The sequence below is a fragment of the Streptomyces sp. NPDC056160 genome (genome assembly GCF_042268205.1).
Lineage (GTDB): Bacteria > Actinomycetota > Actinomycetes > Streptomycetales > Streptomycetaceae > Streptomyces.
The window spans coordinates 1-47,979 of record NZ_JBHJUW010000059.1 but is presented as its reverse complement, the minus strand read 5'-3'; the positions used below and the strand labels follow the sequence as shown (position 1 = coordinate 47,979).

Below are 47,979 nucleotides of genomic sequence, written 5' to 3'. Positions count from 1 at the left end.
GTGCCGGGCCCGCAGCCGGGGCGCTCTTCGGCGTTCAGCTCACGTTGTTGTACGCGTTGCCCGTGTGGGCGTCCGAGACCGTGCGGGCCTCGAAGGGGCGCGAGGGATCGCCGGTGCCGGAGTACAGGTAGACGGTCTTGGTGCCCGGCTGGTAGGCGAAGAGGTCGGCCTTGCCGTCATGGTCGACGTCGCCGGCGCCGACGAGCTGGGAGTACGCCTGCCAGCCGCCGCCTATGCGCGTGCGCTGCGCGTAGGTGCCGTCGCCCTTGCCGAGGTAGAGCCACAGGACGCCGTCCTCATCGCGGGCGACGAGGTCGCCGGCGGGCCCTCCGGCGAGGTCTCCGACGGCGACGAGCTGGTTGTAGACGTCCCAGCCGTGGCCGATGCGCTCGCGGGCCTCGAAGGGGCGGGCCACGCTGCCGGTGCCGCGGTAGAGCCAGGCGATACCGCTGTGGTCGATGGCGACCACGTCGGAGCGGTCGTCACCGGTGAGGTCGCTGCCGCCGGTGATGTGCGCGTACGTCTGCCAGCCCGGGCCGACCCGCACGCGGCTGGAGAAGTTGCCGTCCTCCTGGCCCGAGTAGAGCCAGAGCACCCCGTCCATGTCACGGGCGATCAGCTCCGGCGTGGAGCCGGGGATCCCCGGCCCCGCGACGTCCCCGACGGTCTCGATCTTGTCGTAGGTCTGCCAGCCACCGCCGATTCGCGCCCGCGGGCGCCCGTCCTCGGCGCTGTCCCGCCACAACACCCCCGAGGCGTCCCGGCCCAGCAGGTCGGGGAGGCCGTCGTAGTCGAAGTCGTGCAGGGCGGAGGTGGGAGTGCCGGCGTGCGCGAGGAGCCGCACGGCCGGTCGGCCGTCCGCACCGAGCGAGACGCGGTAGAAGCCCCTGCCCTGGGCCGAGCTGCTGCCCTGGACGATCCGCGCGGCGCCGTCAGGGGTGGCGGACGAGATGTCCGCGCGGTCGAGGAACCGGACCTTCTCGCCGGTCTGGATGTGCAGGGCCGTCGTCCCGTAGGCCACCCAGTCGCCGAGCAGCCCGATCTCCAGGTCCGCGCCTGCCGTGGTCCCCGGCACGGGGACGGCCGTCTCGGCGCCGGTGGTCCGGTCGCGGACGACCACACGCAGGGTGTTCGCGGCGGTGTCGTCCTCGACCCAGGCCAGGCGGTTGCCGGAGACCACGGGGTTCCGCGCCTGCTGCGGGTAGGAGAAGGCGAGGGTGGCGCCGGTCAGGTCGATGAGGCCCCAGCGCTGCTCGCCCTGCGCCGTCCGGACACTGAGCAGGCCGTGTGTGGCGTCCCCCGGCCGCACCCGCTCGTAGGTGGCCCCCTCCGGCATGCCCTGAACGGGCCGGGGTTCGGCGTCCTTGGTCTTCAGCCACAGCTTCGTGGCCCCGCGGATGAAGAGGGCCGAACCCGCCACGCCCGCGTAGAAGGTGTCCAGGCCGTCGTCGATCTCCCGCATGCCGAACCCGGTGCCGGTGGACATGTCCAGGACCCTTGTCCCGTACGTGTTGCCGGTGGTGAGGACGACCGTGTCCCCGGAGGTCTCGGCGAGCCCGTCGATCGTGTCGTAGAGCGTGTCGCGCGTGGCTCCGCCCGCGTACGGGGTCCACCGCAGTTTCGCCTCCTCCCCGTCGTGCGGGACGTACGTGATGAAGCCGAGCGAACCCGCGGATGCCAGCCGGGCGGCGGGCACCGACGGGAGCAGATCGCTCACCCCCGCCGCCCCGGCGGAGGGCGGAGCCGCACCCGCCGGGGCGGCGGTCAGCGCGCCCGCGCCGAGAGTGACGGCCAGGACAGTGACGAGGGCGGTGCCAAGACGGCGCCGGCCGGTGCGTTGGGACAGCAAGTAACGTTTCCTCCTGCACGAACGGGCTGGGACGCCCCACGTGCGCCCCCGCGAGTGCGACCACCGGGCGGGTGAATTGGTTGTACGGAACCGTGGCGGTCCGCGGTGGCCTCCCGGCGACGGCGGACGGTTCCACGACGAGTCGAGCGCGTCTCGAGGCGCTGACCGCCTACGACAGGGCCACGGCCCACGTGGTCGAGCCGCTGCGCTGCGTGGCGGCAAGCGGCCGGGGGCGGGCGACCGGCCGGATGCGCAGGGCACCTCCGGTCTCGCCGTCGAACTGCGAGGAGTACGGCGGCGGTACGGCCGCGGCGCCGGTGCCGTGCACGCCCTCGCGGGCATCGACCTCGCCCTGCCACGCGGCACGTCCACCGTCGTGATGGGCTCCTCCGGCTCCGGCAAGTCCACCTTCCTCCAGTGCGCCGCCGGCCTCGACCAGCCGTCGTCCGGCTCCGTGCGCCTGGGCGGTAGGGAGACGCCGACGCCCCGCCCCGGCGCCACCCTCACCGCGTCCCGTCAACGTGATCACGGTGGACTACTCACAATGGGGACTTCCGTTCACGTCACCTCGGCGAACCGCTGAGCCGGATCGGCCCAGCCCGGGCGCGCCACGCATCGACCAAACGCGCCTTCTCGGACAAAGAACGCGATCAAGCACCAAATTCCCTTAGGCGGCGAATCGTTCCGCTGTGGGAGCGTCGGCGCGCAGCACTTCCGACGCGAGGAGATTCCGTGATCTCGAAAAGCAAGAGGGCCCTCGGTTCCGTGGCCGTGGCGCTCGCCGCCGCAGCCGCGTTCACCGTCAGCGTGCCGAGCGGTACCGCCTTCGCCATCGACCACGTCCAGTGCGTGGGCGGCGAGAACTTCCTGAAGATCTGGTCGCACCTCGACGGCCGCGACAGCGTTGACTGCTACGCGAACGCCGGACGGACCGACTTCGGCGGATGGTGGGTCGACCGGATCTCCACGGGCAACAACGACCTGATCTACTACGACGTCAACGGCGACTCGGTGAAGATCGAACGCTGGCACGACATCACCTTCCCGAACCGCCCGCCGAGGGTCGCCGCCATCCAGATCCTGTGAGCGCCTGACGGTGGGCAGACGAGGCGCCCCGGCCGTCCAACGGCCCGGCGGCGCGGCGGCCCTGCGCTCCGGCTGCCCGGCCGACGGGTGGGGCCCGCCGGGTCACGTCTCCTTCCGGGGACGTGACCCGGCACCGGCGACTCCCGGCAGCCGGCATCGCCCTCGTGGACGTCCGCCTCGGCCGAGCCCATAGGAAGTCCCTATGGCCCCTGCTCGCATTACGTCTTTGCCTCTCGTCGTTTCCCGGCCCTACCGTTGAACCGCTCGACAAGGTGCTCAGCGCGATATCCCCGAAGGTAAATCCCGGATATTCAAGCTCTGCGCGCTTCCACGCGTACGTCCGTGCACACGCACCTGCGCACGCAATTCTTCATTCCGTCGAGCGGGTGAACGAATGACCGAGCACGATCGCACGATCGCACGACCGAGAGGACCGGTGGCATGACCACGATCGAGAACGAACCGGAAACGCGGGAACTCGCGGGAAAGCGGGCCCTGGTCACAGGTGGTTCTCGCGGAATCGGAGCGGCCGTCGTACGCCGGCTGCTGCACGCGGGCGCCGAGGTGCTCACCACCGCCAGGTCGGCGACGAGCACCGTGCCGGACGGGGCCGCCTTCGTGCAGGCCGACGTACGGACACGGGCGGGAGCGGAGGCGCTCGCCGCGGCGGCGCGGGAGGCGCTCGGCGGGGTGGACATCCTGGTCCACAACGCGGGCGGCGCCCGACCCCACCAGGACGCCTCGGCCATCCCCGACGAGGAGTGGCAGGATGCGCTGGACCTGAACTACCTCGCGGCGGTGCGTCTGGACGCGCTGCTGGCACCGGAAATGCGGGAACGCTGTTCGGGGAGGATCGTGCACGTCTCCTCCGCCGCGGTGCTCACCCCCATCGGGCCGTTCCTGCACTACACGGCGGCGAAAGCAGCGCTGGAGAACTACAGCAAGGGCCTGGCCCTGGAACTGGCGCCGTTCGGGATCCGGGTCAACACCGTCTCTCCCGGCCGGGTCGCAACTCCCGGCGGCGAAGCGACGAGGGAGGAGTGGGCGCGCCTTGCCGGGGGCCCGGCCCAGGTCAACGCCGACGACACGACCCCGCTGGGGCGCGACGGCCGGCCCGAGGACATCGCCGAGGCGGTGCTGTTCCTCGTGTCCGACCGGGCGAGCTGGCTGACCGGGAGCAACGTCATCGTGGACGGCGGAGAATTCCCGAGGGGCTGACGCCACGAAATCCGACGAAGCCGATCGCGAAACCGGTTCCGATTTCCGGTCCCGATTTCCGGTTCCGGTTCCAGTTCCGGTTTCGACGGGAAGAATGCGGACGGCCCCGCATCATTTTCCTTCCCGTTTCTTCCCGGTGCGCCGTCAGGAAACCGATGAGAAGGAAGCCGAGCCGGACGGCCAGTTCTGCTGACGCAGGAGTTCGAGCAGGGCCGTCTCCGCCGGGCCCGCGCCGCGCCGGAGCACGGCGATGACGGGCTGGGACACGACCGGGAACACCGGGCGGACGAGGTGCTCGTGACCGTCGGGCACCGCGGAGGCCGGGACGAGTGTCACCCCCAGCCCGTGAGCGGCCCAGCGCACGGCCGTGGCCGTCTGGGACACCCGGGCGGCCGTGGCCGGCGTCAGGCCGTTCTCCCGCAGCACGTTCAGCAGTACGCCGTCCAGCGCGCTGTCACGGTCGAACCGCACCCACGGCTCGCCCTTCAGCTCGCGCAACTCGACTCGTTCGGCGACGAGTTGCCGGTGCCCGGCGCCCAGCACCACGGCGAACTCCTCGTCGCCCAGGTGATGGGCGTCGGCGGGGCTCTGCTCGCACGCCGCCATCAGGGTGAGGTCCAGGACGCCCCGGCGGCACAGCCGGTCCAGCTCGGCGGAGCTGGGCTCCTCGAAGACGGTGACCTCCAGCCGCGGGTAACGGCGGCGCAGCGCATCCAGTGCGACCGGCAGCTGGCGGGTGCCGAAGCCCATCTGCACCGCGACGACCAGCTCGCCGACCAGCTCCTCGGCGCCGGCCCGGGCCGTCGCCCGAGCCCGGCGTGCCGCGCTCACCGCGGCCTCGGCCTCCCGCAGGAACGCGCGGCCGACCGCGGTGGGCACCAGCCCGGTCGGAGTCCTGGCGAACAGTTCCACGCCGAGTTCCCGCTCCAGGCCGCGGATCTGCTGGGACACCGACGGCTGGGCCACGTGCAGCACCTCGGCCGCCGCCGTCACCGAACCCTCCGCGGCAACGGCCAGGGCGTACTCGAACTGACGCAGGCTCATCGGCCCCCGCCCCCTCTCGTTCATCGTCGTCATGGTAGGCGAGACGTGGGGGAGCCCCCCGGCCCCCTGCCGTCGTCAGGACCCCGTTCCGCCGGGCCCCGGCTGCTCAGCCCTCGCCCGCCGACCCGCCCGCCCCGGGAACGGACTCGTCGATTGACGTCGGCGACGAGTCGTCAGGCGACAGGGTCGGCCGGCGGTGCGACAGCAGTGCCGCCGAGGCGCGCCTCGTACGCCAACAGGCGCCGCTGGGCGTCCCGGTACGGGGTGGCCGCCGGGACCTGCTCCCCGTCGCGGACCGCCTCCGCGACGGCCACGGCCGCGTCGACCGCCGCCCGGTACGGCAGGGAACCGGTACTGACCCGCCGGACGCCGAGCCGGCCCAGCTCCGTGAGCGGGACACCCGGGAAGGCGAGCACGTTCACCGGGACCGGGAGCCGCGAGGTGAGCGCGCGCACGTCGCCGGGGGCGGTGGCACCCGGCACGAAGATGCCGTCGGCGCCGGCCGCCACGTACGCGCGGGCCCGGGCGAGGGTGGCTTCGACGGTGGCGTCCTCACCCACCCAGTAGGTGTCCACCCGGGCATTGACGAACAGCCCCGGCACCCGTCGCTTGACCGCGGCCACCTTGGCCGCCAGCACGTCGGCGGGCACGAGGCGGTCGGCGGTGCTGTCCTCGATGTTGACACCGGCCGCTCCGAGGCTCGCCGCGTAGGCCGCCACCTGCTCGGGGTCCTCGTCGTAACCGTCCTCGATGTCGGCGGACACGTGGACCGGCAGCGCGCGCAGCCGGGCGACGAGAGCGCGTGTCGCCTCACGTGTCGCGTGCCGGCCGTCGGGACTGCCGGCCGCGGCGGCGATCCCGAAACTGGTGGTGCCGAGCGCGGGGAAGCCCGCCTCGACGAAGGCGAGAGCCGATCCGACGTCCCACGCGTTGGGGAGGAGGAACGGCACCTCGCCGGCGTGGTGCAACTCATGGAACGACGACATGTCGGCGCAACCCCTTCGGTCGTACGGGCCGGGGCCGGGACCCGGCTGCGGCGTGAGCGGACGGCGACGTCGCCGTCCTCGCGGGCGCACCGCGCGGACACAACCGGGGCTCCGGGCGCCGCGAGGAGGTCAGACCCGGTCCAGGGGCCGGTGCGGCCCGCTGGGAAGCTCCGCATCGATCGGATCGCCGGGGCGCACCACGCCGCCCGCCTTCACGATGCTCATGATTCCGGCCTTGCGCACGATGTTCCCGGTCTCGTCGCGGCCGACGACCTGCTTCAGCAGCCCGTCCCGGAAGGCGTCGATCTGCAGGCAGGGGTTGCGCAGGCCGGTCACCTCCAGCACCGCGTCGTCCCCCACGCGCAGCAACGTGCCGACCGGCAGTCCGAGCAGGTCGATGCCCCGGGTGGTGATGTTCTCGCCGAGGTCGCCGGGCGTCACCTCGAACCCCTCCGCGCTGACGTCGGCGAAGAGTTCCTCATGGATCAGGTGGACCTGGCGCAGGTTCGGCCGGGTGGGGTCCTGCGCCATTCGTGAGCGGTGCTTGACCGTCACACCGGCGTGGACGTCACCGTCCACACCGAGCCCCGCGAGCAGTGTGATGCTGTCCCGGTTCGGCTTGGTGAAGGAGTACTCGCCGTTGCCGCTGACCGCGGTCACCGTCCCGCTCGGCGTGGTCCCGCTCATCTCCCGATCCCCTCTTCGGCGACGTCGATCAGCCACGACCCTAGCCGATGGGCTGCTCCGCGCACTCACGGCGCCGGCGGGGCAGGCCACACGCGCATCAAGTACCTTGTGCGACACCCAACTTGACGGCCCGGCGTACGTCGTCGGCGTAGGCCCCGGGCTGTTCCCAGGCCGCGAAGTGGCCGCCGGCCCCGTGCTCCACGTAGTCGCGGACGTTCAGGAACGCCTCGGCGTAACTCCGCGGCTCCGGTTTGGTGTCGCGCGGGAACACGGAGAACACGGTCGGCGTGTCGATCCGGTGCGGGAGGCTGACCGGTTCGGCATAGGTGGCGAAGGAGGTGCCGATCGTGCCGGTGACCCAGTACGCGCTGACCCAGGTGAGGAGCTCGTCCGGGGTGAAGGCCGCCTCGTCGGACCAGGACTCCAGCTTCTCGACGATCCACGCGGCGAGGCCGGCGGGTGAGTCACCGAGGGCGACGGCGAGCGTGTTCGGCCGCGTCGACTGCTCCGCGATGTACCCGCCCTCGGCCCGGAACCACCGCGCCGCCCGGCCGAGGTAGGCCACCGCGTCGGGCGCGAGCCCGGCCGGGTCCGCCGTGAGCGCACGCTGCGGGGCGACGTTCGTGAGGTGCAGGGCGGCCACCCGGTCCGGGTGCCGGGCCGCGAGGAGTTCGGCGACGGTACCGCCCACGTCACCGCCGGAGACCGTGTACCGCGTGTACCCGAGCGCGGCGAGGGCGTCCGCGACGATCCCGGCGATCCGGTCGGCGGACATGCCGGGCTCGGTGAGCAGGGCCGCGAACGGGAAGCCCGGGAGCGCGGGGACCACCACGTTCAGGTCCGCGAGCAACGGCAGGACGCGCTCGAACCGCAGCACCGAGTCCGGCCAGCCGTGCAGGAGTACGACGACCGGGGCGCCGGGATCAGCGGACCGCTGGTGGATCACCCGCAGCTCGGTGCCGCCCGCCCGCACGGTCTCCCAGGGGAGCGCGCCGATGCGGCGCTCGTGCACGCCCCAGTCGTACCCGTCCGCCCAGTGTTCGAGCAGTTCGTCGAGGTGGGTGCCGCGGATGCCGCGCGCCGCGTCGTCCCTCCACGGGGTCGCGACACGCCGCGTCCGCCGGAGCCGTTCCCGCAGGTCACGGGCCAATTCCTCGCCGCTCCCCACCTTGCCGCTCCCCGCCCCGCCGCTCCCCGTCTTGCCGCCCTCCGTCTCGCCGGCTCCTGCCCCGCCGCCCGTCGCCTCGTCGGACATCGCCTCGCCGCTCGTCGTCTCGGCGCCCAGTGCCTTCTCGTCCATCGCCTCGTCGCCTCTCGTTCCGCCCGCCATGTGTATCAGCGTACACATGATGTGTATGCTCGTACACATGACCACTCGCAACGCGGCCGCCACCAGGCAGCGGATCCTGGAGCACGCGCAACGCCGGCTCGCCCAGCAGGGGTACGCCGCGACCACGGTCAAGGGCGTGGCCGACGCCGCAGGGGTGTCGCCGAACCTCATCACGCGCTATTTCGGCGGCAAGGACGGGCTGTTCCTGGCGGCGACCCAGGTGGAGATCCCGGTCGCCGACTCCTTCGACGGTGACCGTTCCACGCTGGGCGCGCGCCTGGCGGCGAGCATCGTGCGGCGCTGGTTCGGCGCCCCCGGCGAGGCCGGCGAGGATCCGCTGCTCGTGCTGCAACGCGCGTCCGGCGAACGCCCGGAGGCGGCGGAGGCGCTGGCCTCCTTCCTCGACACGAACTCGCTGGAGCCGCTCCACCGCTACCTGCGCGCCAGCGGCCTCGAAGACGCGGACGCCCGCAGCCGGGCCGCGGCGATCGACGCCTTCGTGCTCGGCGTTTCCACCCGCCGCCGGGTCCTGCGGGGCGAACTCGGCGACCCCGCCGAACTCGAGGCCTGGCTGAGCACCACCATCCAGCGCCTCGCCGACGGGTGACCCGCGGCGGCAGGAAGGACGAGTCCGTCGCCGGCCGGTCACGCCGGTCGAGCGGCGTGGGGCGTACGCCCGCTTCCCCGGGCTCCTGCCTTCCCCGGACTCCCGGCCTGCCCTGACTCCGGCCTTCCCCGGGCTCCCGCCTCCGCCGCCGCGGCCGGGGGCGGTAGCGTCGCCCCATGGCTGACGTGCGGTTGACGACCTCCTCCTACCTCGTCCTCGGGATCATCGACAAACTCGGCGAGGCCAGTGCCTATGACGTGAAGGTGGAGGCCGCCGCGACGGTGGCGCCGTTCTGGTCGGTGCCGCACGCCCAGGTGTACGCGCAGTGCGAACGGCTGCTGGCGGCAGGGCTGCTGGCGCAGGTACGGCAGGAGAGCGGGCGCAACCGAAGGGTCCTGGCGCTGACCGAGCAGGGCCGGACCGCCCTGCGGGCGTGGCTCGGTGACCCGGAGTTCGTACCGGTGGAGGCCAGGGAGCGCGGCATCCTCAAGCTGTGGTTCGGGGGACGGCCGCAGGTGCTGGCCCCGGCGCAGCTGGAAGCGCACCGCCGCACCCTGCGCTCGTACGCCGAACTAGCCGAGGAAGTGGGCGAGTTGTTGGCCCCGGGGCAGCGCGAGGCGCTGGAGTTCGGCATCCGGTACGAGCAGATGATGCTCGACTTCTGGACGTGGGTGCGCAGCCGGGAGGACCTCCGTGCCCCGGCCGCCGGCGACTCCTGATCCGAGACGGACCGTTGACCCCGGCGGCGGTCCGCTCTACCGTCTCCATAGTCCAGGCTGGACTATGGGGCGCCGGCGAGCGGCGGGCGCGCCGGCCGTGTCGCCGTCACCGGCGCGGCCACCAGGAGGGGGTCGCCGTGCGTCGTCCGACGAGCAGGACCTGGCGTCGTGGCGCCGCGCTCACGGTGGCGGTCGTCTGCGTCGCCTACGCGCCGGTCGCGATGACGGGGCTGTGGCCCTACGCGCGCCCCGGCGCCCCGGCGTTCGGCGAATGGCTGCTGTCCCGCGCCGTCTCGCCCCGCTACGCCACCGAGGCCCTGGCCGGCCGGATCGCGCCCTACCGGCACACCCTGGTGCCGATGATCCTGCACTCGGTACTCGGCGGCCTGCTCATGCTCCTCGGACCCGCGCAACTGCTGACCGCGGCGCGGCGGCGCACACGTCTGCACCGCGCGCTCGGCGTGGCCTTCGCGGTCACGGTGTACGCCTCGATGGCGGGCGCGGGCCTGTACCTGGCGCGCACCGCTCCCGAGGACGCCTTCAGCGGGGCGGCCTTCTGGATCGTGCTGGCCACCCTGCTGGTGGGCACCGTGGCGAGCGTCACCTGCGGCATCCTGGCCGCCGTCCGCGGCTTGGCCGACGTGCACCAGCGGTGGATGATGCTGTGCTACGCGTTCCTGCTGACCGCGCCCCTGCTGAGACTGGAGTGGGCGGGCCTGCCCCGGCTGCTGCCGGGACTCTCCATGGCCGAGATCAACCAGGTGGCCCTCACGCACCTGGGGTCGGTGGCCGTGTTCGGCGCGCTCGTCGCCTCGCGCGGCCGGGACCGGCGCAGGGCGATCACGGGGATGAGCGGATCGTGGGCGCCGCCGCCGGTGCTGGCGGCGGCCCATGTGGCGGGCGCCGCAGCCCTGACCTGGATCGTGTACATCTACCTCGGCTCCGGAGCGGCCGGCCCGCGGCTGCTGACGGCGTACCTGCTGCCCTACGCCGCCTCCTATGCCGTCATGGCCGCCGGTGCCCGGCGTGCGGGGCGGCAGGGACGTGCCTGGGCCCGGGAGGAGTGGCGGCTGCACCTGACGGCCCTGTGCCTGGCGCCGGTGCTGTCCGCCGGCGCGGCCCCCGTGTTCGAGCACACCCTGCGTCTCGACCGGGCCACGGCGCTGACCGCCGCCGTCTCCATCGGCTGCGGTGTGCTCGCCACCGCCGCGACCTCGGTGGTGGCCCTCCGCCTCGTGCGCGCCCGCGCCGTCCGCCGAAGGACCGCCGCCGCTCCCGCCGCCCACCCCGGCTCCCGTGCCCCTTCTCCCACGGCGTGACCCGACGGCCCGATCCCGAACCCGCAACGTCCCTCTCAAGGAGCGCACATGAACCTGGACGCCATCGACGGCTCCGTCCGCAAGCTGCTCAAGCGACGGAAGCTCTTCCTCAAGACGGAACGGACCGACCGCACAGGGGAGATCGTGTACGTGTGCGTGGACGACGGGCACCCGGGCGGGTTCCCGGTGGGGCACGTCACGTCGGTGGCCGCAGGGGCGGCGTGGCTCGCGTTCGCCCGGGTGCGCCCCGACAGTCCCTTCGGCACCGAGCAGGTGGCCGCGGGACTGCCCGGCGTCGAGGACGCCCTGCGTGCCGTCCTCGACAACGCCCACTACGGGGACATCATGGCCGACCTGGAAGACGCGTCGGGCGTCGTCACGACCTACACCGCCACGGTGGACCGGGACCAGGCCGTCTGGCTCGCCAACCTCGACGAGCCCGGCGGCGTCACCCACCTCGGCAAGGGCCGGCTCCGCCTGACCGGCGCCGCCGTCGCCTACCTGCGCAGCCTCCCCGAACACCTCGGCTGCCACGTCGACCACAAGGACCGGCTCCACCTCGCGGACGACACCTACCAACTGGTACGCGAACGATGACCCGGTGGCCGGGGCGTGCGCTCAACTCCCAGCGCCCGCCCCGGCGGTGCTCTCCCGCACCAGCAGCCGGTGCGGCGCCCTCGTGTCTGCGGGCGGCGGGGCCGAACCGTCGATGAGGCCCAGCAGCGTGCCGACGGCACTGCGGGCGATCTCGGTCTTGTCCGGGGCGACGGTGGTCAGGGACGGCGAGCTGTAGCGGCCCTCCTGGATGCCGTCGACCCCGACGACGGCGATGTCGTCGGGCACCCGTACGCCCGCGCGCGTCAGGGCGTTCATCGCCCCGATGGCCAGCAGGTCGTTGTAGCAGAAGACCGCGTCGGGCGGCTCGGGCAGGGCGAGCAGGCGTTCCACGGCCTGCGCGCCGAGGTGGCGGTGGAAGCGCTGGGTGGGGACGATCAGCTCCTCGTCGACGGCGAGCCCGGCCCGCTCCAGCGCCTGGCGGTACCCGATCGTACGCAACTGGGCCGTCTCGCCGGTGCTGTAGGGCTGGTCGCCGATGGCCGCGACGCGCCGCCGGCCGAGACCGAGCAGGTGCTCCGTCGCCTCCCGGGCCGCGGCGATGTTGTCGATCGCCACATGGTGGAAACTGCCGTTGAAGATGTGCTCGCCGAGCAGGACCATGGGCACCCGGTTGGTGCGGCCGCGCAGTTCCTCCGCCGAGATGGTCAGCGGGCTCAGCAGCACACCGTCGAACATCGTGGCGCGCGACTCCCGGCCCAGCAGCTCCCGTTCGCGCTGTCCGTCGCCGTCGGTCTGGTCGAGCATGACGACGTACCCGTGGGCGCGGGCGGCGGTGATGACCTCCCGGGCCAGCTCGGCGAAGTACGGCACGTCGAGTTCCGGTACGACGAGGGCGATCATCCCGCTCCGGCCCCGGCGCAGGTTGCGGGCCACCAGGTTCGGCCGGTAGTCGAGTTCGTCCAGTGCCGCCTGCACCCGTGTGCGTAGTTCGTCGGAGACGGGCACCGAGCCGTTGACCACGTTGGACACGGTGCGGATCGAGACCCCGGCGCGTCGGGCGACGTCGCGGAGCGTGGAGCCGGCCATCCAGTTCCCCCTCACAGCCCTCACGGGCTCTTCCCTCGGCAGTATCGCTGGTCGGCACCGGTGCGGACCACCGCTGACGCAGGTTGATGTTACTCAGGTATTGCATCGTTGCAATATGCGCAGCATCATCTCTGCATCGTTGCAGAGCAGTTGGCGGTGACCGCGGACTGCCGTGCCGATGACGCCTGCGCGCGTTCCCGTCCGCCGCGTACGCGTCCCGGCCCGGCCGGCCCCCCGCGACCGCGTTCCCGCACTTCCGACACCAGGAGCCGACTCATGTCCAGACCGTCCGTCCCGCGCCGCAGCGTCCTGCGCGGCGCCCTCGGTGCCGGCGCACTCGCCGTCGCCGCAGGCCCCCTCGCGGCCTGCGCCCCCGGCTCCTCGGCGTCCGCACCGCGCAAGCTCACCGGTACGCCCGGCGCCTCGGCCAAGGGCGAGATCACCATCTGGAACCGCTCGGGCGACCTCTTCAAGGTCTTCGACGGGGCCATCGACGCCTTCCGCAAGGCGTACCCGAACATCAAGGTGAACCACCAGGCCGTCGACATCGACAACAAGCTCGCCAACACGCTGATCAGCGGCACCGACCTGCCGGACGGCAGCTTCTGGGACGACGCCAAGATCGGCAGCCAGGCCGAGCACCTGTACGACCTGACGGACCTGATCGCCCCCTACCGCGACAAGACCTCGGCGTACAAACTCTCCGTCAACACCGTCGACGGCCGCATCTACGGCGTGCCCTGGGACCTCGACCCCGGCCTGCTCTGGTACCGCGAGGACCTGCTGGAGGCCGCGGGTGTCGACCCCGCGGGCCTGAAGACCTACGCCGACCTGCTGAATGCGGCCCGCTCGCTCAGGGAGAAGAACCCCGCCGCCCGCCCGCTGCACATGGAGAAGGACCCCTTCCTCGGACAGCTGTGGCTGGAGATGCTCGCGGGCCAGCAGGGCACCAGCCTCGCCGACGCGCACGGCAAGGTGCGCCTCGACTCCAAGGAGTACCGCACCATCCTCAACTGGATCAGGGACGCCGTCGACGACGACCTGGTCACCCACGCCGAATACCTCAAGCAGGCCGACCTCGCCGCCCTGGAGAACGGGCAGCAGGCCCTGGTCCCCTGGGCGGTGTGGTGGTCCTTCGCGCCGCAGCAGCTGCTGAAGAAGACCAAGGGCAAGTGGCGGGCCGCGCCCCTGCCGGCCTGGACACCGGGCGGCGCGCGCAGCGGCGCCATGGGCGGCAGCAGCTTCATCATCCCGGCCAAGGCCAAGAACCCCGAACTGGCCTGGCTGCTGTATGAGTTCCTGTGCTTCAAGGAGCCCGGCTACAGCGCGGTCTACGGCCCCAGCGACATCTACCCCGGCGGGCTGACCACCTCCGTACCCAGCTACACCCCCGCCCTGCGGCCCGACAAACCGCTGATCAAGCCCGTGGCCGCGCTCGGCGGCCAGGACCTGTGGAAGGTCGCCGTGGACGCCGCCGCCTCCGTGCCGGCCGCGGCGCCCATCCCGGCCTGGTGGAACAAGTCGGTCGACTACCTCGGCGACAACCTCCAGCGGCTGATGGAAGGGAAGATGACGCCCGACGACGTAATCGACGACTCCACGAAGAAGATCCAGCGCAACCTGGTGGACCGCGCATGACACCCACGCTCCTCACCCCGGCCCGCCGGGAGCGGCGGGCCACGGCGCCACCGCGCCCCGGCCGCACCCGCCGCAGGCCCTTCCTCACGCCGTACCTGTTCGTCGCACCGTTCTACGTCGTCTTCGCCGCCTTCGGCCTCTACCCGCTCGTCTTCGCCCTCCAGCTGAGCTTCACCAACTGGAAGGGCGCGGGCGAGGCGCGCTTCATCGGGCTGGAGAACTACACCTACCTGCTCACCAGCGAGGAGTTCTGGTCCTCCCTGGGCAACAGCGCGGTGATGTGGCTGCTGATCGTGCCCGTGCAGATCGTCGGCGGCCTGGCCGCCGCGGTGCTGCTGGCCAACGCCAGACTGCGGCTGCGCGGCATGTTCAGGGTCGCGTTCATCGCGCCGTTCGTCACCCCGCTGGTGGCGATGGCCCAGGTCTGGATCGTGGCCTTCGACAAGAACTACGGCCTGGTCAACCACCTGCTGGGCCTGGTGGGCCTGCCCGACATCGACTGGCTCCAGTCCACCGCCTGGGCCAAACCGACGCTCGCCCTGCTGTTCCTGTGGAAGACCACCGGCTTCGCGATCATCATCCTGCTCGCCGGACTCCAGGCCGTGCCCTCCGACGTGTACGAGGCCGCCGCCCTCGACGGCGCATCCCGCACCCGGCAGTTCTGGTCGCTGACCCTGCCCCTGGTGCGGCGCAGCATCGCCTTCCTCGTCGTGGTGCAGACCCTCGCCGTGTTCCAGATGTTCGCCGAGCCCCACGTCGTCACCCAGGGCGGCCCGTACGGCTCGACCACGACCGGCGGCCTGTACCTCTACAACCACATCACGACGTCCGACCTCGGGACCGGCGCCGCGAACTCCTTCCTGCTGGTGCTGCTGGTGTTCGCCCTGTCCCTGGTGTCCGTGCGTCTCCTGCGCTCCCGGGACGAGTGACCATGACCAGCCAGACAGTGACCGCGACCGGGCGGACCGGCGAGCGCGAGAGCGGCAAGAACGGCGACGGCGCCGGGGGCGAGCCGCGCAAGAGCCTTTCCCGGCCCCGGCCCAGCGCCTTCCAGTACGTCGTCCTCGGCGTCCTGGCCGTGGTGTTCGTCTACCCCATCTTCTGGGCCGTCAGCTCCTCGCTGAAGCCGCCGGCCGAGATCGTCAGCGACCCGCTGCACTTCTCCCTCGGCTCCCTGACCCTCGACAACTACCGGGCCATGTTCGCCGACGTGCCCATCGGCACCGGATTCCTCAACACCGTGCTGGTCGTGGCCGTCAAGGGTGCCATGACGATGTTCTTCTGCCCGCTGGCCGGCTACGCCTTCGCCAAGTACCGCTTCCCCGGCAAGGACCTGCTCTTCGGCGTCCTGATGCTCACCCTGATGCTGCCGACGCTGGTGCTGATCATCCCGCTGCTCCTGGAGATGAGCCAGCTCGGCTGGGTCAACACCTACCAGGCGCTCATCCTGCCCGGCAGCATCGACGCCTTCAGCATCTTCTGGATGCGGCAGACCATCGCCGCGGTCCCCGACGAACTCCTGGACGCCGGACGCGTCGACGGCGCGAGCGAGTTCCGCATCTTCACCAGGATCGTGGCGCCCGTCATCCGGCCCGGCATCGCCGCCCTCGGCGTGCTGACCGCCATGAACATCTACAACGACTTCGTCTGGCCCGTCGTCGCCGTCAACGACGAGAGGCACCAGACCCTCCAGGTCGTCCTGTCCACCCTCGCGCAGAACGTCACCGGCAACCGCGTCGGCGCCGACTTCGCGACCGTCTGGGGCGAACTCCTCGCCGCCGGCAGCATCGCGATGCTGCCCGTGCTCGTGGTGTTCGTCCTGCTGCAACGCCATTTCATCAACGGGATCCTCGCGGGCAGCGTCAAGGGCTGACCGCCTCCTCGCCCACCGCCCCCCGGCCCCGCGCACCGATCGGAGCACACCCACCCCATGCCCACCCCCGGCATCCCCCGTCCCGAGTACCCCCGCCCGCACTTCGACCGCTCCCACGCCTGGCTCGGCCTCAACGGCACCTGGGACTTCCGCGCCGACCCCGACGGGCGGCACGGCGCCGACTCGGGCGACGGCTACGACCAGCGGATCACCGTCCCCTTCGCCTGGGAGTCCGCCGCCTCGGGCATCGCGGCGCACTGGCTGCGGGCCGCCTGGTACCGGCGCACGTTCACCGTGCCGGACCACTGGGCCGGGCAGCGCGTCGTCCTGCACTTCGGCGCCGTCCACCACGAGGCCACGGTCTGGGTGAACGGCACCGAGGTCGCCCACCACGTGGGCGGCTACACCCCCTTCTCCGCCGATGTGAGCGACGCCCTCACCGCCGGGGAGCAACTGCTCACCGTGCGCGTCCACGCCCCGGCCGACAAGCGGGACATCGCCCACGGCAAGCAGCGCAGCATGCCGCGCACCGACTACGACGGCGTCTGCTTCACCCCGTCCTCCGGCATCTGGCAGAGCGTCTGGCTGGAGGCCCGCCCCGCCACCCACCTCGCCTCCCTGCGGCTGCGCCCCAACCACGACCTGACCGGCATCGACGTCGAGGCCGCCGTAGCCGGCCCGGCCGCCGGCGGCGCGTCGCTGGAGCTGCGCGTGCGCGGCGAGGCCACCGCCGTGACCGCCACCGCCGGCCCCGACGGGCGGCTGTACGCCGAACTCCCGCTCGCCGCCCCCCGCCTGTGGTCGCCCGAGGACCCGCACCTCTACCACGTCGACGCCGAGCTGACCTCCGCCGACGGCACCGACCGGGTCGCCTCCTACACCGGTCTGCGCACCATCACCGTCGACGGCGAGACCCTGTACCTCAACGGGCACAGGCTGTTCGTGCGCGGCGTCCTCGACCAGGGCTACTGGCCGCACACCGGCATCACCGCCCCCGACGACACGGCACTGCGCCGCGACCTCGAACTCGCCGCCGAGGCCGGCTACAACCTCGTACGCAAGCACCTCAAGCTGGAGGACCCCCGCTTCGTCCACCACGCCGACACGCTCGGCATGCTCGTGTGGGCCGAACCCGCCTCACCCGGACACTTCTCACCGGCCTCCGTCACCGCGTTCGCCGAACAGATCGAGCCGATGGTCGAACGCGACGGCAACAGCCCCGCCATCGTCATCTGGGGCCTGTACAACGAGGAGTGGGGCCTGGACTGGGACATCCCCGGCGACGCGGCCAAGCAGCGGGCCACCGCCGAGGCCTACGACCGGATCAAGGCCCTCGACCCCACCCGGCCGGTCATCGACAACTCCGGCTGGACCCACGTCAAGACGGACCTGCTGGACTGGCACTACTACGACGAGAGCGCCGCCTCCTGGGCCACCACCGTCGCCGACCTGCTCTCCGGCGCGCGCGACGACTTCCCCGTCAAGCTCGGCCCCGACTACGTCGTCCACAAGAAGCTCGCCGTCCCCACCCAGCCGCTGCGCGGCCTGCCCAACCTCAACAGCGAGTACGGCGGCGGCTTCACCGGCCTGGAGCGCGCCTGGCACCTGCGCTGGCAGACCCAGGAACTGCGCCGCCACGACCGGCTCGCGGGCTACGTCTACACGGAGCTGTACGACATCGAGCACGAGAGCGCGGGCCTGTGGGACTTCCAGCGCGCCGCCAAGGACCTGGCCGGCGTCGACCCGGCGCACGTCAACGCGCCGACCACGCTCGTCCTGGACGTCACACCGGTCGCGCCGGGCCGCGACCTGCTCACCCCCGTGCCCGACTTCACGGTGGACCTGCGCGTCTCGCACCACGGCGGCGACCCGGTCGAGGGCGCCGTGCACACCGCCTGGACCCCGGTGTACGCGCCGGCCCCCCAGGACCCGGGCGGTGCCGTCCCCGGCTGCCGCGCGCAGGCCAAACCGTACGTCCTCGGCGCACCCGTGACCGTGCCCGCCGTCCTGCCCGAGGGCTGGACCAGCGGCCGTCTGCACCTGGCGCTGGTCGTGGACGGCACCGTGGCCGCCCGCACCGCCGTCGACGTGGACACCCGCACCGAGCCGCACATCGGCGACGACCCGGCCGCCGGAACGGACGGCTGACCCGGCACCACCCGACACCATCCGTCACCCCCGAAAGGAGTCGATCCGTGCGTACGCAGTCAACCGGACGCAGATCACCCGCCCTGCTCGGCGTCCTCGCCCTGCTCGTGGCACTGCTGTCCCTGTGGGCGCAGCCTGCCTCGGCCGCCCCCGCCGGCCAGGTACTGGCCTCCCCCGACCTGGCGGCACACCCGCAGGGCGACGACAGCTACCCGCGCGCCGTCCGCCTCGACCACGACGGCTCGTCCGGCCGGACCATGCTGGCCACCTACGCCCAGCGCAAGCAGGGCGCCGTCAACGTGCTGCCGATCCACCGCAGCACCGACGGCGGCCGCACCTGGAGCGCCGCACCCATCTCCACGATCACCTCGCACACCGCCGGATGGGACATCGAGGCGCCCGTCCTGTACGAGGTGCCGCGCACCGCGAACGGCCTGAACCAGGGCGACCTGCTCGCCGCCGGCACCGCCTGGAAGGCCGGCGACTACACCACGCAGAAGATCGAGGTCTTCAAGAGCACCGACCACGGGCAGAGCTGGCAGTACCTGTCCGACTGCACCCGCACCAGCGGCCTGCCGAACACCATCGGGCACGGCATCTGGGAGCCCTGGTTCCTGCTCGCCCCGAACAACACGCTGGCCTGCTTCATCTCCGACGAGCGGCCCGCGAACAGCCCCACCAACAACCAGGTCATCGGGCACTACACGTCCACGGACGGCGGACACACCTGGAGCGGCGCCCTCACCCAGGACGTCGCCTTCCCCGCCGACAACCTCGCCCGGCCCGGCATGTCCGTCGTCGTCCCGCTGCCGAACGGGACGTACATGATGGCGTACGAGATGTGCCGGGACGCGACCGACGCCGACCACGCCTGCGAGGTGTACACCAAGACCAGCCCCGACGGCCTGAACTGGGCGCCCGCCGACAACCCGGGGACCCTGGTGCAGACCGCCGACGGACGGCAACTGCTGCACACCCCCTACCTGGCCTGGACCCCGGGCGGCGGACCGCAGGGCACCCTGCTCCTGTCCGGTCAGCGCGTCGTCACCGGGCCCACCGGGAACAAGGCCGTGATGGCCGAGTCGGGCACCGTGGTGTTCGCCAACACCGGCCTGGGCAAGGGGGAGTGGACCGAGGTCGAGGCCCCGGTGCTGACCGCGCCGACCGGCGGCTACAACAGCGGTGAGCCCTCCTGCCCGGGCTACAGCTCACCGATCGTCCCGGGCGCCGACGGCACGTCCTTCCTGTACCTCAGCGCCACCTGGCTCGGCACCGGCAACCAGTGCCAGGTCCGTTTCGGGACCGGTGCGCTCGGCGGCCCGGCCGGCCGGGTCACGACGCCGTGGACGGCGGGCAAGTGCCTCGACGTCGACACCAACACCAACGGCAACGGCAAGGCCGCCCAGCTGTGGGACTGCAGCACGGCCACCGGCCAGCGCTGGTCCGTCGCCCCTGACGGCACCCTGCGCGCGTTCGGCAAGTGCCTGGACATCGACGCCAACGCCACCGCCAACTTCAGCAAGGTGCAGCTGTGGGACTGCGCCCCGGGCGTCGGCGGCCAGCAGTGGCGCCACCAGTCCGACGGCTCGCTGCTGAACCCGCAGTCCGGCCGCTGCCTGGACATCCCGTCCGGCGCCACGGCCAACGGCACGAAGTTGCAGATCTACGACTGCAACGGGCTCGGCACCCAGAAGTGGAACCTGCCCGCGTAACAGGTCACTCGAAGGCCGCGGCCAGGGCGTCGGCGAGCTGGTTCAGCACGTCCCGGGAGAGTCGCACGGATCCGGTGAAGGAGAGGAATCCGTGGACGGCGCCCTCGACGGGGAGGTGCCGGACCGGCACGCCGGCACCGGCCAGTGCGCGGGCGTAGTGGTCGCCCTGGTCGCGCAGCGGGTCGAGTTCGGCGGTGGCGATGACGGCGGGGGCAGGCCGGCCAGGTCGTCGGCTCGCGCGTCCCGCTGTTCCTCTTCGTGATCCTCTTCGGACTCTCCATGGATTACCGGGTGTTCGTGGTGAGCCGGATCAGGGAGGCCGTGCTCGCGGGCGTCCCCACCCGGCAGGCCGTGCTCGACGGACTCCGCCGGTCGGCGAGTGTGGTGACCAGCGCGGCGGTCGTGATGACGACCGTGTTCGTGAGTTTCGTGTTCCTGCACATCATCGAGCTGAAACAGATCGGATTCGTCCTGGCGGCGGCCGTGCTGCTCGACGCCTTCGTCGTACGGATCATGGTCCTGCCGGCGGCGCTGCTGCTCCTGGGGGAGCGGACCTGGTGGCCCTCACGGGCAGCCACGCGCACGGCGCCCGTCCCGGCGCCGGCCGCCGACGGACGGGCCCTGGTCGACGTACGTTGATCGGTATGACTGTTCTCGCCGACCCCCTGGCCGACGCCTTCCGGGGCACGTCTCTGCGCCGCTGGAACGCGGTGTGCTGGGTGCTGTCCGGTGCGATGGCCGTCGGGCTGGTGACGACGGCCCCGCCCGGCGGCACCGTGTACGTGGCGCTCGCGCTGCTCGGGTGTGTGGTGCTGTGTGCTACGCGGTGCTCGACCGCTTCCCGGCCGATCCGGTAGTCCGGCCCCGGGGCCACCTCACGGTGCTGGTGCTCGTACTAGGCGGACTGGCGTATCCGGGCGGCAGCCACGCGGCGCTGTTCATGGTGACGCTGCCGCACTACTGGATCTTCGGCCGCACTCCCGCATGTCGATGGTGTTCCTCGGGCTGGCGGCCGGCGCCACGCTCACCGGGGCCCTGGTCCGGGTGGGCTGGTCGGTGCAGTTCTTCGGCGTGACGATGGTGTCCATCCTGATCGTCGTCGCGGTCGGCGTGCTGATCGGACTGTGGGCGCACTCCGTTGTCGCGCAGAGCACCGAACGGGCGCTGTTGATCGAGGAGTTGGAGCGGGCGCAGGCGGAACTGCCCGAAGCCCACCAGCGGCAGGGCGCGGCGGACGAGCGCGAACGTATGGCGCGGGCCATCCACGACACGCTCGCGCAGGGCTTCGCGTCGATCATCGTGCCGGCGGAGGCGGCCCGTGCGGGCATGACCGACGATCCGGCGCGCAGCGCCCAGCAGTTGTGGTCGATCGAGTCCACCGCCCGGGAGAACCTCGTGGAAGCCCGGGAACTGTAGTCGTCGTGGACGATCACACCGTGATGCGGGCCGGGGTGATCGCCCTGCTCGCCGCCGAGACCAGCATCGAGATCGTCGGCGAGGCGGGCGACGGACGCGCGGCCGTCGAGATCGTCGCCCGGTACGACCCCGACGTGGCCCTGGTCGATCTGCGGATGCCCGTCCTGGACGGAGTCTCGACGACGGCCGAGATCGTCGCCCGCCACCCGCGCACCCGGGTGCTGATCCTCACGACGTACGACACCGACACGGAGATCGAGCGGGCGGTGGAGGCCGGCGCCATCGGCTACCTGCTCAAGGACACCACCCGGGAGCAGCTCGCGGATGCCGTCCGCGCGGCGGCGCGCGGCGAGACGGTGCTCGCTCCCCGGGTCGCCGAGAAACTGGTCGCGCGGATGCGGCGGCCCGTGCAGGATCCGCTGACCGACCGCGAGACCGACGTCCTGAACGCCGTCGCGGACGGCCTCACCAACGCGGAGATCGGCCGGCGCCTCGTGATCGCCGAGGCCACGGTGAAGACACATCTGCTCCGCCTGTTCGCCGAACTCGACGTGAACGACCGGACGAGGGCGGTGGTGGTGGCCATGGAGAGGGGCCTGCTGCGGCGCCCGTGAGGCTGCGCCGGGACCGGGTTCGGATCAGGGCGGTGCGGTCGCCGTCATCCTTGAGCCCGGGAGCGAGACGGTCGGCGTCGCCGGGCGCCGGGTGCACGGTGTGCCGTCGGCAGGTCAGCCGGATGTCCGGCACGGCGAGAGTGCCGGACGGAGGCGATCGCCGCTCGGCCGCGCACCAGCACCCCGCCCGTGCTGGTCGTCAGCCCTGGAGCGTGGGACGGACGACACGGCGAGAGTGCCGGACGGAGGCGATCGCCGCTCGGCCGCGCACCAGCACCCCGCCCGTGCTGGTCGTCAGCCCTGGAGCGTGGGGCGGACGACGATCTCGCTGACGTCGACGCCGTCGGGCTGCCCGATCGCGTAGCCGATGGCGGCGGCGACGGCGGAGGGCGGCATGGCGATCTCGTCGCGCTGCCTGGCCAGCACCGCCACTGCCTCGGGGTTCCCGCCCTTGCCCACTCCCTCGGTGTGGGTGAAGCCAGGGGAGACGAGGGTGACGCGCAGGTCGGGGCCGGACTCCTGGCGCAGCCCTTCGGTCAGCACCTTCACCGCCGACTTGGTGGCCGCGTAGACGGCCTGCGGGGACTTCACGACATAGGCCGCGGTGGAGCCGACGTTGACGAAGTGTCCGGAGCACTGGCGCCGGAAGACGGGCAGCGCCGCACCGATGCCGTTGAGCAGGCCCGTGATGTGGGTGGCGACCATGGAGTCCCAGTCGTCCTGGCGCAAGTCGTCGAACGGCGAGACCGCCATGGTTCCGGCGTTGGAGACCAGGACGTCGAGCCGGCCGAAGCGGTCGACCGCCGCATCCGTCAGGCGCTGGAGGTCTTCGCGGCGCGTGACGTCGACGACGAGCCCGACGGCCGAGCCGCCCTGTGCCGTGATGCGGTCCACCACCGCGTTCAGCCGGTCCTCCCGCCGGGCCCCGAGGACCACCTGCGCCCCCTGCTCGGCCAGATGGATCGCCGTCGCCTCCCCGATGCCACTGCTGGCGCCCGTGAGTGCGATGACCTTGCCCTTGATCCCTGACATGACGCGTCCTCGGTACCAGTAGAGTGCAAGTGGGGGAGCCCCCACTTGCCATGAGGCTAAGTGGGGACGCCTCCACTTAGCAAGTCGGCATGTCGGTTCTCGGTATGTCGGCAAGCAGGTATGTCGGTGAGTCGGCGCTGGAACGCCGAGGAGCGCCGAGGAACGTCGAGGAAAGTCGAAGAGCCGGGGCGTCGGAGAACCCGGGAAGGGATGGCGAGCGCTGATGGTCGAGGGAGCGCAGCGGCCGTTGCGGGCTGACGCACGGCGTAACCGGGAGAAGATCCTCAAGGCCGCGGTGCGCCTGTTCGCGGCGGAGGGGCTCGACGTCCACCTGGAGCGCATCGCCAAGGAGGCGGGGGTGGGCAGTGCCACGCTGTACCGCAACTTCCCCACCCGGGAAGCACTGGTCGAGGCCGTCTACCGCAACGAGGTGGCCCGGCTGTGCGACGCGGTCCCCGCCCTGCTGGCGGCGGGGCCTCCCTTGGAGGCCCTGCGCGCCTGGACCCGTCTTTTCATGGACTACGTGAGGGCCAAGTACGGCATGATCGACGCGCTGCGCGCCATCGCCGCGACGGGGAACAGCCCGTACGGCCACAGCCGGGAAATGATCCATGCCGCCCTGAGCACGCTCATGGACGCGTGTGTGGCCGCCGGGGAGATCCGCACCGACATCGGACCCACCGACATGAGCGCCGCCCTCGAGGGCATCGCCGTCACCTCGGCGGGCCCCGAGCAGCGGCAGCAAGCGGAACGCCTGCTCGATCTCACCCTGGACGGCCTGAAGATCCGCCCGTGAGGGACGGAAACCGGGAGCGTGGCCCCTGGGACGTGCGGGTCAGCCGCCCTGGCCGGCGCTGCCCATCGGGCCGACCTTCACCGAGGAGGCGCTGTCCTCCGTCGCGGGCAGCGTGGCGGCGCCCGGCCAGGCGAGGGTGACCGTCTTGGTCTCGTCCGGCGGGGTCACCAGCAGCCCGGTGATGCGGACGCCGGAGCCGCCCGTCCTGTTGATCGGGTACTGGATGCCGAAGTACGTCGACTGCCCGTCCTTGAGGACGGTCCGGCCGGCCTTCTCCCCCGTGCGCTTCGCGGACAGCGACCCCGCGTTGGTCTTCAGGTCGACGCCCGCGTACCCGGACAGCGTGCAGTCCCGGCCGCCGCGGTTCTTCAGCCGCACCGCGACGGTGCCCTCGGGGTCGCCGCTGACGGTGCTGTCCGTCGCCGTGATCTCCAGCTCGTCGGTGCGGCACTTGCCGGCCTTGCCGCTCCCCTCGGAGCCGGTCCCGGCGGCCGTGCCCGGCCCGCCGGAGCTCTTCCCGGCGGAGTTCGTCCCGCCGTTCTTCCCGCTCGTCCCGGCGGAGTCGTTCGCGCCGCCCTGACCGGAACCGCCGTCGGAGGCGCCCGATCCCGAACCGCCGCCCGAGGACGCCGCGGTGGACCCGGACGACGAGTCGCTCTTCCCCGCGCCGCCGTCGTCGCTCTGGCAGGCCGTGAGCGACAGACTCGCGGCAACGATCAGGGCTGCGAAGGTGACCTTGTGAACGCGCATCGTTGTTTCCTCGGGATCGGTTGGGGCGGCCGCTCGGTACGAGTCGGTACGGGCGAGTGTTTCTGATGACCAGGACCCGTTCCGCCCGGCCCACCGTTGCGCACAACCACCACCCAGTACATCCCTGTTACACGCACAACCAGGCACGACGCGACCGGAACGCGGTACTGCCTCTCCCGTGGCCGAGGGGTTCAGCCGGTGGTCGTCGGTTCCGTCGTGGTGGCGGCCGCGTCCTGGGTGGCGGCCAAGGAGGCGAGGAGACGCAGGCCCTCCTCGGAGGGTGAGCCGGGTTCGGCGGTGTAGACGGTGAGGGTGAGCCCGGGTTCGGCGGCCATTTCCAGGCCCTCGAAGGCGAGGGTGAGTTCCCCGACGGCCGGGTGGTGGAAGCGCTTGGTGCCGGTGCCGTGGTGGCGGACGTCGTGGGCGCCCCAGCGGGTGCGGAACTCGTCGCTGCGGGTGGACAGTTCGCCGACGAGGTCGTGCAGGTCCTTGTCGTGGGGGTCGCGGCCCGCCTCGGTGCGCAGGATGGCGACGGCGACGTCGGCGAAGGTGTCCCAGTCCGGGTACAAGCGGCGGGAGGCCGGGTCGAGGAAGTTGAAGCGGGCGAGGTTCGCCTGGTTGTGGGACGTGGCGTAGAGGTCGGCGTAGAAGGCGCGGGCGAGCCGGTTGGCGGCGAGGACGTCCATGCGGCCGTTGCGGACGAACGCGGGCCCGGCGGTGATGGCGTCGAGCGTCCACTGCAGGCTGCGGTGGGGTGTCCACTGCCGGCTGGCGCGGCGCCGGGGGCGGGTGAGGGCGTCGGAGCCGTCGGCGGCCTGGGCCAGGTTCAGCAGGTGGGCGCGTTCGGCGTCGTCGAGCCGGAGGGCGCGGGCCACGGCTTCGAGGACGGCCGGGGAGACACCGGCGAGACTGCCTCGTTCCAGCTTGGCGTAGTACTCCACGCTCATGTCGGCCAGGGCTGCGACCTCGCTCCTGCGCAGGCCGGGCACCCGGCGCCGGCTGCCGGCCGGCAGCCCCGCCTGCTCGGGGGTGATCTTCGCGCGCCGCGAGGTGAGGAACTCGCGGACCTCTTCACGGTTGTCCACCCCTCGACCGTACGTCCTGCGGGCGGTCCCAGGGATGTACTGCCGGTACACCCCTTGACGGTGACTCGCTGCGTGCGCGAGAAGCCGGTTACCTGGAAGACGTGGTGCTCGTCCGCGACCGTCCAGGCGACGGGCGGACAGCCCGCACCCGGTCCGGACGGCCCGTCCGCCTGACCGGCACCCCGCCCCGGCGTCACCGGTCGAGCCGGCCGGCCCACGCCTGAGCGCCCCCGAGCCCCCCGAGCACGCGAAGGAACCCCGACATGCGCGGCACCGTGATCCACGCCCCCGGCGACATCCGCTCCGAGAACCTGGACGACCCGAGGATCCTCCAGCCCACCGACGCGATCATCCGTACGGCCGTCACCTGTGTCTGCGGCTCCGACCTGTGGCCCTACCGCGGCCTGGAGCCGGTCGGCGACCCGCACCCGATGGGGCACGAGTACGTCGGCTTCGTGGAGGAGGCCGGTTCCGAGGTCACCTCTGTCAAGCCGGGCCAGTTCGTCGTCGGCTCGTTCGCCACCTCGGACAACACCTGCGCGAACTGCCGCAACGGCTTCCAGTCCAACTGCCTGCACCGCGAGTTCATGAGCACCTGCCAGGCGGAGTACGTCCGCATCCCCCACGCGCAGGGCACCCTCGTCGCCACCGACGACGTACCGGCCGAGGAGTTCTGGCCCGGGCTGCTCGTCGTCTCCGACGTGATGGGCACCGGCTGGTGGGCCGCCGACGCCGCCGAGGTCCGGCCCGGCTCCACCGCCGTGGTGGTCGGCGACGGCGCCGTCGGCCTGTGCGCGGTGATCGCCGCGAAGGAGAGCGGCGCGGAGCGGATCATCGCGATGAGCCGCCACGCGTCCCGGCAGAAGCTCGCCCTGGAGTTCGGCGCCACCGACATCGTCACCGAGCGTGGCGAGGAGGGTGTGGCCCGGGTCAGGGAGCTGACCGGCGGCATCGGCGCCGACAGCGTGCTGGAGTGCGTCGGCACCGCCGAGGCCATGCGGCAGGCCCTGCGCTCGGCACGGCCCGGCGGGAACGTCGGCTTCGTCGGCGTCCCCCACGAGGTCGCCGTCGACGGCCAGGAGCTGTTCTTCTCCCACGTCGGCCTGCGCGGCGGCCCCGCCCCCGTGCGCCGCTACCTGCCCGACCTGATCGACCGCACCCTGACGGGCCGGATCGACCCGGGCAAGGTCTTCGACCTCGCCCTGCCCCTGGAGCAGGTCGCCGAGGGCTACCGGGCGATGGACGAGCGCCGCGCCATCAAGGTCCTCCTCAAGCCCTGATCCACGGGCCTTGAGCCACAAGCCTTGACCCACGAGCCCTGATCCACGGGTCCTGATCCGCAAGCCCTGACCTACGGGCCCTGACCCACCTGACCCACCCCACCGCCTCCGCACAAGGACCGGCGCGTCACCGCGCGCCGTCCGTGCGCTCCCGCGAAGGATCGCCATGACCGCGTTCGCTCTCGTCGGCGCCGGCCCCGGCCTGGGGCTGGCCACCGCCCGCCGCTTCGGAACGGCCGGGCACAGCGTCGCGCTCATCGCCCGCGACGCCGACCGTCTCGGCCGTCTCGTCACCACGCTGCGACAGGAGGGGATCCAGGCCGGCGGCCACACCGCCGACGTCCTGGACGCCGCCTCGCTGACCACGGCGCTCGGGACGGCCGCCGACGAGCTGGGGCCGATCGAGGTGCTCCAGTACAGCCCGGTGCCGCGGGCCGACTTCATGAAGCCGGTCCTGGACACCGCCGCCGCCGACCTGGACGCTCCGCCGGCCTTCTCGGTCAAGGGGCCGGTCACCTGCGTGAACGCGGTCCTGCCCGGCATGCGGGCCCTGGGCCGCGGCACGCTGCTGTTCGTCAACGGGGGCAGCGCGGTACGCCGCGTGCTCCGCCGCCCTCCTGGCCACCGACCCCCCGGGTGCCGACCGACCGGCCCCTCGATCACCGACCGCACACCCGTCGACCACCGCCCCGCGTGCGCCGACCCGCCGGGCGGGAGCGGCGTCCCCCGCCCCGTCCGGCTCCGACAGGAACACCGCCATGGACATCCGCGTCACCCTCGACGGCCGACCCGTCGACGCGACCCTGAACGACAGCCCCGCCGCCCGCGACCTGGCCGGCCTGCTCCCGCTCACCCTGGAGCTGAAGGACTTCCACGGGACGGAGCGGATCGGCTACCCGCCGCGCAAGCTCACCACCGAGGGTGCGCCCGAGCCGGCCGTGGCCAGGGCAGGCGACCTCGCCTACTACGCGCCCTGGGGCAACCTCGCCCTCTTCCACCGGGCCGGCCACCGCCGCCGACGCCGACCTGCTCGTCCTCGGCCACCTCGACGCCGGTACCGGCCGACTGGCCCGGGCCGAGCGGATCACCATCGAGCCCGCCCCCTGACCACACGTACGGAAAGAAGTCTTCGATGCCCTCCGCAGCCGGGTCCGCCGCCGGCAAACTGCCCTTCGTCGTCTGGGTGCTCGCCGCGGGCACCTTCCTGATGGGAACCACCGAGTTCGTCGTCGCCGGACTGCTCCCCGAGATCGCCGACGACCTCGGCGTGAGCGTCTCGCATTCCGGCCTGCTGATCACCGCCTTCGCCATAGGCATGATCATCGGCGGGCCGACCATGGCGATGGCCACCCTGCGCCTGCCGCAGCGCCGGACGCTGGTCTGGGCGCTCGCCGTCTTCGCCCTGGGCCACGTCGTCGCGGCGCTGAGCACCTCCTTCACCGTCGTCCTGGCGGCCCGCGTCGTCACCGCGCTGGCCACCGGCGCGTTCTGGGCCGTCGGATTCGTGATCGCCACCGCCGCCGCCGGACCCGCGAACTCCACCCGCGCCGTCGGCGTGATGATGGGCGGCCTGACGCTGGCCAACGTCGTCGGCGTTCCGATCGGCTCACTCGCCGGGCAGGTCACCGGCTGGCGCGGACCCTTCTGGGCCCTGGCCGTGCTGGCGGCCCTGGCCGCCGCGTCCGTCGGCCGTTTCCTCCCCCGGACGGAGCGGCGGGGCGAGGTTTCCGTGCGCGCCGAGGTGCGTGCGCTGCGGCAGGGCAGGCTGTGGCTGGCGCTCGCCGCCGCGGTGCTGATCATGGGCGGTGTCCTGGCCACGTACACCTACATCACCCCGCTGCTGACCGACCGCGCCGGCATCGCGGCCGGTGCCGTGCCCCTGGTCCTGATCGCCTTCGGTGCCGGTGCTCTCGGCGGTACCGCAGTCGGCGGCCGGCTGGGGGACCGGCGTCCCATGGCCACGACGATCAGCGCCGCCGCGGCGACCGCTCTCACGCTGCTGGCGCTGATCCCGCTGTCGACCAGCCCCGTGGCGGCCGTCGTCCTGGTCTTCCTGATGGCGCTGACCGGGTTCACCGTCAACCCGGTCGTCACCTCGCTCGCCGTCCGCTTCGCAGGCGACGCGCCCACCCTCACCTCTGCCCTGACCACCTCGGCCTACAACACGGGCATCGCGGCGGGCTCCGCGATCGCCGGACGGGCCCTGGATTCCTCCCTCGGGCTGACCGGCCCGGCCCTCGTCGGCACCGTCTCGGCCGCCCTCACCCTCCTTCCGCTCATCGCCCTCGCCCTCGGCGGCACGGCCCGCACCGCCCGCACGACCCCCGGGCACACCGGCGCCACGGACCCGCGCAAGGCCGAGACGCCGCTCCTGAACTCGCGCTGAATCCCCTACGCCCGCCCCCACCGCCGATCTCCTGTCTCCGACCGCCGGCGCGACCGCTACGGCCGTCCCCAGTCCCCGTCCGCACCGTTCCCGTCAGGAGTGAGAGACCGTCGTGCCGTCGACCGCGTCGGCCACCTTGAACTCGCCCGCGCCGAGCCGTGGCCGGCCGGCCCATCGGGTGGCCGGGGACCGCCGGTAGGCGCCGGGAGCGCGCTCGGGTCAGGCGGCCGGGGCGGCGAGGTAGTCGCCGTGCTCCAGGTCGTCGAGCAGCGCCGGATGGGTCGGGGACCAGCCGAGCAGTGCCCGGGTGTGCGCGCTGGAGACGGGTCCGTCGAAGGCGTAGGCGGTGGCCATGAACGGGCTGACGAAGTGCGTGGCGGCCTCGTCGGGGGTCAGGGAGACCGTGGGGAGGTCCAGGCCCCGGGCGATCGTCTCGGCGATGCTCTTCAGGGTGACGCCGCTCTCGGCCGCCCCGTGCAGCACACTGCCCGCGGGCGCCTCCTCCAGCGCCAGCCGGAACAGGGTCGCCGCGTCGAGCCGGTGCACCGCGGGCCACCGGTTGGTGCCATCGCCGACGTAGGCCGAGACGCCCGTCCTGCGCGCGGTGGCGATGAGCATCGGGATGAAGCCGTGGTCCTCGGGCCCGTGCACGGTGGGCGCGAGACGGACCACGCTCGCGCGCACCCCGCGGGCGGCGAAGTCCAGGCAGGCCCGCTCACCGGCGATGCGGAAGGCGGCGATCCCGGCCGTGTCGGGCTCGTCCCGCTCCGTCGCCTCCCGGCCGGCGGGCATGACCAGGGTGCCGGAGGTGACGACGAGCGGCTTGCCCGAGTGTTCCAACGGCCGGCCGAGCGTCTCGATCGCGTTCCGGTCGCGCCGCATCATGTCGTCGAGGTCGGAGAAGTCGCCGCCGTAGGCCATGTGCAGCACGCCGTCGGCGGCTTCGGCGCCGGTGCGCAGCGTGTCGAGGTCGTCCAGGGACCCGCGGTGCGGTGCGGCCCCCAGCGACTCCAGCCGGGCGGCGGCGGCGTCCGAGCGCGCCAGGGCGGTGACGGTGTGGCCGGCGGTGACGAGTTCGGTGACGACCGCTGGGCCGGTCTGGCCGGAACCGCCGGTGACGAACACGCGCATGGAGCGTCCTCCCCTTTGATGTCAGTGACTGACGCTACGTAGCGCCAGTCACTGACCTTAAGTAGCGCCAGTCACTGACGTCAAGTAGTGCCAGTAACTGACATCAAGTAACGCCAGTGACTGGCGGTCGGGGTATTCTCGGGGGGTGCCACGAAGCGGAGCAGAAGCGCGCCGCCGCCTTCAGCAGGCGGCCCTGGAGCTGTACCGGGAGCGCGGGTTCGACCAGACCACCACAGCCGAGATCGCTGCCAGGGCCGGTGTCAACGAACGCACGTTCTTCCGGCACTTCCCCGACAAGCGCGAGGTGCTCTTCGACGGCGAAGCCGACCTGCGCGCCGCGCTGGTCCGGGCGGTGGCGGAAGCCCCCGAGGGGCTGCAGCCGCTCGATGCGCTGCTCCGCGCCTTCCGGACGGCCGGCCGGATCCTTGAGGAGAACCGCCCGTTCTCCGAACCGCGGCTGGCGGTCATCGCGGTGACGCCGGCGCTCCGCGAACGCGACCTGGCCAAGGCCGCGTCGCTCACCGACGCCCTGGCGGAGGCGCTGCGACAGCGCGGCGTCGCCGGCCGGCTGGCCGGCCTGGCCGCCCAGACCGGCTGGGCCGCCTTCCACCACGCGGCCCAGGCCTGGATCGACGATCCCGGGCAGAGCCTGGACGCACATCTCCTTGGAGCCTTCGACGACCTGCGCGCCCTCTTTGCGCCCCGCGCGTGCGGGCCTTCGGCCGCGGCACGCGTTCACCCGGGTTCTTGAACCTGCCGCGCCTTCGGGGCGACGTTCCCCCAAGGGGTGAACGGGCATGGAAATCCGCCCGATCAGCCGCGTCCGCGCAGGTGGCGACGCGGCCGGGCGCCGGGGCGTGCGAGCGGTCGGAGCGTCCGGTCAAGGAGAACGATCGATGTCATCGTCTGAACGGCCGGAGAAATCCTGCCGCGCATCCTTATGCGATGCGGTGAAGACGATCTAGCCTTCCGCGCATGTCTGATGTCTCCCGCCGCAAGGTCCTCGGCGCCCTCACCGGCGGCGCCGCGCTCTCCCTCCTTCCCCCGTCGCTGCACCAGGCGATGGCCGCGCCCATGCCGCGCGGCGGGATGCGTGCCATCGAGCACGTGATCGTCCTGATGCAGGAGAACCGTTCCTTCGACAACTACTTCGGAACCCTCAGGGGCGTCCGCGGTTTCGGCGACCGCACACCGCTGCGCCTGCCCACCGGGGCCGGCGTCTTCGAGCAGCCCCGGCGCCAGGGCGGCACGGTGCTGCCGTTCTCCGCCCGCCGCGCGGCCGTCGACGCGGGCCGCGAGGAGAGCGACATCCAGTACCTCGGATCGCTCGCGCACGGCTTCTCCGACGCCAACCAGGCCCGGGCGAAGGGCTGGTGGAACGACTGGGTCGCCGCCAAGACGCAGAGCACCATGGCTTTCTACGACCGCCGGGACATACCGCTGCAGTACGAACTGGCGGACCGCTTCACCATCTGCGACTCCTACTTCTGCTCCGTCTACGGTTCGACCAACCCCAACCGCCTGTACCTGTGGTCCGGCATGACCGGCTACGAGGCGGACGGCGTCAACCGGGCCGTCACCAACGCCGCGTACGACTACGCCCACCCCGGTTACACCTGGACGACGTACCCCGAGCGGCTGGAGGCCGCGGGCGTCTCCTGGCAGATCTACCAGGAGTGGGACAACTTCACCGACAACGCGGTGGAGTACTTCCGGCCGTGGAAGGAGATCGGCCGGAAGATCCTCTCCAAGGTCACCGGCCAGTACTCCACCACCGAGCAGTTCTACGACAGCCTGTGGAAGAGGACCGCGGAGCAGCGGAAGACCGCGCTGGCCCAGTTCCAGCAGGGCGTCGACGCGTTGACCGAGGCCGAGCGCCGGCTCTTCCTACGCGGCGCCTACCGCTCCGAGCCGGACACGCTCGTCCACCGGATCCGGTCCGACATCAAGAACGGCACACTGCCCGAGGTCAGCTGGATCGTTCCGACGGCGGCGCTCTCCGAGCACCCCAGCAGCTCCACCCCGGTCGGCAGCGCCAACCTCGTCTACGACCTCCTCGACGCCATCGCGAGCGACCCGAAGACCTGGTCGAAGACGGCGCTGTTCATCAACTTCGACGAGAACGACGGCTACTTCGACCACGTCCCCGCCCCCGTCGCACCGCAGCCGGCCTCCGGCAACAGTGACGACTGGTTCAACGGCAGTCCCGTCGGCCCCGGCCCGCGCGTACCGATGACGATCGTGTCGCCCTGGACCGTGGGCGGATTCGTCAGCTCGCAGGCGTTCGACCACACCTCGGTCATCCGGTTCCTGGAGCAGTGGACCGGCGTCCACGAGCCCAACATCAGTGCCTGGCGCCGCAGCGTGTTCGGCGACCTCACCTCCGCCTTCGACTTCCACCGCAGCCACCGGCAGCCCGAGGTCGAGCAGCCCGGGCCGGTGCCCGCGGCGGTCGCCCGCTGGAACCCCGTACCGCCGAAGGAGCAGTCACTGCCGCGGCAGGAGACCGGCACCCGCCCGACCCGCCCCCTGCCGTACCGGCTCTCCCTGCAAACCGACATCACCCGCTCCGGCTGCCGCCTGCGGCTCGGCAACCAGGGCACCGTCGCCGCCACGCTCACCGCCTACCCCGGCGACGGCACCGCCCCGCGCGCCTGGACGGTGCCCGCCGGCCAGAGCACCGACACCACGGTCGAGTACGGTGACGACGGCTACGACCTCCAGGTCCACGGCCCCGGCTGGTCCACCTGGGAACTGCGCGGATCGGGCGTGGGAGCCGACGCACATCTCGTCGAGCATCCCTCCGCCGGCCGGGTCGACGTGGTCTGCTCCAACCCCTCCCCGACGGCCCGCACCCTCCTCGTCGGTGAGTCGCAGTACGCCCACCGGCACGGCGAACCCGTACGCACGATCACCCTCGCGCCCGGAAGATCCCGTACCGTCAAGCTCCGCGTCCCGGACCACGGCTGGTACGACATCGCGGTCCTCGACCGCGGCGACCCGGCCTTCCTGCGCCGCATGACCGGCCGCGTGGCGGACGGCCGACCGGGGGTCACCGACCCGGCGACCGGCACCCCGGCGGCGCTGACCGCGACGATCGGTGTGCCCGCCGCGCCTGCGCCGCTGGACACGCCGTTCACGCAGGGCAACCCGACCGAGGTCGTCGTCACCGTGGGGAACCAGGACAGCGGTCGGCTCGACGGGCTCTCCGTCGCCCTGCTCGCCCCCTCCGGCTGGACGGTGGAGCGGACGGGCGCGGCCCCCGGCGGGCTCGGGGCCGGCAAGTCGGCCGACGTGCACTTCACGGTCACGCCCGCCGGCGGCGCCACCGCGGGCCGACTGGTCGTCGCCGCGCACGCCGAGGGCGGCGGGCTGCTCAGGCACGCGCAGGCGCGCTTGCAGACCGAGGTCGCCCCCGCCCTGAGCGTCACGCTGACCGGGCCCGCCGCTTCACCCGGCACCGACGGCGCCGTGCTCTCACCGGGCCGCCCCGCCACGCTGACGGCCACCGTCACCAACGCCGGCGGCACGCCCCTCACCGACCTGACCGCCACCCCGGCCGTGCCGGAGGGCTGGAGCGCCACGGCGAAGGGCGCCACTCCCACGACCGTCGCGGCCCGCTCGTCCGCGACCCTGACCTGGGACGTCGTCGCCCCCGGCACGGCCGCCCGCACCACGGCCACCCTCAAGGCCACGGTCACGGCGCGGCTGAAGGGCCGGACCATGGAGGCGTCCGCGTCCCTGCCCGCCAGGACCGGTCCGCTGATGACCGGTCACCTGCTCGCGGAGGACTTCGAGTCCGTCGCCCCCGCTCTCGCCCCGGCGGCCGACCTCAGCAGGCCCGGGCTGCTCGGATGGACCGGGACCCCGCCCGAGGGCTGGACGGTCACCAACGCGACGGGTATGCCGCAGGGCACGCGGGAACTGCAGGGGTGGACGTTCCTGTCCAAGCAGTTCTGGTTCCCCGCCGGACAGGACCGCCAGGGCTTCACCCGGTCCCTCGGGGTCGTCGCCGTCGCGGACCCCGACGACTGGGACGACACGGGCGGTCCGTCGGCCCGGGGCCGCTTCGACTCGACCCTGAGCAGTCCGGCGGTGACGATCCCCTCGGGCACCGCCACCCTGCACCTGGGATTCGACTCCCACTACCGGCAGGAAAGCCCGCAGGAGGCCGAGGTCGTCCTGGAATTCGACTCGGGCGCGACCGTCCGACTGCTCCACTACAGCAGTGCCTCCTCGGGCAACACCAACCAGGGGCTGGACCAGGAGAACCGGCTCGTCCGCCTCTCCTGCCCCGTACCGGCCGGCGCCACTTCGGCGAAGGCGAAATTCCGGATCTTCAACGCCGGCAACAACTGGTTCTGGGCGATCGACAACGTCCGCCTGGGCACCAGCCCGATCGCCGACGCCTGACCGGGCCCGTTCCCCGGCGCCTGACAGTGAGGACGTACGTGAGCGTTCTCCGGCGGGGTCTGACCCACCCGAACCGCTCGTCCCCCGACCCGTGTGGTCACGGCCGGGACCTGCGCACCGAAGGGGGCGGACCCCGCCGGCGGCGTCGGACACGAACGGCGCCGGGGCGATCGCCACCCCGGCGCCCGTCCGTCTCGGGCAGCCGGGCGGCGCGGGCACCGCGGTGGCTCACCGGCCCCCTCGGCCGGGCCCTCGGCGGCTGCTCGGCTCCGGGGATGCCCCCTTCACGCGGCCGCGCGCCGGGGGAGAGCAGGGTCGCCGTCGCGAGCCGTGTCCTCGCGGGAGGCGAGCAGGCCCGCGACGAGCTGGACCGCGAGCACAGCCCCCAGCGCTGCCATGGGCACCGTCCAGCCGCCCGCCAGGCTGTGGACCGCGCCGAGGCCGAACGGGCCCAGGGCGGCGACGAGGTAGCCCGTGCCCTGCGCCAGAGTGGACAGCGCCGAGGCGTGCGCGGCGTCGGGCGCGCACCAGACGATGAGGCTCAGGGCCAGACTGATCGCGGCCCCCTGCCCCAGGCCGAGCAGCACCATCCACAGGTAGACGAGGGAGACCGGGGCGGTGGCCAGGCCCGCGTAGGCCACCGCGCACAGCGCGACCGTGGCGATCACGGCAGGGGCTCGGCCGCCCGGGCGCCGCCCGAGCGCGGGCGTGAGCAGGGAGGCGACGATGCCCGGGAAGGTGGAGAAGGAGAGCATCCAGCCGGCCTGTCCGTCGGACATGCCCGCGTCCTGGAGCAGCGACGGTACCCAGGACAGCATCGCGTAGTAGCCCAGGCTCTGGGTGCCCATGAAGACGGTCACGGCCCAGGCGGTCCGGTCGTGGGCCAGGGCGCGCAGGCCGGGCCCGCCGCGCAGGCCGGCCGTCCGGGCACCCGGAGCTTTGGGGCTCGCGGGCGCGGAACCGTCGAGGACGAGCCGGTGGTCGGCCGCCTGGGCGGCCCGGCGGCCGCCGGTCTGCGGCAGCCAGAGCAGGAACGCGGCGATCGCGGGCAGCGCCCACAGCGCGAGCGTGTGCCGCCAGCCGGTCCCGAGGGCGTTCTCCAGGGGGATGGTCAGTCCCGAGGCCGCCGCCGCGCCGACGAACAGGGAGGTCGTGTAGAGGCCCATCATCAGGCCCGACCGGTGGGCGAAGTCGTGCTTGATCAGGCCCGGCATCAGCACGTTGGCGACCGCGATCGAGGCGCCCGCGACGACCGTCCCGGAGAACAGCGCGGCTGTGGACGGCTGGAGCCGGACCAGTACGCCGGCCGCCAGCAGTAGCATGGTCACGCCCAGCAGCCGGTGCATGCCCCACCGGCGGACCAGCGCGGGGGTGGCGAAGGCGAAGCCGCCGAAGCACAGGACCGGGATGGTGGTGAGGATCCCGGCGGCCGTGGAAGAGAGCGGCTGGCCGTGCTCGATGCCGTCCAGGACCGGGCCGACGCTCGCTATGGCGACGCGCAGGTTGAACGCCGCCAGCAGCAGCCCCGCCGCCAGGAGTACGAGACCGCCGCGACGGCCCCGGCCGACGGCGGCGGCAGCCGGAGCGGCAGCCGGTGCGGTGGCGGTCATGGCGGTCGGCGCGGGCGGGGCCGTGGTGGTGGTGGCGTGCCGCGTGGACGGGGTCGGTGCGGTGGCGGTGGCGGCCGGCGGGGCGGAAGTGGCGGGCGCGGTCCCGGAGGCGATGTCGGGGGCGACGTCGGGGTCCGGGTGCGAGGACTGTTCGTACATGGGGACCAGTCCACTCGCGACCCGCATCTGCGGTCGACCGTTATTCTGATTCATTATGCCGATTTTCCGCCATGCGGCCGGGGAGCAGTCCCACGACCTGGAACACCGTGAGCGCACCCCGGTCCACCGCCACGGCCAGGGCCACCTGATCTATCCGGCGCGCGGGGTGCTCTCCGCCTCCGCCTCGGGGCAGACCTGGATCATCCCGGCCAACCGCACCGCCTGGATACCCGCGCACTTCGACCACTCCCACCGGGCGCACGGGCGCACCGACATGCGGATCGTCTTCGTCGCCGCGGCGCTCGCGGTCCAGCTCCCGGACCGGCCGGCCGTGCTGTCGACCACCCCGCTGGCCCGCGAGGTGCTGCTGTCACTCACCGACCCGCACCCCGTCGCGCGTACAGCGGCGGCCCGCGACCGGCTGCGGCACGTCGTCGTGGACGAACTGGGGCCGGCCCCCGAGGAGCCGCTGCACCTGCCCGAGCCGCAGGACCCGCGCCTGCGTGAGCTGGCCCGGATCATGGAGGAGGACCCGGCGACGACGGCCACACTCGGCGAACTGGGGCGGGCCATCGGGGTCGGCGAGCGGACCCTCAGCCGGCTCTTCCGTGAGGAGATGGGCACCGGATTCACCCAGTGGCGCACCCAACTCCGGGTGCACCGTGCGCTGGTGATGCTCACGGCGGGCGCGGGCGTGCTGGAGACCGCCCACGCCTGCGGCTGGTCCAACCCCAGCACGTTCATCAACAGCTTCACCGCCCTGGTCGGCCAGACCCCCGGCCGGTACCGCCGCAACCTGCCCGCCGGGTGAGCACGTCGTGACCGGTGTGGAGATCCTGTCCGACGCCTCCCGGCCACAGACGGCCGGCACCGCTTCGCGGCGCGCGCCGGTGAGTCGAATTCCCGTCTGTTCCCCGGCGCGCCAACTCGCTTTACTGTTCCTTGCCTTGGGACGAACGGGGAGGCTGATGGACAGGGAGATGCCGATCGGGTGGGTTGTGGTGATCGCCTTGCTGTGCTGGTCGGTCTACGGAGTGTTCGTATCGATCCGCAGAACCGTGCACCGAAGGGGGCTGCCGCAACCGTCACTCGCCCCCGGCCAACTGGAGGCGTGTCAGGGCCAGGCGTTCCGCGAGATCTGCCGCCGGGCCGCGAACCCGGGCCCGCGCGTGGTGATGACGGACTACTTCACCGAGCGGGGATGGAACCGGGCGGACGTCCTGAACATCCTGGCCGAGCCGATCAAGCACAAGCTGATCAAGGTCAAGGGCTGGCGGTTCGGCGGGTACGGCGTGACACGCAAGGGCTGGACCGAGTACGAGACGAAGTTCATCTGGGCAGGAGGCGAAGGAGTGCACATCTCGTCCGCGTCGGGCGGTTTCCTCGTGGCGAACGTCAACAGCCCCCAGGCCGTGGCCCACGGCGGCTACGGCAACCGGGCACAAGGACCTGACATCTCCCACCAGCAACTGATCGACGCCCTGCGGACGGACGCGGACACCGCGACCCCTAACGAGGCGGTACGGGCGCGGGAGTACGCCGACGACCTGGCCTCGGCCGTCGACGCACAGGACACCGACAGGACCACCCGCATCCTGGGAAGGATCAACGCTCTCCTGTCCACGGCGACCGCCGCCTTCGCGCTGACCCGCGATCTGCTGCCGCCCGGCTCGTAGGGGCCCGGTCCCACCGCGGCCGGCGCCCCTCGGCGAGCTCGTGTCACGGGCTCTGCGGGCAGGAGCGGAGGAAGTCGAGGAGGGCCTCGTTCACCTCGGCCGGGCGTTCCTGCTGGGTCCAGTGCCCGCAGCCCGTCAGTTCGACAGGGGCGCGCCGCAGGCCGGGCATGCGGTCGCAAAGGCTCCTGATCAGTTCGGGCGTGCCGGGGAAGGCGGGAACGGGGTCGCGGTCGCCGTAGACGTACAGGGACGGCACGGTGACGACTGCGTCGGCCCACGGTGCGGTCAGTTCCCAGTTGCGGTCGAGGTTGCGGTACCAGTTGAGCGCACCGGTGAAGCCCTCGGAGAAGCTCTCGGTGAGCGCGTCGAGGTCGCTCTCGCTGAGCCACCCCGGCAGGGTCTCGGGATCGGGCATGGCTGCGAGCCAGCCCCGTTCGGGGTCGACGAGCGGCTGCTTGACGTCCCCCGGAGCCTCGCCGGACGCCGAGTAGAGGAACTTCCGCAGTGCGGTGCGCGTGTCCCGGGCGAACTCGGCGTCGGCGACACCGGGGCGGTCGAAGTAGTTCCAGTAGAAGCGTCCGCCGAAGGCCCTGTCCATGGCGGCCAGCGGCGGCTCCTTGCCCCGGAACGGCGGCGGCACGCTCAGGCCCGCCACCCCGAGGACCAGGTCCGGGCGCATCAGCGCGGTGTGCCAGGCGACCGGTGCCCCCCAGTCGTGCCCGACGACGTACGCCCTCTCCTCGCCCAGGGCCCGGATCAGCCCGACCACGTCAGCGACCAGGTGCAGGATCGTGTACGCCTCGACGTCGGCGGGATGGTCGCTGCGTCCGTAGCCCCGCTGGTCCGGTGCCACCACGCGGAACCCCGCTTCGGCCAGGGGAGCGAACTGGTGGCGCCAGGAGCGCCAGGACTCGGGAAATCCGTGCAGCAGCACGACCAAGGGGCCTTCGCCCTGCTCGGCGATGTGCAGCCGGACCCCGTTCACATGGACCACGCGGTGCTCGATCATGAGCTGAGCGTACGCGCCGTCGCTCGGCGCGGGCGGTGTCCTCCGCGTGGCCGGTGTCCTCACCGTCACGCTCCCGGACGCCTGTGAGGGCTCGTGCGCGCAGCGGCTCCCGCCGCCCGGTGCTCACCGCCTAGAGTCGGACGTCATGCGCATACTCGTCGTGCAGCACGACTCGGACCTTGCGGCAGCGATGTCCGGGTGTCTGCTCCGGATCGGCTACGACATCGACGTGGCAGCCGATCTCGCCGAAGCCGGCCTCAAGTTGGGCGGCGCCGCCTGGCACGGTCTGGTGGGCGACCGGGCGCAGCCCGACGGAGACGTCCTGCGCCTGGTCGCCGCCCACCGCCGGGCCGGCTGGACCGGTTCGGTCCTGATGCTCACCGCGCTCGATTCGCCCGGTGAAAGGGCGTCCCTCATCCAGCAGGGCGCGGACGACTACCTGGTCAAGCCCTTCACCACCGCCGAACTGGCCACCCGTGTGCGGGTCCTGTGCCGCGCCCCCGTGGTCGCCGACCGGGCGTCCCGGCTGCGCTTCGGCGATCTGGAGGGGGACGGGCACGGCGGCCGGTTCACCCGCGCCGGGGTACCGCTGACCCTGACCGGCCCGGAGGCCGCGGTCCTCCAGGCCCTCCTGCTGGCCGGTGGCGCGCTGGTGACGCGGGACCGGCTGGCCACGTACTGCGTCGGCGGACAGCACCGGCCCGAACCCCACGCGGTCGAGGCGCTGATCGGCCGGCTACGCCGTCGGCTCGGTGACCCGGACCCCATCCAGACCGTCCGCAGGATCGGCTACCGCCTGGTCGACCCCGCCTGAGACGGCGACTCGGCGGGCGGCCGAGGGGCCCGCGGCCGGGCCCGCGCTCACCTGCGCCCCGGGCGTCCGCCGACGCTCAGGCAAGAGGCCCCGGACACGTACGTGAAGCCGCCACGGGTGTCTGCGTGCTTATGCGGTGGACCGGGCCGCGTCAGCGGTGCCCGGCCGTCCGCCCGGGACGCAGCACGTCGAACCGGACGTCGTGCCACAAGGCGCGGCGCCCGGACGTGTCGTCGGCGGCCAGGCGGTCGCCGGGGACGGCCCAGAACCTGACCGGCGTGGCCTCGGCGGTGACCGCCGGCCAGCCCGGGTCGCCGGTGGCCGCGAAGTCGGCCCAGCAGCGGAGCATACGGCGGGACAGGGCACGGTCGTGGCCGTCTGGGGCGCCCCCGATGAGGAAGTCGGCGCCGGCGGCGTCCAGGTTGCCGAAGGCGAAGGGGATGTCCGCGGTGTGCCAGGGCCTGGCCTCTTCGCGCCTGCGGGCGAAGCGGGCCAGGAACGCCCGGCCGCCGGCTTTCGCGTGGTGCTCGGCCAGGCGGGTGGTGTACTCGCCGAACCGCGCGTCACCGAAGATCGTGAGGTAGCGGTCGAGCACCGGGGAGCCCGGCATCGACGCGCGGTAGCCGTCGACCAGGTGCGCCGGGAGGTGCAAGGCCTCGGCGAAGTCCGCCAGTTCGGCCTCGGTGACGACCTCCCGTACGGCTCCCACCGCGTGGAGGAACCAGTATTCGTCCAGGGTGTGGCACACCAGCAGGTCCACCTCCCGCGCGGCCCCGGTCCCGCGGGCGAGCGCGCGGAGCGGGTCCGTGTGCAGCGCCTCGCCGTCGACGACGGGTTGGAAGATCACCGGGTCGAAGGCGTGGACGGCCGCCACGGGGTCGGTACCGCAGCGCGCGGTGACCTCGTCGGAGGCGGCCACCAGCGCCTCGGGCGGCACGGACAGCAGTCCCGCCGCCGTCGCGGCGACACCGGCTTCCACCGCGATCCGCCCGGTGACCGCGGCGGCCAGCTCGACGGTGAAGAACGTGTCGGGCACGCTGTGGGCGATGGCCCGCCGGAACAGCCCCCGTGTCCGCTCCATGGCCATCAGGCAGGCCACCGAGCCGCCACCGGACGAGTGCCCGGCGACGGTGACGTTCCCGGGGTCGCCGCCGAAGGCCGCGATGTTCTCCCGGACCCAGCACAGCGCGGCGACCTGGTCGAGCAGCCCGCGGTTGCCGGGGAGCCCGGGCACCTGGCCGAAGCCCTCGAAGCCCACCCGGTAGTTGCAGCTCACCACGACCAGTCCGGCGCGGGCCAGGGCGCTCCCGTCGAAGTCCGGCTGGGCGGAGGAGCCGAAGGTGTAGGCGCCGCCGTGGATCCAGAAGAACACCGGCGACCCGCCACGGCCCGCGTGCTCGGGCACCCACACGTTGACGGTGAGGATGTCCTCGTCGCCGGGGCGCCACACCGGCGCTCCGGGCAGCTGCGCCGACTGCGGGGAGACGGGGCCGAAGGCGGTGCAGTCGCGGACCCCGCCCCAGGCCGACGCCGGCTCCGGCGCCCGGAAGCGGCGGGCCCCGAAGGGCGCGGCGGCGTACGGGACACCGAGCACGGCGGTGACACCGCCCCCGACCCCGCGGCCTCGCACACGGCCGCTCGTCGTCCGGAAGACCGCTTCCCCACCGCGTGGGCGCACGCGCCACTCACCCTTCACGGGCACGGACTCCCGTCGAGGCGAAGGCGGGTCACCGGCCCCCCGGGTCGGCGGGTTCGGCCACTCGGAAGCGCTCCGCGACGACGAGGGTGTCGTCGTCGATGACCGGGGTGTGTCCCAGGTACTCGCTCACCCCCTCGCTCCGGAAGAACGCTACGTGGGCCGCCCGCCACTCGGCCGCGTCGCAGTAGCCGCGGCCCTCCGCCCGCGCGAAGTCGTCGTCGATCTCCCTGATGGGAACCACGCGCACGTCGACGAGTTCGATCGTGACGGCCGGACGGCCCTCGGAATCGAGCACCGAGAAGCGCTGACCCGGCACCGGCACCGCCTCCCCGGCGTGCTCGTAGATCTCCAGGAGTCCCGTGAGCGCGGTCTTCCGGCCGCTCACGATCGCCGCCACACCGCGGTCGCGCTCCGGACCCGGGAAGGCGAGTTCAAGGGCCGGAAGGTCGTCATGTCCCATCCGGCGAATGTACGGAGCCCGCCCGCGTCGATCAAGGGCCACCGCGGCGTTGGCGCCCGCCCCACGGCGAGCACCGTGCCCCGGCAGACGGCGGCACCGTCCCGACGCGCGGTACAGAGGCCTGGCCCCGGCCCGTGTGACGCGTGTCGGGACGGGTAGGCGGATCAACCGGATCATTTGATTCCGCTTTGGTTCTGTCGTCGCGCGAAGCCCGAGGAGCACCCGTGAACAAGCTGATGCGACACATCACGACCGCGAGCATCACCGCCGTGGCCGTCGGAGGCACCCTCCTGGCCGGTGGGGGAGCGGCGGTGGCGGCCACCCCGCAGCACAGCGGCCGGCCCGGCCACCCGGCTCCGGTGGCAGCCCGTCACGAGCCCGCGCCACGGGCCGCCGCACACCACCGCCTCGACCCGTGGATCATGGACCAGCTGCGCCTCTTCGAGCCGGCTGTCGCCCGGCGGATCGCCGTGTACGAGCCCTGGGTCCAGGACCAGCTGGCGTGGTTCACCGCGCACGGGAACTGCGCCTGACCGACACGGGAGGCGGATCATGCCTGGTCGGCCCGGCCGCCGGCACCGAGCAGCCCCGTCGCTTCGAACGGCTCGGCGGCGGTGAGGAGCGGTAGTTCCCGGCGTGCCACCAGGGTCACCACAGCGGGCATCGCGGCACGTACGAGCTGGGCCGCGCGAAGCCAGCGGGGCACGTAGACCGAGGGGCGGCGCCGTTCGATCGCGGTGACCAGCCGGCCCGCCACGTGCTCGACGGCGTACACCTTGCGTGCGGGCGGCGGCATGTGGCCGCGCAGCTCCCGCAGCACCGGGTACTGGTCGCTGTCGCGGATCATGTCGGTGTCGGTCCAGTTGATGTACGCGATGCCGACCCCCACGTGCCGGTGGGCCACCTCTGCTCGCAGCGAGTGCGCGAACGACTCCGCCCCGGCCTTGGAGGCGCAGTACGCGCTCATCATCGGCGCCGCGCCGAGGGAGGCGAACGAGGCGACCTGGAGGAAGTAGCCGCGCGTGCGGAACAGGTCCTCGACGAACGTCCGGGCGGTGGCGGCACTTCCGATGAGGTTCACCTCGATCACCCGGCGCCACACCGCGGGGTCGGAGCCCGCGAACGGGCCGCTCTCGGCCACGCCCGCGTTCGCGATCACGACGGAGGGCGGACCGAGCCGCGCACGGACCTCCTCCCCGGCCCGGGCCATGCCCCGGTCGTCCGTGACGTCGACCTCCCAGCACTCGCTGACACCGGGCAGGGACGCCCCGAGCCGCGTCAGCAGCCGCTCCTCACGCCCGAGCAGCGCCACCTTCGCTCCCCGCGCGGACAGCTCCCGTGCCATCGCCGCCCCCAGCCCACGGGCCGCTCCGGTGACGACGGCCGTCCGCCCGCGCAGGGGGTTCTCGGTGACCGGCATGGAACGGTCCTCTCACGCGGCAGTGTCCGTCCCGCTCACCGTAAGGACGGACGGCGCCGACGGCATGCCGGGAGCCGTCGCGCCGGCCCCCGCGGGGCCTCGCCGGGCCGGCGGCGCCGCCCTGGGAGGCGCCCTGGCGCACCACCGTCCACGCCCGCCCTGAGCGTTTCGGCGGTGTCAGGCCGTGGCGTGGCGGCTCAAGGCTGCCTGCCGGTGGCCCTCGGGCCGGGCGCGGGGCGGTCCGCCTGCCGCGGTGCGGTCATGTCGAGCAGGAGCAGGGCGTCGTGGTCCGGGGTGCCGGGTTCGGCGGTGTAGACGCCGATGCGCCGGCCGGGGCTGCCCTCCACGTGCAGCGACTGCGAGGTGAGGGTCACCGTGCCGACGTCGGGGTGGCGGAACGTCTTGTGGGCGGGCTTGCGGCCGGTCACTTCGTAGCGTTCCCACAGCCCCGCGAAGTCCGGGCTCTTGAGGAGGAGTTCGCCGACCAGGTTGGTCAGGTCGGGTGCGTCGGGGGCGGTGCCGGCGACGGCGCGCAGCCGGGCGACACAGGCGGTGATCTGCCGGTCCCAGTCGGTGAAGAGGTGGTGGGCCGCCGGGTGCAGGAAGAGGTAGCGGGCGAGGTTGCGCTGTGTGACGGGCCAGTCCGCCAGACCCGCGTACAGGGCGAGGCCGCCGGGGTTCCAGGCGAGCACGTCCATGCTGCGGCTGATGACGTAGGCGGGGTTCGGGCGCAGTGATTCGAGCAGCAGCTTGAGGTGGGGGCCCACGGTACGGCTGGGCGCGGGCGGCGGTTGCGCGGTGTAGCGGGCGGCACGGGCGGCCAGCTCCCGCAGGTGCTGGTGCTCCTGGTCGTCCATGCGCAGGGCGCGGGCGAGCGAGTCGAGGACGGCGGGGCTGGGGCGGGTCTCCTTGCCGCGCTCCAGGCGCACGTAGTAGTCGATGCTGATGCCGGCGAGGGTGGCCACCTCTTCACGGCGCAGGCCGGGGGTGCGGCGGACACCGGCGCCGACGGTGAGGCCGACGTGTCCGGGACTGGTCTGGGTGCGGCGGGCCCGCAGGTAGCGGCCCAGCTCGGCGCCCCCGCTGTGCGCGCTCTCGGATGCCATGACTCCAGTCTCGTCTGCCCGGCACCCGCCGCGTGGGTGAGAGGGGGGCCCTGTCATTACCCCCGAAGAGCCCGCCCTGCCACGCCGGCGCGATCCGGGCGAAGGTGAACGAACAGGAGGCCGGAACCCCGGCCGACGCCGGAGCCGGCCACGGGCACGAGGCGGCAGGCCGGGCGGAAGCGGGGGTGCCGGGTATGCCGCCGATCAGAACGAAGAGGCGAGATGCGCTACACAAAACTGCGTGACCTGGAGGTTTCCCGGATCGGTCTGGGCGCGATGGGCATGTCCCACGGCTACACCGGGTCCGGCACCGACGAGGCGGAGTCGATCAGGACCGTGCACCGGGCGCTGGAGCTGGGCGTCACGCTCGTCGACACCGCCGAGATCTACGGGCCCTGCACCAACGAGGAACTGCTCGGGCGGGCGCTGAAGGGGCGCCGGGAGAAGGTGGTGCTGGCCACGAAGTTCGGTCTGGTCTCCCACGGCGGTGACGGCGCCTGGAACCTGGACTCCGGCCCCGCCAACGTCCGCACCGCCGTCGAGGGCTCCCTGAGGCGGCTGGGCACCGACCACATCGACCTGTACTACCAGCACCGGGTGGATCCGAACACACCGATCGAGGAGACCGCCGGCGCCGTCGCCGAGTTGATCGCCGAGGGCAAGGTAGGTGCTTTCGGGCTCTCGGAGGCCGGCCCGGACACGATCCGCCGCGCCCACGCCGTCCAGCCGGTCACCGCGGTCCAGTCGGAGTACTCGCTGTGGACCCGCGGCATCGAGGAACGCGTCCTGCCGGTCCTGCGGGAGCTGAACATCGGCCTGGTGCCGTTCTCCCCGCTGGGGCGCGGCTTCCTGACGGGCACCATCCGCTCCACCGACCAGTTCGACACCTCCGACTTCCGGCGCGGCAACCCGCGCTTCTGCGGGGAGAACTTCCGGCGCAACCTCGCCATCGCCGACGAGGTGCAGGCCGTGGCCGCCGAGGTAGGCGCCACGCCCGCACAGGTGGCGCTGGCCTGGCTGCTCGCCCAGGGCGACGACATCGCGCCGATCCCCGGCACCAAGCGGGTCAGCCGCGTCGAGGAGAACACCGCTGCCGACGCGATCACGCTGACCGGCGCGCAGCTCGACCGGCTCGGCAGCCTGCCGCCCGCCGCGGGCGCCACCCACAGCGAGGCGCAGGCGCGGATGCTCGAACGCTGACCGCGTACCCGGCACGGCCCCGCCGCCCGGCGCGCCAGCCCGCCCTCCGTGAGCGGCACCTTCCTCCCCTTGGGGCACCCCCCGGTAGCAACCCGCCCCTTGGAGCAACCCCCTTCGCAGCAACAACCCTTGAAGCAACCCCCCTCGTAGCAACACCTCCCCTTGGAGCAACATGCGTGCAGCAGTGATGTACGGAGCCGGAGACGTCCGCGTCGAGGACCGGCCCGATGCGAAGATCGTGCACCCGACCGACGGCGTGGTGCGCACCGTCGCCGCGTGCGTGTGCGGCAGCGACCTGTGGCCCTACCGGTCGATGCCCGCCACCGGCACCGGCCGCCCCATGGGGCACGAGTTCCTCGGCGTCGTCGAGGAGACCGGCGCCGGCGTGACCGGCCTGAAGGCGGGCGACCTGGTCGTCGCCCCGTTCACCTACAGCGACAACACCTGCGACTACTGCGCCAAGGGCCTGCACATCTCGTGCCGCGGCGGCGGCCGCTACGGCTTCGACGGCGTCGACGGCGGGCAGGGCGAAGCCGTCCGCGTCCCGCACGCGGACGGCACCCTGGTGAAGCTGCCGGTGGCCGCCGACTCCGCGCTGGTGCCGTCGCTGCTGGCCCTGTCGGACGTGATGACCACAGGCCACCACGGCGCCGTCACCGCCCGCGTCGGCCGCGGGGACACGGTGCTGGTCGTCGGGGACGGCGCGGTCGGCCTGTGCGCGGTCATCGCCGCCGGGCGACTCGGCGCCGAGCGGATCGTGCTCGCCGGCCGCCATCAAGGCCGCACCGGCCTGGGCCGCGCCTTCGGCGCCACCGACGTCGTCGCCGAGCGCGGCGAGGAGGGTGTCGCCCGCATCCGCGAGCTGACCGGCGGCGTGGACAAGGTCATCGAGGCCGTCGGCACCCGGCAGGCCCTCGACACCGCCCTGGGCGCGGTCGTGGACGGCGGCACCGTCAGCCGCCTGGGCGTCCCGCAGTACGAACAGGGGCCGATCGGCCCGGCCGCGTTCATGCGCAACATCACCCTCACCGGCGGGGCCAGTCCCGCCCGCGCCTACATCGAGGAACTGCTGCCCGACGTCCTCGACGGCACCATCGCCCCGGGCCGCGTCTTCGACCGGGCCTTCGCCCTCGACCGGACACCGGACGCCTACCGGGCCATGGCCGACCGCCAGGTCCTCAAGGCCCTCATCCGCCCGTGACCGTGTCACGCGCACCGCCGCGCCCGTGCTTCTCACGGCGTCTGCCCGCGCAAGGTCTTCGCGGTGACCGCGACCCCGGCCGCGACGGCGGCCGGCAGGGTGCCGGCGATCGCGGTCGCGAGGGTGGCGGTGTCCAAGCGCAGGCCCACGTCGGTGGAGCCGGCCTGGGAGAGGCCGAGGCCACGCCCGCCAGGCGGCCAGTGCATGGGGCGCCAGCCCGTCCGTGTCGTCCCGATCGCCTTCGCACCACCGGGCGCAGCCCCGCTTGAAGGCGAGGACTCCCAGCTCGCCCGCGAGATGCCCGGTCGGCTCGGGGACACGGCGGGTACCGCGGCGCGCCTCCACCGAGGCCGATCCGCTGCCGGCCGAAGGCCCGGTGGCGGCCAGGGGCCGCTCGCTCACGGCGCTGCTGGATCTCGCCTCGCACGGCCTGCGCAGCATGGCTGTCCGCATGCCGCGCACGGTCCACGACGAGGGGCGGGGCGGGTCCGCCGGCCTGCCGGCCGACGCGGCGCGCCGCACCGGGGTGTCGGGTTTGCCGGGCCGTCCGGGAGCGTGGCGGCCCCGATGGCGCGCTGTGGCTCATGCGCAGGCCGAGTCGCCCGGGCCGCGGGCGGGCGGTCTCTGCGAGGCGACCGCTGGCGCGATCAGGCCTGCCCGGGGGTTTGTCGTGGATCTGTAACGGCGCCGGGTGGGCGCAACGGGCGGCGGTCCCTTCCCCTCTGACTGATCAGCGGGGGCGCAACAGGGCGCCGTCGCGAGAAACAGGGTCTTCAAAGTTGAGCGGTGCGGAGGTGTCCGCGGGCTCGGCGGGTGGTGACGCAGCGTGTGCGTAGGCGCTGGTTCGTAGCGTTGCGGAACC

General features: G+C 72.8%; 44 protein-coding genes and 4 pseudogenes. 30 read left to right on the top strand and 18 right to left on the bottom strand.

The features are described from left to right. Positions 1–34: 34 nt before the first annotated feature. On the bottom strand, positions 35–1,849 hold the full coding sequence (locus ACFC02_RS22485) for an FG-GAP repeat domain-containing protein (protein ID WP_376360022.1): 1,815 nt from the start codon (positions 1,847–1,849) through the stop codon (positions 35–37). 208 nt (positions 1,850–2,057) lie between these two features. Between ACFC02_RS22485 and ACFC02_RS22480 the strand changes: the two are divergent. The 3 genes and pseudogenes from ACFC02_RS22480 to ACFC02_RS22470 all read left to right on the top strand — a co-directional run. Then, a pseudogene (locus ACFC02_RS22480) lies at positions 2,058–2,324 on the top strand (ATP-binding cassette domain-containing protein); the annotation flags it as partial. Positions 2,325–2,581: 257 nt separating this feature from the next. Further along, positions 2,582–2,935 carry a beta/gamma crystallin domain-containing protein gene (locus ACFC02_RS22475; protein WP_360968324.1) on the top strand — a complete coding sequence of 118 codons (354 nt, stop codon included), beginning with the start codon at positions 2,582–2,584 and terminating at the stop codon, positions 2,933–2,935. 441 nt (positions 2,936–3,376) lie between these two features. Further along, positions 3,377–4,153 (top strand): SDR family oxidoreductase, encoded by a 777-nt coding sequence (locus ACFC02_RS22470; RefSeq protein WP_376360018.1) that lies wholly within the window; start codon positions 3,377–3,379, stop codon positions 4,151–4,153. Between the two features lie 144 nt (positions 4,154–4,297). Here ACFC02_RS22470 and ACFC02_RS22465 read toward each other — a convergent pair whose 3' ends face one another. From ACFC02_RS22465 to ACFC02_RS22450, 4 genes are all read right to left on the bottom strand, one after another. Beyond that, positions 4,298–5,197, bottom strand: a complete 900-nt coding sequence (locus tag ACFC02_RS22465) for a LysR family transcriptional regulator (protein ID WP_376360034.1) — start codon at positions 5,195–5,197, stop codon at positions 4,298–4,300. Positions 5,198–5,370: 173 nt separating this feature from the next. Continuing rightward, positions 5,371–6,183, bottom strand: a complete 813-nt coding sequence (locus ACFC02_RS22460; RefSeq protein ID WP_376360015.1) for an isocitrate lyase/phosphoenolpyruvate mutase family protein — start codon at positions 6,181–6,183, stop codon at positions 5,371–5,373. Between the two features lie 129 nt (positions 6,184–6,312). After that, positions 6,313–6,870: an MOSC domain-containing protein gene (locus ACFC02_RS22455; RefSeq protein WP_376360013.1), complete on the bottom strand. Its 558-nt coding sequence runs from the start codon at positions 6,868–6,870 to the stop codon at positions 6,313–6,315. Between the two features lie 97 nt (positions 6,871–6,967). Beyond that, positions 6,968–8,218, bottom strand: coding sequence for an alpha/beta fold hydrolase (locus ACFC02_RS22450; protein WP_376360010.1), 1,251 nt, complete (start codon positions 8,216–8,218; stop codon positions 6,968–6,970). A 19-nt stretch (positions 8,219–8,237) separates the two neighbouring features. Between ACFC02_RS22450 and ACFC02_RS22445 the strand changes: the two genes are divergently transcribed. The 4 genes from ACFC02_RS22445 to ACFC02_RS22430 all read left to right on the top strand — a co-directional run bounded on the left by ACFC02_RS22445 (position 8,238) and on the right by ACFC02_RS22430 (position 11,442). Further along, complete coding sequence (locus tag ACFC02_RS22445) at positions 8,238–8,807, top strand: TetR/AcrR family transcriptional regulator (protein WP_376360007.1); 570 nt, start codon at positions 8,238–8,240, stop codon at positions 8,805–8,807. 176 nt (positions 8,808–8,983) lie between these two features. Beyond that, complete coding sequence (locus ACFC02_RS22440) at positions 8,984–9,526, top strand: helix-turn-helix transcriptional regulator (protein ID WP_376360005.1); 543 nt, start codon at positions 8,984–8,986, stop codon at positions 9,524–9,526. 137 nt (positions 9,527–9,663) lie between these two features. Next, positions 9,664–10,845 carry a DUF2306 domain-containing protein gene (locus ACFC02_RS22435; protein ID WP_376360002.1) on the top strand — a complete coding sequence of 394 codons (1,182 nt, stop codon included), beginning with the start codon at positions 9,664–9,666 and terminating at the stop codon, positions 10,843–10,845. A 48-nt stretch (positions 10,846–10,893) separates the two neighbouring features. Beyond that, the gene (locus tag ACFC02_RS22430; RefSeq protein WP_376359999.1) at positions 10,894–11,442 is read left to right on the top strand and encodes a hypothetical protein; all 549 of its coding nucleotides are present in this window, start codon (positions 10,894–10,896) and stop codon (positions 11,440–11,442) included. Positions 11,443–11,463: 21 nt separating this feature from the next. Here ACFC02_RS22430 and ACFC02_RS22425 read toward each other — a convergent pair whose 3' ends face one another. After that, positions 11,464–12,489: a LacI family DNA-binding transcriptional regulator gene (locus ACFC02_RS22425; RefSeq protein WP_376359997.1), complete on the bottom strand. Its 1,026-nt coding sequence runs from the start codon at positions 12,487–12,489 to the stop codon at positions 11,464–11,466. Positions 12,490–12,765: 276 nt separating this feature from the next. Here ACFC02_RS22425 and ACFC02_RS22420 point away from each other — a divergent pair, with 276 nt between their 5' ends. Genes ACFC02_RS22420 through ACFC02_RS22400 form a run of 5 tightly spaced genes read left to right on the top strand, consistent with a single transcriptional unit; the run spans position 12,766 to position 19,860 of the window. Further along, on the top strand, positions 12,766–14,127 hold the full coding sequence (locus tag ACFC02_RS22420; protein WP_376359994.1) for an ABC transporter substrate-binding protein: 1,362 nt from the start codon (positions 12,766–12,768) through the stop codon (positions 14,125–14,127). Beyond that, positions 14,124–15,056 carry a carbohydrate ABC transporter permease gene (locus ACFC02_RS22415; RefSeq protein ID WP_376359990.1) on the top strand — a complete coding sequence of 311 codons (933 nt, stop codon included), beginning with the start codon at positions 14,124–14,126 and terminating at the stop codon, positions 15,054–15,056. Before ACFC02_RS22420 ends, ACFC02_RS22415 begins: the two co-directional genes overlap by 4 nt. 2 nt (positions 15,057–15,058) lie before the next feature. Beyond that, positions 15,059–16,000 carry a carbohydrate ABC transporter permease gene (locus tag ACFC02_RS22410; protein ID WP_376359987.1) on the top strand — a complete coding sequence of 314 codons (942 nt, stop codon included), beginning with the start codon at positions 15,059–15,061 and terminating at the stop codon, positions 15,998–16,000. A 57-nt stretch (positions 16,001–16,057) separates the two neighbouring features. Beyond that, complete coding sequence (locus tag ACFC02_RS22405) at positions 16,058–18,148, top strand: glycoside hydrolase family 2 protein (RefSeq protein WP_376359984.1); 2,091 nt, start codon at positions 16,058–16,060, stop codon at positions 18,146–18,148. Positions 18,149–18,195: 47 nt separating this feature from the next. Then, positions 18,196–19,860 carry a ricin-type beta-trefoil lectin domain protein gene (locus ACFC02_RS22400; protein WP_376359981.1) on the top strand — a complete coding sequence of 555 codons (1,665 nt, stop codon included), beginning with the start codon at positions 18,196–18,198 and terminating at the stop codon, positions 19,858–19,860. A 4-nt stretch (positions 19,861–19,864) separates the two neighbouring features. On the opposite strand, the gene ACFC02_RS22395 is transcribed toward ACFC02_RS22400, so the two are convergent. After that, the gene (locus ACFC02_RS22395) at positions 19,865–19,990 is read right to left on the bottom strand and encodes a hypothetical protein (protein WP_376359978.1); all 126 of its coding nucleotides are present in this window, start codon (positions 19,988–19,990) and stop codon (positions 19,865–19,867) included. Between the two features lie 98 nt (positions 19,991–20,088). Between ACFC02_RS22395 and ACFC02_RS22390 the strand changes: the two are divergent. The 4 genes and pseudogenes from ACFC02_RS22390 to ACFC02_RS22375 all read left to right on the top strand — a co-directional run. Next, positions 20,089–20,499 (top strand): annotated as a pseudogene (locus ACFC02_RS22390) (MMPL family transporter); the annotation flags it as partial. Between the two features lie 5 nt (positions 20,500–20,504). Continuing rightward, complete coding sequence (locus ACFC02_RS22385; RefSeq protein WP_376359975.1) at positions 20,505–20,717, top strand: hypothetical protein; 213 nt, start codon at positions 20,505–20,507, stop codon at positions 20,715–20,717. A 127-nt stretch (positions 20,718–20,844) separates the two neighbouring features. Further along, positions 20,845–21,276, top strand: a complete 432-nt coding sequence (locus ACFC02_RS22380) for a histidine kinase (protein WP_376359972.1) — start codon at positions 20,845–20,847, stop codon at positions 21,274–21,276. Between the two features lie 23 nt (positions 21,277–21,299). Continuing rightward, entirely contained in the window at positions 21,300–21,890 is a 591-nt protein-coding gene (locus tag ACFC02_RS22375; RefSeq protein WP_376360031.1) for a response regulator, read from the top strand. A gap of 294 nt (positions 21,891–22,184) precedes the next feature. On the opposite strand, the gene ACFC02_RS22370 is transcribed toward ACFC02_RS22375, so the two are convergent. Then, positions 22,185–22,922, bottom strand: coding sequence for an SDR family oxidoreductase (locus tag ACFC02_RS22370; RefSeq protein ID WP_376359969.1), 738 nt, complete (start codon positions 22,920–22,922; stop codon positions 22,185–22,187). Positions 22,923–23,145: 223 nt separating this feature from the next. Here ACFC02_RS22370 and ACFC02_RS22365 point away from each other — a divergent pair, with 223 nt between their 5' ends. Further along, positions 23,146–23,718: a TetR/AcrR family transcriptional regulator gene (locus tag ACFC02_RS22365; RefSeq protein WP_376359966.1), complete on the top strand. Its 573-nt coding sequence runs from the start codon at positions 23,146–23,148 to the stop codon at positions 23,716–23,718. A gap of 39 nt (positions 23,719–23,757) precedes the next feature. Here ACFC02_RS22365 and ACFC02_RS22360 read toward each other — a convergent pair whose 3' ends face one another. Beyond that, complete coding sequence (locus ACFC02_RS22360; protein WP_376359963.1) at positions 23,758–24,468, bottom strand: DUF4232 domain-containing protein; 711 nt, start codon at positions 24,466–24,468, stop codon at positions 23,758–23,760. Between the two features lie 191 nt (positions 24,469–24,659). Beyond that, the gene (locus tag ACFC02_RS22355; RefSeq protein ID WP_376359960.1) at positions 24,660–25,553 is read right to left on the bottom strand and encodes a helix-turn-helix transcriptional regulator; all 894 of its coding nucleotides are present in this window, start codon (positions 25,551–25,553) and stop codon (positions 24,660–24,662) included. Between the two features lie 263 nt (positions 25,554–25,816). Between ACFC02_RS22355 and ACFC02_RS22350 the strand changes: the two genes are divergently transcribed. From ACFC02_RS22350 to ACFC02_RS22335, 4 genes and pseudogenes are all read left to right on the top strand, one after another. Further along, positions 25,817–26,833, top strand: coding sequence for a zinc-dependent alcohol dehydrogenase family protein (locus tag ACFC02_RS22350; RefSeq protein ID WP_376359957.1), 1,017 nt, complete (start codon positions 25,817–25,819; stop codon positions 26,831–26,833). Positions 26,834–26,999: 166 nt separating this feature from the next. Then, positions 27,000–27,359 (top strand): annotated as a pseudogene (locus ACFC02_RS22345) (SDR family NAD(P)-dependent oxidoreductase); the annotation flags it as partial. 232 nt (positions 27,360–27,591) lie between these two features. Beyond that, entirely contained in the window at positions 27,592–28,041 is a 450-nt protein-coding gene (locus tag ACFC02_RS22340; RefSeq protein ID WP_376360028.1) for a cyclophilin-like fold protein, read from the top strand. Then, positions 27,966–29,219 carry an MFS transporter gene (locus tag ACFC02_RS22335; RefSeq protein ID WP_376360025.1) on the top strand — a complete coding sequence of 418 codons (1,254 nt, stop codon included), beginning with the start codon at positions 27,966–27,968 and terminating at the stop codon, positions 29,217–29,219. Before ACFC02_RS22340 ends, ACFC02_RS22335 begins: the two co-directional genes overlap by 76 nt. Before the next feature lie 219 nt (positions 29,220–29,438). Here the strand turns inward: ACFC02_RS22335 and ACFC02_RS22330 are convergent, their stop codons facing one another. Then, on the bottom strand, positions 29,439–30,350 hold the full coding sequence (locus ACFC02_RS22330; protein WP_376359954.1) for an SDR family oxidoreductase: 912 nt from the start codon (positions 30,348–30,350) through the stop codon (positions 29,439–29,441). Between the two features lie 145 nt (positions 30,351–30,495). On the opposite strand from ACFC02_RS22330, the gene ACFC02_RS22325 reads away from it, so the two are divergent. Then, on the top strand, positions 30,496–31,101 hold the full coding sequence (locus tag ACFC02_RS22325) for a TetR family transcriptional regulator (protein WP_376359951.1): 606 nt from the start codon (positions 30,496–30,498) through the stop codon (positions 31,099–31,101). Between the two features lie 224 nt (positions 31,102–31,325). Then, the gene (locus ACFC02_RS22320; RefSeq protein ID WP_376359948.1) at positions 31,326–34,763 is read left to right on the top strand and encodes a phosphocholine-specific phospholipase C; all 3,438 of its coding nucleotides are present in this window, start codon (positions 31,326–31,328) and stop codon (positions 34,761–34,763) included. A gap of 284 nt (positions 34,764–35,047) precedes the next feature. Here the strand turns inward: ACFC02_RS22320 and ACFC02_RS22315 are convergent, their stop codons facing one another. Further along, positions 35,048–36,532 (bottom strand): CynX/NimT family MFS transporter, encoded by a 1,485-nt coding sequence (locus ACFC02_RS22315; RefSeq protein ID WP_376359944.1) that lies wholly within the window; start codon positions 36,530–36,532, stop codon positions 35,048–35,050. 55 nt (positions 36,533–36,587) lie between these two features. On the opposite strand from ACFC02_RS22315, the gene ACFC02_RS22310 reads away from it, so the two are divergent. Both ACFC02_RS22310 and ACFC02_RS22305 read left to right on the top strand, forming a co-directional pair. Then, the gene (locus tag ACFC02_RS22310) at positions 36,588–37,343 is read left to right on the top strand and encodes a helix-turn-helix transcriptional regulator (protein WP_376359941.1); all 756 of its coding nucleotides are present in this window, start codon (positions 36,588–36,590) and stop codon (positions 37,341–37,343) included. 157 nt (positions 37,344–37,500) lie between these two features. Next, positions 37,501–38,208, top strand: a complete 708-nt coding sequence (locus ACFC02_RS22305; protein WP_376359938.1) for a hypothetical protein — start codon at positions 37,501–37,503, stop codon at positions 38,206–38,208. Between the two features lie 43 nt (positions 38,209–38,251). On the opposite strand, the gene ACFC02_RS22300 is transcribed toward ACFC02_RS22305, so the two are convergent. Further along, positions 38,252–39,217 carry an alpha/beta fold hydrolase gene (locus ACFC02_RS22300; protein ID WP_376359935.1) on the bottom strand — a complete coding sequence of 322 codons (966 nt, stop codon included), beginning with the start codon at positions 39,215–39,217 and terminating at the stop codon, positions 38,252–38,254. 145 nt (positions 39,218–39,362) lie between these two features. On the opposite strand from ACFC02_RS22300, the gene ACFC02_RS22295 reads away from it, so the two are divergent. Continuing rightward, complete coding sequence (locus ACFC02_RS22295) at positions 39,363–40,031, top strand: response regulator transcription factor (protein ID WP_376359932.1); 669 nt, start codon at positions 39,363–39,365, stop codon at positions 40,029–40,031. Positions 40,032–40,182: 151 nt separating this feature from the next. Here ACFC02_RS22295 and ACFC02_RS22290 read toward each other — a convergent pair whose 3' ends face one another. Continuing rightward, positions 40,183–41,709 carry a carboxylesterase/lipase family protein gene (locus ACFC02_RS22290; protein ID WP_376359930.1) on the bottom strand — a complete coding sequence of 509 codons (1,527 nt, stop codon included), beginning with the start codon at positions 41,707–41,709 and terminating at the stop codon, positions 40,183–40,185. Between the two features lie 49 nt (positions 41,710–41,758). Further along, positions 41,759–42,190, bottom strand: a complete 432-nt coding sequence (locus ACFC02_RS22285; RefSeq protein ID WP_376359928.1) for an ASCH domain-containing protein — start codon at positions 42,188–42,190, stop codon at positions 41,759–41,761. Positions 42,191–42,414: 224 nt separating this feature from the next. Between ACFC02_RS22285 and ACFC02_RS22280 the strand changes: the two genes are divergently transcribed. Continuing rightward, entirely contained in the window at positions 42,415–42,723 is a 309-nt protein-coding gene (locus tag ACFC02_RS22280; RefSeq protein WP_376359925.1) for a hypothetical protein, read from the top strand. 17 nt (positions 42,724–42,740) lie between these two features. Here the strand turns inward: ACFC02_RS22280 and ACFC02_RS22275 are convergent, their stop codons facing one another. After that, positions 42,741–43,610, bottom strand: a complete 870-nt coding sequence (locus ACFC02_RS22275; protein ID WP_376359922.1) for an SDR family oxidoreductase — start codon at positions 43,608–43,610, stop codon at positions 42,741–42,743. Between the two features lie 197 nt (positions 43,611–43,807). Then, complete coding sequence (locus ACFC02_RS22270) at positions 43,808–44,716, bottom strand: helix-turn-helix transcriptional regulator (RefSeq protein ID WP_376359919.1); 909 nt, start codon at positions 44,714–44,716, stop codon at positions 43,808–43,810. Positions 44,717–44,938: 222 nt separating this feature from the next. Between ACFC02_RS22270 and ACFC02_RS22265 the strand changes: the two genes are divergently transcribed. Together ACFC02_RS22265 and ACFC02_RS22260 are read left to right on the top strand one after the other, a co-directional pair. Continuing rightward, positions 44,939–45,916: an aldo/keto reductase gene (locus ACFC02_RS22265; protein ID WP_376359916.1), complete on the top strand. Its 978-nt coding sequence runs from the start codon at positions 44,939–44,941 to the stop codon at positions 45,914–45,916. A gap of 172 nt (positions 45,917–46,088) precedes the next feature. Continuing rightward, positions 46,089–47,117, top strand: coding sequence for a zinc-binding dehydrogenase (locus tag ACFC02_RS22260; RefSeq protein ID WP_376359913.1), 1,029 nt, complete (start codon positions 46,089–46,091; stop codon positions 47,115–47,117). A gap of 32 nt (positions 47,118–47,149) precedes the next feature. Here ACFC02_RS22260 and ACFC02_RS22255 read toward each other — a convergent pair whose 3' ends face one another. After that, positions 47,150–47,323 (bottom strand): hypothetical protein, encoded by a 174-nt coding sequence (locus ACFC02_RS22255; RefSeq protein ID WP_376359911.1) that lies wholly within the window; start codon positions 47,321–47,323, stop codon positions 47,150–47,152. 104 nt (positions 47,324–47,427) lie between these two features. Between ACFC02_RS22255 and ACFC02_RS22250 the strand changes: the two are divergent. Continuing rightward, positions 47,428–47,697, top strand: a pseudogene (locus tag ACFC02_RS22250) (3-beta hydroxysteroid dehydrogenase); the annotation flags it as partial. Positions 47,698–47,979 lie beyond the last annotated feature (282 nt).

Coding starts and splice junctions, on each gene's coding strand:
- ACFC02_RS22470 (WP_376360018.1), top strand. CDS start 3,377: ATGACCACGATCGAGAACGAACCGGAAACGCGGGAACTCGCGGGAAAG.
- ACFC02_RS22465 (WP_376360034.1), bottom strand. CDS start 5,197: ATGAGCCTGCGTCAGTTCGAGTACGCCCTGGCCGTTGCCGCGGAGGGT.
- ACFC02_RS22460 (WP_376360015.1), bottom strand. CDS start 6,183: ATGTCGTCGTTCCATGAGTTGCACCACGCCGGCGAGGTGCCGTTCCTC.
- ACFC02_RS22455 (WP_376360013.1), bottom strand. CDS start 6,870: ATGAGCGGGACCACGCCGAGCGGGACGGTGACCGCGGTCAGCGGCAAC.
- ACFC02_RS22450 (WP_376360010.1), bottom strand. CDS start 8,218: ATGTGTACGCTGATACACATGGCGGGCGGAACGAGAGGCGACGAGGCG.
- ACFC02_RS22445 (WP_376360007.1), top strand. CDS start 8,238: ATGACCACTCGCAACGCGGCCGCCACCAGGCAGCGGATCCTGGAGCAC.
- ACFC02_RS22440 (WP_376360005.1), top strand. CDS start 8,984: ATGGCTGACGTGCGGTTGACGACCTCCTCCTACCTCGTCCTCGGGATC.
- ACFC02_RS22430 (WP_376359999.1), top strand. CDS start 10,894: ATGAACCTGGACGCCATCGACGGCTCCGTCCGCAAGCTGCTCAAGCGA.
- ACFC02_RS22425 (WP_376359997.1), bottom strand. CDS start 12,489: ATGGCCGGCTCCACGCTCCGCGACGTCGCCCGACGCGCCGGGGTCTCG.
- ACFC02_RS22420 (WP_376359994.1), top strand. CDS start 12,766: ATGTCCAGACCGTCCGTCCCGCGCCGCAGCGTCCTGCGCGGCGCCCTC.
- ACFC02_RS22415 (WP_376359990.1), top strand. CDS start 14,124: ATGACACCCACGCTCCTCACCCCGGCCCGCCGGGAGCGGCGGGCCACG.
- ACFC02_RS22410 (WP_376359987.1), top strand. CDS start 15,059: ATGACCAGCCAGACAGTGACCGCGACCGGGCGGACCGGCGAGCGCGAG.
- ACFC02_RS22405 (WP_376359984.1), top strand. CDS start 16,058: ATGCCCACCCCCGGCATCCCCCGTCCCGAGTACCCCCGCCCGCACTTC.
- ACFC02_RS22385 (WP_376359975.1), top strand. CDS start 20,505: ATGACTGTTCTCGCCGACCCCCTGGCCGACGCCTTCCGGGGCACGTCT.
- ACFC02_RS22380 (WP_376359972.1), top strand. CDS start 20,845: ATGTCGATGGTGTTCCTCGGGCTGGCGGCCGGCGCCACGCTCACCGGG.
- ACFC02_RS22375 (WP_376360031.1), top strand. CDS start 21,300: ATGCGGGCCGGGGTGATCGCCCTGCTCGCCGCCGAGACCAGCATCGAG.
- ACFC02_RS22370 (WP_376359969.1), bottom strand. CDS start 22,922: ATGTCAGGGATCAAGGGCAAGGTCATCGCACTCACGGGCGCCAGCAGT.
- ACFC02_RS22365 (WP_376359966.1), top strand. CDS start 23,146: ATGGTCGAGGGAGCGCAGCGGCCGTTGCGGGCTGACGCACGGCGTAAC.
- ACFC02_RS22360 (WP_376359963.1), bottom strand. CDS start 24,468: ATGCGCGTTCACAAGGTCACCTTCGCAGCCCTGATCGTTGCCGCGAGT.
- ACFC02_RS22350 (WP_376359957.1), top strand. CDS start 25,817: ATGCGCGGCACCGTGATCCACGCCCCCGGCGACATCCGCTCCGAGAAC.
- ACFC02_RS22340 (WP_376360028.1), top strand. CDS start 27,592: ATGGACATCCGCGTCACCCTCGACGGCCGACCCGTCGACGCGACCCTG.
- ACFC02_RS22335 (WP_376360025.1), top strand. CDS start 27,966: ATGCCCTCCGCAGCCGGGTCCGCCGCCGGCAAACTGCCCTTCGTCGTC.
- ACFC02_RS22330 (WP_376359954.1), bottom strand. CDS start 30,350: ATGCGCGTGTTCGTCACCGGCGGTTCCGGCCAGACCGGCCCAGCGGTC.
- ACFC02_RS22320 (WP_376359948.1), top strand. CDS start 31,326: ATGTCTGATGTCTCCCGCCGCAAGGTCCTCGGCGCCCTCACCGGCGGC.
- ACFC02_RS22315 (WP_376359944.1), bottom strand. CDS start 36,532: ATGTACGAACAGTCCTCGCACCCGGACCCCGACGTCGCCCCCGACATC.
- ACFC02_RS22310 (WP_376359941.1), top strand. CDS start 36,588: ATGCCGATTTTCCGCCATGCGGCCGGGGAGCAGTCCCACGACCTGGAA.
- ACFC02_RS22305 (WP_376359938.1), top strand. CDS start 37,501: ATGGACAGGGAGATGCCGATCGGGTGGGTTGTGGTGATCGCCTTGCTG.
- ACFC02_RS22300 (WP_376359935.1), bottom strand. CDS start 39,217: ATGATCGAGCACCGCGTGGTCCATGTGAACGGGGTCCGGCTGCACATC.
- ACFC02_RS22295 (WP_376359932.1), top strand. CDS start 39,363: ATGCGCATACTCGTCGTGCAGCACGACTCGGACCTTGCGGCAGCGATG.
- ACFC02_RS22285 (WP_376359928.1), bottom strand. CDS start 42,190: ATGGGACATGACGACCTTCCGGCCCTTGAACTCGCCTTCCCGGGTCCG.
- ACFC02_RS22275 (WP_376359922.1), bottom strand. CDS start 43,610: ATGCCGGTCACCGAGAACCCCCTGCGCGGGCGGACGGCCGTCGTCACC.
- ACFC02_RS22270 (WP_376359919.1), bottom strand. CDS start 44,716: ATGGCATCCGAGAGCGCGCACAGCGGGGGCGCCGAGCTGGGCCGCTAC.
- ACFC02_RS22265 (WP_376359916.1), top strand. CDS start 44,939: ATGCGCTACACAAAACTGCGTGACCTGGAGGTTTCCCGGATCGGTCTG.
- ACFC02_RS22260 (WP_376359913.1), top strand. CDS start 46,089: ATGCGTGCAGCAGTGATGTACGGAGCCGGAGACGTCCGCGTCGAGGAC.
- ACFC02_RS22255 (WP_376359911.1), bottom strand. CDS start 47,323: ATGCACTGGCCGCCTGGCGGGCGTGGCCTCGGCCTCTCCCAGGCCGGC.